Annotated in this window: 45 protein-coding genes and 1 riboswitch (1 of these 46 cut by a window edge); of the genes, 27 read left to right on the top strand and 18 right to left on the bottom strand. The window is 39.0% G+C overall.

Annotation, left to right across the window (positions count from 1 at the left end; translation table 11 throughout):
- Positions 1 to 229 precede the first annotated feature (229 nt).
- Positions 230 to 616, bottom strand: a complete 387-nt coding sequence (gene apaG / locus ACFSR6_RS21325; protein WP_379082755.1) for a Co2+/Mg2+ efflux protein ApaG — start codon at positions 614 to 616, stop codon at positions 230 to 232.
- 35 nt (positions 617 to 651) lie between these two features.
- Positions 652 to 1659, bottom strand: a complete 1008-nt coding sequence (gene dusB, locus ACFSR6_RS21320; RefSeq protein WP_379082752.1) for a tRNA dihydrouridine synthase DusB — start codon at positions 1657 to 1659, stop codon at positions 652 to 654.
- Positions 1660 to 1702: 43 nt separating this feature from the next.
- Between dusB and ACFSR6_RS21315 the strand changes: the two genes are divergently transcribed.
- From ACFSR6_RS21315 to ACFSR6_RS21305, 3 genes are read left to right on the top strand one after another with little or no spacing between them, the layout of a single operon-like run.
- A complete protein-coding gene (locus ACFSR6_RS21315; protein ID WP_379082749.1) occupies positions 1703 to 2629 on the top strand; it encodes a CPBP family intramembrane glutamic endopeptidase in 927 nt (308 codons plus the stop codon).
- Entirely contained in the window at positions 2610 to 2816 is a 207-nt protein-coding gene (locus ACFSR6_RS21310) for a putative signal transducing protein (protein ID WP_379082747.1), read from the top strand. Before ACFSR6_RS21315 ends, ACFSR6_RS21310 begins: the two co-directional genes overlap by 20 nt.
- A gap of 43 nt (positions 2817 to 2859) precedes the next feature.
- Positions 2860 to 3669, top strand: coding sequence for a phosphatidate cytidylyltransferase (locus ACFSR6_RS21305; protein WP_183766612.1), 810 nt, complete (start codon positions 2860 to 2862; stop codon positions 3667 to 3669).
- A gap of 137 nt (positions 3670 to 3806) precedes the next feature.
- Here the strand turns inward: ACFSR6_RS21305 and ACFSR6_RS21300 are convergent, their stop codons facing one another.
- The 3 genes from ACFSR6_RS21300 to metE all read right to left on the bottom strand — a co-directional run bounded on the left by ACFSR6_RS21300 (position 3807) and on the right by metE (position 7473).
- A complete protein-coding gene (locus tag ACFSR6_RS21300) occupies positions 3807 to 4475 on the bottom strand; it encodes a class I SAM-dependent methyltransferase (RefSeq protein WP_379082745.1) in 669 nt (222 codons plus the stop codon).
- Positions 4476 to 4536: 61 nt separating this feature from the next.
- Positions 4537 to 4923: an acyl-CoA thioesterase gene (locus ACFSR6_RS21295; protein ID WP_183766614.1), complete on the bottom strand. Its 387-nt coding sequence runs from the start codon at positions 4921 to 4923 to the stop codon at positions 4537 to 4539.
- Between the two features lie 216 nt (positions 4924 to 5139).
- The gene (gene metE / locus ACFSR6_RS21290; protein ID WP_379082743.1) at positions 5140 to 7473 is read right to left on the bottom strand and encodes a 5-methyltetrahydropteroyltriglutamate--homocysteine S-methyltransferase; all 2334 of its coding nucleotides are present in this window, start codon (positions 7471 to 7473) and stop codon (positions 5140 to 5142) included.
- A gap of 197 nt (positions 7474 to 7670) precedes the next feature.
- A riboswitch (cobalamin riboswitch) is annotated at positions 7671 to 7874 on the bottom strand.
- A gap of 286 nt (positions 7875 to 8160) precedes the next feature.
- Between metE and ACFSR6_RS21285 the strand changes: the two genes are divergently transcribed.
- Together ACFSR6_RS21285 and ACFSR6_RS21280 are read left to right on the top strand one after the other, a co-directional pair.
- The gene (locus ACFSR6_RS21285; RefSeq protein WP_379082741.1) at positions 8161 to 10857 is read left to right on the top strand and encodes a M14 family metallopeptidase; all 2697 of its coding nucleotides are present in this window, start codon (positions 8161 to 8163) and stop codon (positions 10855 to 10857) included.
- A gap of 171 nt (positions 10858 to 11028) precedes the next feature.
- Positions 11029 to 11745: a DsbA family oxidoreductase gene (locus tag ACFSR6_RS21280; RefSeq protein ID WP_379082738.1), complete on the top strand. Its 717-nt coding sequence runs from the start codon at positions 11029 to 11031 to the stop codon at positions 11743 to 11745.
- 416 nt (positions 11746 to 12161) lie between these two features.
- Here ACFSR6_RS21280 and ACFSR6_RS21275 read toward each other — a convergent pair whose 3' ends face one another.
- Both ACFSR6_RS21275 and mfd read right to left on the bottom strand, forming a co-directional pair.
- Complete coding sequence (locus ACFSR6_RS21275; RefSeq protein WP_379082736.1) at positions 12162 to 12383, bottom strand: DUF3820 family protein; 222 nt, start codon at positions 12381 to 12383, stop codon at positions 12162 to 12164.
- A 103-nt stretch (positions 12384 to 12486) separates the two neighbouring features.
- Positions 12487 to 15825 carry a transcription-repair coupling factor gene (gene mfd, locus ACFSR6_RS21270; protein WP_379082734.1) on the bottom strand — a complete coding sequence of 1113 codons (3339 nt, stop codon included), beginning with the start codon at positions 15823 to 15825 and terminating at the stop codon, positions 12487 to 12489.
- Between the two features lie 230 nt (positions 15826 to 16055).
- Here mfd and ACFSR6_RS21265 point away from each other — a divergent pair, with 230 nt between their 5' ends.
- The 5 genes from ACFSR6_RS21265 (at position 16056) to ACFSR6_RS21245 (ending at position 20418) form a co-directional block, all read left to right on the top strand.
- Entirely contained in the window at positions 16056 to 16358 is a 303-nt protein-coding gene (locus tag ACFSR6_RS21265) for a DUF2752 domain-containing protein (RefSeq protein WP_379082732.1), read from the top strand.
- Positions 16359 to 16363: 5 nt separating this feature from the next.
- Complete coding sequence (locus ACFSR6_RS21260) at positions 16364 to 16750, top strand: TM2 domain-containing protein (RefSeq protein ID WP_183766629.1); 387 nt, start codon at positions 16364 to 16366, stop codon at positions 16748 to 16750.
- Between the two features lie 171 nt (positions 16751 to 16921).
- Entirely contained in the window at positions 16922 to 18019 is a 1098-nt protein-coding gene (locus tag ACFSR6_RS21255; RefSeq protein ID WP_379082730.1) for a Nif3-like dinuclear metal center hexameric protein, read from the top strand.
- Positions 18019 to 18762, top strand: a complete 744-nt coding sequence (locus ACFSR6_RS21250) for a zinc ribbon domain-containing protein (protein WP_379082728.1) — start codon at positions 18019 to 18021, stop codon at positions 18760 to 18762. The genes ACFSR6_RS21255 and ACFSR6_RS21250 overlap by 1 nt, the downstream gene beginning before the upstream one ends.
- Before the next feature lie 168 nt (positions 18763 to 18930).
- Positions 18931 to 20418, top strand: a complete 1488-nt coding sequence (locus ACFSR6_RS21245) for a YfgM family protein (RefSeq protein ID WP_379082725.1) — start codon at positions 18931 to 18933, stop codon at positions 20416 to 20418.
- On the opposite strand, the gene ACFSR6_RS21240 is transcribed toward ACFSR6_RS21245, so the two are convergent.
- From ACFSR6_RS21240 to ACFSR6_RS21230, 3 genes are all read right to left on the bottom strand, one after another.
- Positions 20415 to 21491: a 3-oxoacyl-ACP synthase III family protein gene (locus ACFSR6_RS21240; RefSeq protein ID WP_379082723.1), complete on the bottom strand. Its 1077-nt coding sequence runs from the start codon at positions 21489 to 21491 to the stop codon at positions 20415 to 20417. The genes ACFSR6_RS21245 and ACFSR6_RS21240 overlap by 4 nt on opposite strands.
- 78 nt (positions 21492 to 21569) lie before the next feature.
- Positions 21570 to 22214 carry a response regulator gene (locus ACFSR6_RS21235; RefSeq protein ID WP_379082720.1) on the bottom strand — a complete coding sequence of 215 codons (645 nt, stop codon included), beginning with the start codon at positions 22212 to 22214 and terminating at the stop codon, positions 21570 to 21572.
- A gap of 5 nt (positions 22215 to 22219) precedes the next feature.
- On the bottom strand, positions 22220 to 24091 hold the full coding sequence (locus ACFSR6_RS21230; RefSeq protein WP_379082717.1) for a sensor histidine kinase: 1872 nt from the start codon (positions 24089 to 24091) through the stop codon (positions 22220 to 22222).
- Positions 24092 to 24392: 301 nt separating this feature from the next.
- On the opposite strand from ACFSR6_RS21230, the gene ACFSR6_RS21225 reads away from it, so the two are divergent.
- The 3 genes from ACFSR6_RS21225 to ACFSR6_RS21215 all read left to right on the top strand — a co-directional run bounded on the left by ACFSR6_RS21225 (position 24393) and on the right by ACFSR6_RS21215 (position 27247).
- Positions 24393 to 25163 carry a trypsin-like serine peptidase gene (locus ACFSR6_RS21225; RefSeq protein ID WP_379082715.1) on the top strand — a complete coding sequence of 257 codons (771 nt, stop codon included), beginning with the start codon at positions 24393 to 24395 and terminating at the stop codon, positions 25161 to 25163.
- A gap of 11 nt (positions 25164 to 25174) precedes the next feature.
- Positions 25175 to 25957 (top strand): hypothetical protein, encoded by a 783-nt coding sequence (locus tag ACFSR6_RS21220; RefSeq protein ID WP_379082713.1) that lies wholly within the window; start codon positions 25175 to 25177, stop codon positions 25955 to 25957.
- Between the two features lie 258 nt (positions 25958 to 26215).
- The gene (locus tag ACFSR6_RS21215; protein ID WP_379082711.1) at positions 26216 to 27247 is read left to right on the top strand and encodes a hypothetical protein; all 1032 of its coding nucleotides are present in this window, start codon (positions 26216 to 26218) and stop codon (positions 27245 to 27247) included.
- On the opposite strand, the gene ACFSR6_RS21210 is transcribed toward ACFSR6_RS21215, so the two are convergent.
- The 3 genes from ACFSR6_RS21210 to rsfS all read right to left on the bottom strand — a co-directional run bounded on the left by ACFSR6_RS21210 (position 27240) and on the right by rsfS (position 30368).
- Entirely contained in the window at positions 27240 to 27884 is a 645-nt protein-coding gene (locus ACFSR6_RS21210; protein ID WP_183766646.1) for a LutC/YkgG family protein, read from the bottom strand. The two genes, ACFSR6_RS21215 and ACFSR6_RS21210, sit on opposite strands and share 8 nt — an antisense overlap.
- Before the next feature lie 64 nt (positions 27885 to 27948).
- Positions 27949 to 29964 carry an ATP-dependent zinc metalloprotease FtsH gene (gene ftsH / locus ACFSR6_RS21205; RefSeq protein WP_379082709.1) on the bottom strand — a complete coding sequence of 672 codons (2016 nt, stop codon included), beginning with the start codon at positions 29962 to 29964 and terminating at the stop codon, positions 27949 to 27951.
- Between the two features lie 29 nt (positions 29965 to 29993).
- Entirely contained in the window at positions 29994 to 30368 is a 375-nt protein-coding gene (gene rsfS / locus ACFSR6_RS21200; RefSeq protein ID WP_090981333.1) for a ribosome silencing factor, read from the bottom strand.
- A 44-nt stretch (positions 30369 to 30412) separates the two neighbouring features.
- On the opposite strand from rsfS, the gene ACFSR6_RS21195 reads away from it, so the two are divergent.
- The 4 genes from ACFSR6_RS21195 to pfkA all read left to right on the top strand — a co-directional run bounded on the left by ACFSR6_RS21195 (position 30413) and on the right by pfkA (position 34462).
- On the top strand, positions 30413 to 31189 hold the full coding sequence (locus ACFSR6_RS21195) for a biotin--[acetyl-CoA-carboxylase] ligase (protein WP_379082707.1): 777 nt from the start codon (positions 30413 to 30415) through the stop codon (positions 31187 to 31189).
- Positions 31190 to 31196: 7 nt separating this feature from the next.
- The gene (locus ACFSR6_RS21190) at positions 31197 to 31646 is read left to right on the top strand and encodes a protein-disulfide reductase DsbD domain-containing protein (RefSeq protein ID WP_379082704.1); all 450 of its coding nucleotides are present in this window, start codon (positions 31197 to 31199) and stop codon (positions 31644 to 31646) included.
- A gap of 145 nt (positions 31647 to 31791) precedes the next feature.
- Entirely contained in the window at positions 31792 to 33486 is a 1695-nt protein-coding gene (locus ACFSR6_RS21185) for a protein-disulfide reductase DsbD family protein (RefSeq protein WP_379082701.1), read from the top strand.
- Positions 33479 to 34462 carry a 6-phosphofructokinase gene (pfkA, locus tag ACFSR6_RS21180; RefSeq protein ID WP_379082699.1) on the top strand — a complete coding sequence of 328 codons (984 nt, stop codon included), beginning with the start codon at positions 33479 to 33481 and terminating at the stop codon, positions 34460 to 34462. Before ACFSR6_RS21185 ends, pfkA begins: the two co-directional genes overlap by 8 nt.
- A gap of 87 nt (positions 34463 to 34549) precedes the next feature.
- Here pfkA and ACFSR6_RS21175 read toward each other — a convergent pair whose 3' ends face one another.
- Complete coding sequence (locus tag ACFSR6_RS21175; RefSeq protein WP_029281519.1) at positions 34550 to 34873, bottom strand: heavy metal-binding domain-containing protein; 324 nt, start codon at positions 34871 to 34873, stop codon at positions 34550 to 34552.
- 176 nt (positions 34874 to 35049) lie between these two features.
- Between ACFSR6_RS21175 and ACFSR6_RS21170 the strand changes: the two genes are divergently transcribed.
- Positions 35050 to 38085 carry a VIT domain-containing protein gene (locus ACFSR6_RS21170; RefSeq protein ID WP_379082697.1) on the top strand — a complete coding sequence of 1012 codons (3036 nt, stop codon included), beginning with the start codon at positions 35050 to 35052 and terminating at the stop codon, positions 38083 to 38085.
- Between the two features lie 45 nt (positions 38086 to 38130).
- On the opposite strand, the gene ACFSR6_RS21165 is transcribed toward ACFSR6_RS21170, so the two are convergent.
- Positions 38131 to 38652 carry a 5' nucleotidase, NT5C type gene (locus tag ACFSR6_RS21165; protein ID WP_379082695.1) on the bottom strand — a complete coding sequence of 174 codons (522 nt, stop codon included), beginning with the start codon at positions 38650 to 38652 and terminating at the stop codon, positions 38131 to 38133.
- Between the two features lie 143 nt (positions 38653 to 38795).
- On the opposite strand from ACFSR6_RS21165, the gene ACFSR6_RS21160 reads away from it, so the two are divergent.
- The 6 genes from ACFSR6_RS21160 (at position 38796) to ACFSR6_RS21135 (ending at position 43417) form a co-directional block, all read left to right on the top strand.
- Positions 38796 to 39356: a 30S ribosomal protein S16 gene (locus tag ACFSR6_RS21160; RefSeq protein ID WP_379082693.1), complete on the top strand. Its 561-nt coding sequence runs from the start codon at positions 38796 to 38798 to the stop codon at positions 39354 to 39356.
- A gap of 307 nt (positions 39357 to 39663) precedes the next feature.
- The gene (gene rimM / locus ACFSR6_RS21155; RefSeq protein WP_379082690.1) at positions 39664 to 40191 is read left to right on the top strand and encodes a ribosome maturation factor RimM; all 528 of its coding nucleotides are present in this window, start codon (positions 39664 to 39666) and stop codon (positions 40189 to 40191) included.
- Positions 40192 to 40234: 43 nt separating this feature from the next.
- Positions 40235 to 40834 (top strand): hypothetical protein, encoded by a 600-nt coding sequence (locus tag ACFSR6_RS21150; protein WP_379082688.1) that lies wholly within the window; start codon positions 40235 to 40237, stop codon positions 40832 to 40834.
- Between the two features lie 176 nt (positions 40835 to 41010).
- Complete coding sequence (gene trmD / locus ACFSR6_RS21145; RefSeq protein ID WP_343522674.1) at positions 41011 to 41685, top strand: tRNA (guanosine(37)-N1)-methyltransferase TrmD; 675 nt, start codon at positions 41011 to 41013, stop codon at positions 41683 to 41685.
- 138 nt (positions 41686 to 41823) lie between these two features.
- On the top strand, positions 41824 to 42171 hold the full coding sequence (gene rplS, locus ACFSR6_RS21140) for a 50S ribosomal protein L19 (protein ID WP_183766670.1): 348 nt from the start codon (positions 41824 to 41826) through the stop codon (positions 42169 to 42171).
- Positions 42172 to 42241: 70 nt separating this feature from the next.
- Positions 42242 to 43417: a mechanosensitive ion channel family protein gene (locus ACFSR6_RS21135; protein WP_379082686.1), complete on the top strand. Its 1176-nt coding sequence runs from the start codon at positions 42242 to 42244 to the stop codon at positions 43415 to 43417.
- Positions 43418 to 43743: 326 nt separating this feature from the next.
- Here ACFSR6_RS21135 and ACFSR6_RS21130 read toward each other — a convergent pair whose 3' ends face one another.
- The 3 genes from ACFSR6_RS21130 to ACFSR6_RS21120 form a co-directional block, all read right to left on the bottom strand.
- Entirely contained in the window at positions 43744 to 44403 is a 660-nt protein-coding gene (locus ACFSR6_RS21130) for a phosphatidylserine decarboxylase family protein (protein WP_108197006.1), read from the bottom strand.
- Positions 44404 to 44458: 55 nt separating this feature from the next.
- Positions 44459 to 45001, bottom strand: coding sequence for a hypoxanthine phosphoribosyltransferase (hpt, locus tag ACFSR6_RS21125; RefSeq protein WP_379082684.1), 543 nt, complete (start codon positions 44999 to 45001; stop codon positions 44459 to 44461).
- 189 nt (positions 45002 to 45190) lie between these two features.
- A complete protein-coding gene (locus ACFSR6_RS21120; RefSeq protein ID WP_379082682.1) occupies positions 45191 to 47356 on the bottom strand; it encodes a transglycosylase domain-containing protein in 2166 nt (721 codons plus the stop codon).
- 131 nt (positions 47357 to 47487) lie between these two features.
- On the opposite strand from ACFSR6_RS21120, the gene ACFSR6_RS21115 reads away from it, so the two are divergent.
- The 3 genes in view from ACFSR6_RS21115 to ACFSR6_RS21105 are tightly spaced (at most 53 nt apart) and all read left to right on the top strand, a layout consistent with a single transcriptional unit that may run on beyond the window.
- Positions 47488 to 48564 carry an Mrp/NBP35 family ATP-binding protein gene (locus ACFSR6_RS21115; protein WP_379082680.1) on the top strand — a complete coding sequence of 359 codons (1077 nt, stop codon included), beginning with the start codon at positions 47488 to 47490 and terminating at the stop codon, positions 48562 to 48564.
- A gap of 35 nt (positions 48565 to 48599) precedes the next feature.
- A complete protein-coding gene (locus ACFSR6_RS21110; RefSeq protein WP_025141622.1) occupies positions 48600 to 48845 on the top strand; it encodes a NifU family protein in 246 nt (81 codons plus the stop codon).
- A 53-nt stretch (positions 48846 to 48898) separates the two neighbouring features.
- On the top strand, positions 48899 to 49234 hold the 5' portion of the coding sequence (locus ACFSR6_RS21105) for a peptidase associated/transthyretin-like domain-containing protein (protein ID WP_379082678.1). 303 nt of this gene lie beyond the right edge of the window; the window shows 336 of its 639 coding nt (coding positions 1-336); its start codon is at positions 48899 to 48901; its stop codon lies off the right edge, out of view.

Raw genomic sequence — 49234 nt, 5'->3', positions numbered from 1 at the left:
TCTACTTAAGACCTGACCGATGATAGCCAGTTTAAATTCCAGACTATACTTAATTTTTCTGCTCATAAAATGCTCCTATTAAAGTGTCCAACTTTTTGGGGGCAGTCCACGCAGCGAGGACTTGAAACAAAAAGCAGGACTAACCTAAAAAATGAAATGCTGAAATTGCTTTTCTGAAGAAAAAGCTGGTTTTGCCCTTCGACTAGGTTCGGGGCGACAACATGGAAAATTAATTTAATTTATAAGGTGCTACCAATTGAAATTCTGGAATATCAACATCGAATTCGGAGCCATCTATGTCACGTTTCATCAGGTAAGTACCTTTCATACTGCCCATATCGGTTTTTAAGTTGCAACCTGAAACGTAAACATGTGTTTCGCCAGGTTGGATAATGGGCTGCAAACCTACAACTCCCTCACCTTCTACTTCCCTGCGGCTGGAGTTCGAATCGAAAATTAACCACTGGCGACGCATTAACTGGACAGCATAATCAGAAAGATTGGAAATCTGAACGCGATATGCGAACATAAAATGTTCGTTAGCCGGATTTGAATATTCTGGCTGGTAAACTGTTTCAACCGAAACTTTAACCCCGTCTGTAATAGCTGTAACCATGATAATAGCGAATGTAAGAAAAAAGCTTTCAAAAATCAAGCCAGTACCTTAGTGGCATCATAGCTGGCAAATTTTTCTGCCACTTCTTCCAAAATACTGTAAATGTTATTGATATCGGCCTCGGCCACCAACCGCATGCGGTATGGTTTAAAATCTGGTAGGCCTTTAAAATAATTTGCATAGTGGCGCCGCATTTCGAAAATTCCTGTTTTCGGACCTTTCCATTCCAGCGACTTATCTAAATGGGTACGGCAAACCTCAATTCTTTCTTCAATGGTTGGTCCGGCAAGATGTTCGCCGGTTTTAAAGAAATGTTTTACCTCGCGGAAAATCCAGGGGTAACCTATAGCTGCACGACCGATCATAATGCCATCTACCTCGTATTCCATGCGCCAGTTGGCCGCTTTTTCCGGACTATCTACATCTCCGTTGCCAAAAATTGGGATTTTAATGCGCGGATTGCGTTTAATTTCCCTGATCAGCGTCCAATCGGCTTCGCCTTTATATAATTGTGCCCTTGTTCGGCCATGAATGGTAAGCGCCTGGATACCCACATCCTGAAGTCGTTCCGCAACCTCGTAAACATTTTTGGTATTATCATCCCAACCTAAGCGGGTTTTTACCGTAACAGGCAAATGCGACGCTTTAACTACGGCATCGGTCATTTTTACCATTTTATCAATATCCTGGAGCAAGCTGGATCCTGCGCCCTTACAAACTACGTTTTTAACCGGACAGCCGTAATTGATGTCAACTAAATCCGGGCCTGCTGCAGAAGCAATTTCGGATGCTTCGCGCATGTGTTCGATATCGCCGCCAAAAATCTGGATGCCAATAGGCCTTTCGTATTCGAAAATATCAAGTTTTTGTCTGCTTTTTGCTGCGTCGCGGATCAGGCCTTCAGAAGAAATAAACTCGGTATACATCATATCGGCCCCGTTTTTTTTGCAAACATAACGGAATGGCGGATCGCTTACATCCTCCATCGGAGCCAGCAATAAAGGGAATTCACCCAAATCTATATTTCCTATCTTTACAGACATTTTCTATCTTCAACGATTAATAAAACATACAAAGGTACAAATAATGAATTTTGTAACACCCATCCGCAAAGGCAGCCACCCACTTTTACAGATATTTTTACTTTGCGTTTACTGGGCGGTTGGTGCGGTAATATGCACATTATTAGGCTTTATAGTGGTCGCAATTGTTTATGGAACTTCTATTTTTGGCGAGTTGGGATCCATTATGAATGGCGATCCTAAATTTATCACAGCCTTAAAAATAATCCAGATTTCGAGTTCTATCGGAATGTTTATTTTACCTCCTATTGCTTTAGCGTATACTGAAGGGCAAAGACCGAATTCTTTTTATGGGTTCAACAAGCCTGATTTTCTTCCTTTTATTTTGGTTTTTGCCATTATGGTAGTGAGTATGCCCATTATGGAAGGATTAGCGGCTTTCAATCAAAAAATGGTTTTGCCTGAGTTTTTGAAAGGACTGGAAAACTGGATGAAAATGAAGGAACAGGAAGCCATGAAAATGACCATTCAATTGATTACGGTAAGAAGTAATTGGGATTTTGTTGCCAACCTGATTATGATTGCGGTATTACCAGCTATTGGCGAAGAACTTTTTTTTAGGGCAGGGCTACAGGGATCGTTGCAAAAAATGATGGGCAATCACCACGTTGCTATTTGGAGTACCGCCATTATTTTTAGTGCTATCCATCTTCAGTTTTACGGTTTTATACCTCGTATGTTGCTGGGAGCAGGTTTTGGCTATCTTTATTATTATAGCGGAAGCATCTGGTATGCCATGTTGGCGCACTTTTTAAACAATGCTTATGCGGTTTTTGCTGCTTTTTATATGCAAAAACACAACATGCCACTCGATAAAGTTGATGAGCCAATCGGTTTTCCATGGTATGGCTATTTAATTAGTGCAATAATTACCATAGCTTTGTTTAAATTTTTTAAAGATAACGCAGCACGTGAGCGAAAATTGGGTTAAAGTATATACCACCAGCGATGCCTTTGCGGCCGAGGTATTAAAACAGGGCTTAACGGAAGCCGGCATCCCGGCAGTGACGATAAATAGACAACTCTCGGCCTATAACATCGGTGAAATAAATGTTCTGGTAAATAAGATCGATTTTGATAAGGCCATAGAATACATCGTTGAAAACGAAATTGAATAGTGATGACTATCTTAAATCTTAAACCTTTTACCTCCTACCTTAAATGAAAACCAGGGCAATAACTGCTTTCTTTTTTACCATTGTAATGCTTGGCTCTATCCTGTTGGGGAGTTATACATTTACCATATTTTACCTTGTTTTAAGTATTTTATCCTTATTCGAATTTTATAAGCTGATTAAAAATTCTGGGATCAGGCCACATAGAAATATAGGTTTGGTAGCAGGATCTTTAATTTTTTTAATGGCCGCAGGTTTACATTACTTAAAATATGATGTGAAATACCTGCTGCTTTGTATCCCTTTTATTTTCTCTGTTTTTATTACTGAGTTATATAAAAAAAACAAAATTCCCTTTGCTAATATCTCTTACACCTTTGTAGGGTTTGTTTATGTAACCATCCCTTTTTGTTTTTTTCACGCACTGGGCTTCTTAAAAAACTGGAACGAATATAACTTTCATTTTCCCCTCGCCTTTTTATTAATGCTTTGGGCAAACGATACAGGAGCTTATCTTTTTGGTGTAAAATACGGTAAGCGAAAACTGTTCGAACGCCATTCGCCCAAGAAAAGCTGGGAAGGCTTTTTTGGTGGGATGTTTACGAGTGTGTTGGTTGCTTTTGGCCTTTCGTTCTGGTTTACAGAGAGTCCGGCATGGGTATGGGCAGGTATGGCTTTATTAATTGCAAATTTTGGTACACTGGGCGATCTGGTAGAATCGATGCTTAAACGGAGCCTGGATACAAAAGATAGCGGCGGCTTGTTACCGGGACACGGCGGTTTGTTAGACCGTTTTGACGGATTATTATTGGCTGCACCGGTAGTTTATGCCTATTTGTATCTGATTTTGTATTAAAAAAGAACATTTATCGTCCTCGTTTGTAACGAGGATGAGGGAAATTCACATTTGTAATGTGGTTATACTTGTAGCGATATAATCGCTGATCTCGCTAATCCTCGTTACAAACGAGGACTATATGTTTTTTATAAATTCTATTCCGCTGAGGCAGCTAAAACATAGTAAGCTCTTTCCACCTCTTCACCTGTTTTACTTCGCACTCGCTCTAAGTTTTTAGCAGTATCTTTAATTGTAAAACCAGCTTCTTCTAACAATTGCATTGCTTTTTCTATTTCATAGAGTGTAAACCCATAGGGAGTAAAAGGAAGGTTTTGCATAAACGTTTTTTCGGCAAAACATAGCGTAAAAATTCCGTCAGGTTTTAAAATATTTCTAATTTCTTTAAGATATTCTACTGGGTTTTCCCAAAAGTAAATGGTGTTTACTGTAAATGCCTTATCAAATTGTTCATCTGCAAAAGGTAGATGGATGCCGTCAGTAAGTAGAAAGTGAATCTGACCTTTACTTAAAAGGTCAGCGTTAATTTTTTTTGCTTCAGCAATCATCGTTTCTGAAATATCGGCTCCGTAATACGTTAGATTTTCTGCTTTTGATAATAGTTGAGCAATATGTCCACCATTTCCGTGGCCGATTTCTAAAACGGTATCATTATTTTGAAGATTTAATGCATCAATGGCCGAACTGGTCATTCCAAGATTACTGGCGTGCATCATTTCGCCTGTTTTAATGCCGTGCTCACCTTCTGGACAGCTTAATTGTTTCGCGATATTTTTTAAATCTTCTTCTGAATATTGATGCTCCATTACCAAATTTAAAGATTTAAATCTGATGATTTTTATACTGTTTTAGCTAAAATTTATAAGACTATTTGATTACCTGTGTTGGCTTTTTGTTTTCATCAATGGCTACAAAAGTAAAATCGCCATGTACGGCCAGTTCTCTTCCTTCCGCATACATCTGCTCGATATAAATTTCTACATTAACCTTTAAACTGGTATTCCCAACATGGTTAACCTTGCCAATGAGCTCTACAATGGTGCCTGCCGGAATCGGTTTTTTAAAATCAATCCTATCGCTGCTTACGGTTACCATAATCTGGCGGCTAAAACGCGTTGCAGTGATAAAAGCAACTTCGTCCATTAAATGCATGGCAGTACCACCAAAAAGGGTATCGTAATGGTTGGTTGTATTTGGAAAAACGGCTTTAAAAATACTGGTTTTTGAATTTTCTATTCTTTCTTCTAGGGTCATGGCGGTAAATATATGAGGAGTAAAAAGCTTTGACAACTTTCTGATCAGAAAGTTGTCAAAGTTGGGATCAGGACAAAAATAACAGAAGATGTTATCCTGAGCCTTTCGAAGGACAATCTATTTCAATTATTTCACAACGAGGGTCTTCGACAAGCTCAGACCGACAACAGCGGAATATTTAACATCATAGTTAGTGCTTCGGAGGCAGAAATTATATTAGTTTACCTGAAGATCTGCTGCCGGTACTTTTTCAGTTTTACGCATCTCTTTTGCAGCTTCAACCATTTCGATCAATGCTTTTTTGGTTTCGTCCCATCCCCGGGTTTTTAAGCCACAATCAGGGTTTACCCAAAGTTGCTCTGAAGGAATAACCGTTTTTGCTTTTTTGAGCAACCGAATCATTTCTTCACGTTTCGGAACCCTTGGGGAATGTATATCGTACACACCCGGACCAATTTCGTTTGGATATTTAAAATTGGCAAAAGCATCCAACAATTCCATCTGCGAACGTGAAGTTTCGATCGTGATCACATCGGCGTCCATATCTGCGATATTTTGGATGATATCGTTAAATTCTGAGTAGCACATGTGTGTGTGGATCTGGGTACCATCTTTTACGCCGCTGGCAGAAATTTTAAAGGCTTTAACTGCCCAGTTCAAATAATTTTGCCATTCGGCTTTGCGTAGTGGTAAGCCTTCTCTAATAGCAGGCTCATCAATCTGAATGATTTTTATTCCCGCATTTTCCAGGTCGCAAACTTCATCGCGAATGGCCAAAGCAATTTGCGTACAGGTTTCTGATCGTGGTTGATCATTCCGCACGAACGACCATTGTAGAATCGTTACAGGGCCTGTTAACATGCCTTTCATGTATTTAGAAGTGAGCGATTGCGCGTAGGCAGTCCACTTCACCGTCATAGGTTCAGGACGTGAAACATCGCCAAAAATGATCGGTGGTTTTACACAACGCGATCCGTAGCTTTGTACCCATCCATTTTTTGAAAAGGCAAAACCATCCAGTTGCTCACCAAAGTATTCAACCATATCGTTACGCTCAAACTCTCCATGTACCAGTACATCCAAGTCAATTTCTTCCTGCCATTTTACCGCTTTCTCGGTTTCCTGGGCAATTAAATGATCATATTCTTCAACAGTAAAAGTTCCATTTTTAAGCTTTGCCCTCCAGCTTCTTACTTCTGCCGTTTGCGGAAATGATCCGATTGTGGTTGTCGCATAAATGGGTAGGTTTAGCTCCTGTTGTTTGATTTTTCTAGACGAAAAAGGGCTCAAACGTTCCGAATCCTCCTCTTTTAAAGCCAAAACGCGGGCTTTTACTGCCGGATTGTGTATGATCTTGGAAATTTTACGGTTGCTGATGGCAACTTTATTTTCTTCCAGCTTTTGCAGGGTAGATGCAGGGCTTTCGTTGGTGATCAATTTTTTTAAGGTAGACAGCTCTGCAATTTTTTGCTTTGCATAGGCCAGCCACTGTTTAATTTCAGCTGATAAATTTTTCTCGTTGGTTTCATTGTCCAGATCAACCGGTGAGTGTATTAGTGAACATGATGGCGCAATCCATACCTTATCCAACCCTCTTTTTTCTACCGCCTGGTTAATGATGGAAACAGATTTTTCGAAATCATTTTTCCAGATATTCCTTCCGTCTATCAACCCTAAAGAAAGGATGGTGTCATCTTTTAACGCGGCTAAAACATCAGTCAGTTGATCTTCTGCACGTACCAGATCAATATGTAAAATATTTACAGGCAGCGAAGTGGTTAACGTTAAATTATTTCCTAAACCTTCGAAATAAGTAGCCAGAACAATTTTTAATCTTGGGAAGGCCTTTCGGATTTCCTTGTAAGCGTATTCGTAGGCTTTTTTGTCTTTTTCGGTGAGGTCCAAAGTCAAAAAAGGCTCATCAAACTGAACGTACTCAGCATCCAGTGCATCTAAGCGCGATAAAATGTCTATATAAACAGGAAGCAGGTTTTTGATCAGGTCTATTTTTTCAAATCCCGCTTCTTTTTCCTTGCCTAATAAAAGATAAGATACCGGGCCAATCAGTACAGGTTTAGTGGTAATGCCCAGTTGTTTGGCCTCGTAAAACTCATCAATAATCTTGGTAGAGAAAAGTTTAAAAACCTGGTCTTTAGAGAACTCCGGAACAATATAATGGTAGTTGGTATCGAACCATTTGGTCATTTCCATCGCTACCACATCCAATCCTTCTTTTTGATAACCCCTTGCCATGGCAAAATAAAGATCAAGCTCTTCATTCCCTTTTTTAAGGATTACCTCGTTATACCTCCTTGGGATTGCTCCAAAAGTTAAGGAATGATCGAGTACATGATCATAAAAAGAAAAGTCGTTCGAAGGAATAACATCAATTCCAGCTTCTTTTTGAAGGTTCCAGTTTTCGCGGCGAATGTTTTTCCCCACCTGAAGCACATTTTTGTACCCAGTTTTATCTGCCCAGTAATTTTCGCAGATTTTCTTTAATTCCCTTTGGCTACCTATTCGCGGATAGCCCAGATTTTGCGTTAGCATTTCTTTTAAAGATTAAGTAAATAAATCATTTAAAAGCTCTTAAAGCAATATTCTATAATACTCAGTATTAAAAAATTAAAAGGAAAGGTTACGGCACAGCCTGCCCACTTCTCAGCAAAAAGCTTAAAGCAAGCATATAAAATTTTATTTTTATTGTGTACAATCAGACCTGACCAATTACTTTATAACGCGAAAGTACCGTCAATTCAATATAGGCAGGTCTCCTGACTTATTCCCGATCTTATCGCCTTCCCATCCCTTTAAATGGCACAGTGGCATGATTGATAAGACCGTTGTCTTTTTTAGAGACAGAATTTACAGTTGCGCGACAGCTCGTGATTTGCACACGATTCCCTATTAATCCCGGTTGTATTCCGGGAACCTGTATCGGTTGATGAAAAATAAAGTTAAGAACTTACATCAATACAAATGTATGGATTAGGATTTAAAGATTAAGGTATTTTTATAAGCATTCATTTCTCCAGCTTCCAATTAATGGGGTTTAACTGCTTTAACCACAAATGTACACAGATAACCACAGATTTACCGGTAGTTTAAAAACCCGTATGCATCCTTTTTATCTGTGGTTAATATCATGTTTATAGGATTACTTGTAACAAATTTACAGCAAGCGGTTTTAGGAAATTATTCTCTACTATATTTGATTAACTAACTAAACCTCCTATTATGATAAAAATCTACTTTAAAAGGCTTTGTATTGCTTTTTTAATGGTAAATAGCAGTATAGTGCTGGCTCAGCAGGTACCAACGCCAAAATCGCATTTCGGTTTTGATATCGGCGACGATTATCAATTGGCCAATTATACCCAAACAGAGGCATACTTTAAAAAGCTTGCAGCAAGTTCTAACCGTATTAAACTGGTTGATATCGGTAAAACAGAAGAAGGCAGAAGTCAATATATGCTGATTGTTTCTTCGCCCGAGAACCTAAAGAAGTTAGACCGGTATAAAGAAATTTCACAACAATTAGCCCATGCCGAAATTACGCCTGAACAAGCAAAAGCTTTGTCTCAGGAAGGTAAGGCCGTTGTCTGGATAGATGGAGGCCTGCATGCAAATGAGGTGGTTGGTGCGCACCAGTTGATTGAAACGGTATATCAATTCGCTTCAAGAACTGATGCCGAAACGCTGCGCATTTTAGATAATGTGATTATTTTGTTTACACATGCCAACCCTGATGGGCAAGAGTTGATAAGCAATTGGTACATGAGGGATAAAGATCCAAAGAAAAGAACAACTTCCGGACTGCCTGTTCTCTATGAAAAATATGCAGGACATGATAATAACCGCGATTTCTTTATGTTAAACCTTAAAGAAACACAAAATATTGGTCGTCAGCTTTTTATAGAGTGGATTCCGCAGATTATGTATAACCACCATCAGGCCGGCCCGGCGGGAACGGTGGTTGCTGGTCCGCCTTACCGTGATCCGTTTAATTATGTTTTCGACCCAACTTTGTTAACCAGTTTAGATGCCGTTGGTGCAGCCATGCACAACCGGATGAATGTAGAAAATAAACCGGGTTATACACAGCGCGGTGGATCGGTTTATTCTACCTGGTACAATGGCGGCTTAAGAACCACAACCTATTTTCATAACATGGTTGGCCTTTTGACAGAAATTATCGGAAACCCTACCCCTTCTGAAATTCCTTTGGTTCCTTCCCGTTTATTGCCGAACGGAGATTCGCCAAACCCGATTACCCCAAGGAAATGGTACTTTAAAAACTCGATTGATTACTCTGTATCATTAAACTATGCCGTTTTAAATTATGCACAACGTTATCGCGACGAATTGTTGTACAACATTTACCAGATGGGCAAAAATTCAATTGAGCGGGGTAAAAAAGATACCTGGTCATTCTCTCCAAAGAAAATTGAAGCCATTAACAATGCTGCAAAAAGCGAAAGGGGTACTTCAGTTGCAGGCGGAGATGCCGATTTTGGGCCAAGGCGGCAGATCAGTACAAAAGCTTTTGATACGGTAATGAAAGCGCCGGCAAACCGTGATGCACGGGGTTATATTTTATCTGCAGATCAACCTGATTTTAATTCTGCCATTAAATTTTTAAATGCATTGATCAGAACGGGAATTGTGGTGCAAAAAGCAACAGCAGCATTTACTGTTGCTGGTAAAAATTATCCTGCCGGAAGTTATGTGGTAAAAACCAATCAGGCTTTCCGGCCACATGTTTTGGATATGTTTGAGCCACAGGATCACCCAAACGATTTTAAATACGAGGGTGGTGCCCCGATTCCGCCCTACGATGCTGCGGGGTGGACTTTGGCCTATCTAATGGATGTGAAATTTGACCGTATTTTGGACGATTTTTCTGGCCCGTTTGAAAAAAATCCTTATGGAGAACTCTTAAAACCAGAAAATAAACTGCCAAATGGATCAGGTTATGTATTAAGCGCTGCACAAAATGATTCTTACACTGCAGTTAATGATTTATTGAAAAACAAGGTTGAAGTTTACCGCTCTGCAGAAAATGGCGATTTTTACGTTTCGTCAGCAGGAAAATCAGTATTGGAAAAGGCAAATATTAAATTAAAAATTGCGGCTGCTCCAAAGAATAAAATTAAAGTTTCTACAGCCAGAATTGCTCTTTGGGATACTTACGGTGGTTCTATGGCTTCTGGCTGGGTACGGTTTTTAATGGAACAATACCATTATAACGCTACAGTAATCTATCCACAAGATGTGGATGCCGGAAATTTAAAATCCAGATACGATGTGATCATTTTTGTAGGTGGTGCAATTCCGTCCGTTCAGAATGGAGGTAGCGGAAATAGATCTTTCGGGCCAAAAGCAGATGAAATCCCACAGGAATTTAGAAACCGTTTGGGCAGGATTACTGCTGATAAATCAATCCCTGAGTTGAAGAAGTTTTTAGAGGCAGGCGGCAATATTGTAACCATTGGAAGTAGTACCAGCCTGGCTTATCACTTAAACCTGCCTGTACGTAATGCAATGGTAGAAGTTGTAAACGGAGAAGAAAAACGGTTACCTGCTGAAAAATATTATGTTCCCGGAAGTGTGTTAAATGTGGGCGTAGACACCTCTTTACCTACCAATTGGGGGATGGAAAAGGAAGCTGATGTATATTTTGATAATAGCCCTGTTTTTAAACTGACTGGCGATGCTATTGCCTCTGGGAGGATTAAACCTTTAATGTGGTTTGAAAACGCCACGCCATTACGCAGTGGCTGGGCCTGGGGCCAGACTTACCTGCAAGATGGCATAACCGCATTTGAAGCAAAAGTTGGCAAGGGGAAATTACTTGCTTTCGGGCCTGAAATAACCTTTAGGGCACAAACGCATGGTACTTTTAAGGTGATATTTAACCAATTGTATAAATAATTTAAGCAGTTACTTAGTTCGTCACGTTGAGTTTTGCGAAACGCCCTATCTTAACATGATCGTTCTATATGCTCATGATGACAATTCTTAATCAAAGCTACTATCCCAAAGGATAGTAGCTTTTTACTTTGGTCTTACTATAGTCAATTATAATACACTTAATTTTGTGTTATGAAAGTAGAAATCTGGTCGGATGTAATGTGTCCGTTTTGCTATATCGGGAAAAGACATTTTGAACAGGCGATAGAAAAATTGCCTTTCAAAAAAGAAATTGAAATAGACTGGAAGAGTTTTCAGCTCAATCCTGAGTATCAAAATACCAATAACGAAACGGTTTACGATTATCTTTCAAGAAGCAAAGGGATGCCGATTGAGCAAGCTAAGCAAATGACCAAGCAGGTGGCTGATATGGCCGCAAATGCTGGCTTAACTCTTGTTTTTGACACCAACATTCCTGCAAATACCTTTAATGCGCACCGCCTGATCCATTTGGCAGCAAAACATGATCTGCAGGATTTAGCCGAAGAAAAATTGTTTGAAGCACATTTTCTGAAAGGCAGAAATATTGGCGAAAATGATGTTTTGATTGATCTTGCCGTAGAAATGGGTTTGGATAAGGATGAAGTTACAGCTGTTTTAAATGGCAATGAATTTGCAGAAGCTGTTCGTTATGATATTTATGAAAGCCAGAATTTAGGGATTAGAGGAGTGCCTTATTTTGTGATGGACCGCAAGTATGGTATTTCGGGTGCTCAGCCTGTTCAGGCTTTTACCGATGCGCTTACCCAAAGTTTTAATGAGTGGAAAGCCGCTCAGCCCAAAACTACGCTTACCTCATTAAATAAAAATAATGATGCGGTTTGTGATGAAAATGGTTGTGAAATATAAGTTTGTTTCCCACAGATAAACTTAGATTTTTCTGCGAAAATCATTTTGATCTGTGGGGATTATTATGCAACTCGTCATGCTGAGTTTATTTCAGCATCTGTTGAAAAAACTTACTACAAGTTAGACGCTGAAAAAAGTTGAAGAGGATGGATCGTGTGGAATCCTTCAACAGGCTACCATTGACAGTTCTTATAGAAGAATCGTCCTTTCGACTGGAGCGTGCCGATTTTTCATCGGTAGCGAAATGGAGAAATCTATAGAGACAGATTTAGCTTCGCTGAGCAATCGTGGTTCTCGGCTACGTTGCACTCCGTTCGAAATGACGATCCTGGAGAAGGCCGTCACCCATATTGATTTTTATACAATAAATTATTCCTCAAGGATGACAATAGATAGGAATAAATCTCCAGATTTATTTATCTATTTTGATTCTTCAATGGTGTTAATAAATATTCCAGGCCATTAACCCGGATTTCAAACATTGTAGCCATTAAATCGCCCAATTTACCTTTCGGAAAGCCCTTATCCTTATGCCAAAGCAAATAACTTTCGGGAATATTGCAGATCAGGTAACCTTTATATTTTCCATAAGGCATTTGCATTTTCACTAAATCGAGCAATAGGGCTGGGTCTAACATGTTTATTTTAAGATAGTGCTAGTAATTTGAAAAACATTAATTCGGTCAATTGGATGACTGAATTAATGTTAATTGAGTCAATTAACTGACTCAATTAACGTTTTTAATCAATAAGTTCTAACGTTTCAATTGCTTCTTCAACCGTATTTATATTATCAAAGGCAATCCTGAGGGTATTTTTTACCTCTTTTAAATTGCACATCCGCGGATGGTTCTGTGCAAATGTTAGAATTTTGCTGAAAGTATTTGAGTCGAAATAAGCAGATTGTTTATCGCTTAAAAAATAGCCGCGCAAACTGTTTTTCTTGAAACTGATTTTCTCAAAACCTAATTTCTTGCCCAGCCACTGCAAACGCACCACGCTGAGCATGGTTTTTACCTGTGGAGGAACCGGCCCGAAACGATCGGCCAGGTGTTTTTCGAAAATGCCTAGTTCGGTTTCGTTATCAAGTTTAGAAAGTTCCGTATATAAGTTGTAGCGCTCGGTAATATTGGTAATGTAAGCATCCGGGATGTATAATTCCAGATCTGTATCTACCTGTGTAAAGCCTACGAATGGCCTGGCAGGCTCATTTTCGAACAGCCCTTTAAATTCGGCTTCTTTTAGCTCCTGGATAGCTTCATCCAATATTTTATGGTACATCTCGAAACCGATTTCGGCAATGAAACCACTTTGCTCTGCACCCAATAAATTTCCACTGCCACGGATATCCAGATCGCGCATGGCCACATTAAAACCACTGCCAAGATCAGAAAACTCTTCGATGGCACTTAAGCGCTTACGGGCTTCAGAGGTTAAAGTAGATAAGGGTGGTGAAAGCAGGTAACAAAATGCTTTTTTGTTGCTCCGCCCTACCCTTCCACGCATTTGGTGCAGGTCGCTCAAACCAAACATGTGTGCGTGGTTAATGATAATGGTATTCGCATTGGGGATATCTAGACCAGCTTCTATGATCGTTGTAGCTACCAGGACATCTTTTTCTCCGTTGATGAAATCGAGCATGACATCTTCCAATTGATCGCCATCTAGTTGGCCGTGTGCAATACCAATTCTTGCTTTTGGCACCAGTTTCTGGATTAATCCACCCAATTGCATCAGGTCGTTTACGCGGTTATGGATAAAAAACACCTGTCCGCCACGGTCTAATTCGAACTGAACAGCTTCTTGAATCAGTTTATCATTAAAAACATGTAACTCAGTGTTAACCGGTTGCCGGTTTGGTGGCGGGGTACTGATAATGGATAAATCTCTTGCCCCCATTAAAGAAAAATGTAGTGTCCTCGGAATTGGCGTTGCGGTTAGCGTTAAGGTATCAACATTTACACGTATGGCCTTTAAACGTTCTTTTGCTGTAACACCAAACTTTTGCTCTTCGTCAATAATCATGATGCCAAGATCTTTAAACTTAACATCCTTGCTCAACAAACGATGTGTTCCGATTAGAATATCAACTTTGCCTGCAGCAGCTTCGGCCAGCGTATCTTTAATCTGTTTATTGGTTTTAAAACGGTTGATATAATCTACTGTAACCGGGAAATCTTTTAAACGGGAAGAGAAAGTTTTGAAATGTTGTAAAGCCAAAATAGTAGTTGGAACCAGAACAGCAGCCTGTTTGCCTTCTGCAACAGCTTTAAATGCCGCACGAACGGCAATCTCTGTTTTTCCGAACCCAACGTCACCACAAACCAAACGGTCCATAGGATGTGGCGATTCCATATCTTTTTTAACATCCTGGGTGGCCTTTAACTGATCTGGGGTATCCTCATAAATAAACGAAGCTTCCAGTTCGGTTTGTAAATAGCTATCCGGAGAAAATGCGGTTCCGGCCTGGGTTTTGCGCAGGGCATAAAGCTTGATCAGGTCACGGGCAATATCTTTAACTTTTTTTTTTGTAGTTTTTTTTAGCTTGTCCCAGGCATCAGTACCCAGTTTATTCATCTTTGGCACCCCGCTTTCCTTGCCACTGTATTTGGCAATGCGGTTTAACGAGTTGATGTTTACGTAAAGGAGATCGTTATCTGCATAAATTAAACGGATCATCTCCTGGGTTTTACCGTTAACCTCCACTTTTTCAAGTCCGGCATATTTGCCGATACCGTGGTCGATGTGGGTAACGAAATCGCCGGATTTTAGCTCCCTTAAATCCTTTAAAGTAATGGCCTGACTTTTCTGATAACCTTTCTTTAACTTGTATTTATAATAACGGTCAAAGATCTGGTGATCGGTGTAAAATGCCGTTTGGATATTCGGATCTACAAAACCCTCGCGCAACATGCTGTTGATGGGGGTAAATTTGGCCGTTTTGTCTATATCCTCTAAAATGGCATATAAACGCTCAATCTGTTTTGGCGAATCGGTAAAAATAAAGTTAACAATGCCCTCCTTTTCGTTTTCCTTAAGGTTATGGATCAGGAGGTTAAAATCTTTATTAAAAGAAGGCTGCGGTTTGGTTTCGAACTCGAAACGGTTATCTGTTTTATAAAAAAATTGCTTGCCGAATTCAACCAGGGGAAAATCATGAAGATGATCGCCCAGTAATTTCTCGTCGCTAAAAGCAAATTTAGGGTCGATCCACTCGGGGTTCTGTGTTTTATCTGCAGCAGGTAAGGCTTTCCAAAGCTCAACAGCTTTTTTAAAGCCAGCCTTAACGATGTCTAGAGTAAATTCTACATCTTTAAACCAAAGCTGGGTATCCTGGTCAATATAATCAAGGATGCTGATATTGCTTTCGGTTAAAAATTTAGCCTGAACGTTTGGTACGATGGTAAGCGATTTAACATCGGCAACCGAAAGCTGGCTCTCAATTTCAAAACTTCTGATGCTTTCCACCTCATCGCCAAAAAACTCGATTCGGTAAGGCAAATCAGAAGAAAAAGAAAAGATATCTACAATACCACCACGGATAGAAAACTGGCCTGGCTCGTAAACAAAATCTCTGCGGTCAAAATCGTAATCAATTAAAAATTCATTAATAAAATCGATGCCCAGTTTCGCTCCCAAACTGATTTCTAAAGTGTTTTTTTCCAGTGCAGAGCGGTCAATCACTTTTTCGGCAATGGCTTCAGGGTAAGAAACGACAATTTTTCCGTATTCCGAATCGTGGTTCAGTTCGTTCAATACCTCGGCACGCGCCAGCACATTGGCCGTATCTACCTGGGTAAAATCAAAAGATTTTCGGTAAGAAGAAGGGAAAAGCAAAACCTGTTTGTCGAGCACGCTTTCCAGGTCTGATTGGAAATACGCCGCCTCTTCCCTGTCCGGCAAAACGAACATTATAGGCTTATGCAGCAGAAAGTAAGAAGAAAGGGCAACAATGGCGTCGGCTGAGCCCACCAACCCTTTTAATTGTATCTTGGGGTTTTTGGTCGCATTAAACGCTTTGGTAAATTGTTTTACCCTCTCGTCGGTTTTGTATCGGTTTATTAAATCTCGAATGTTCAAGGCACAAAAATAAGCTTATCTTTTAATATTAACCTGTAATTTATGTAAAGGTTTTTTTAACTACTTTTGGCTGAACTGCGATATAGAAATCGGATTTAGTAAAAAACAGCAACTTATTCTTAGATGGTATCGTTCATTTGGTCGAAATATATCCCCCTTTCGTCGATTAAGGGCAAATCGATGTAACAAAGGCAGTTCCGTAGCCTCTAAATTGTATAAAAAGTGAAACAATGAAATACATTAAAAGCTTTCCGCTAGAACTTTTTTTCTGGTTAACAGCTTTAGTATTACTGGCAACAGCGAATGGCCACGAGCATCATTTTACACTTTGTCCTTTAGCCAGTTTAGGTTTTGAGGATTGGTGTCCGGGATGTGGTATAGGCAGGTCCATCAGTCATATTTTACATGGCAGGTTTACCGAAAGTTTTTCCGAACACTGGTTTGGGTTTCCGGCACTTTTGATCATCGTTTACAGAGTTTATACATTGATAAAAAATAAAAGAAAGTTTAAAATTTTACCAACAAATACATAGAAACCATGGATATATTTCAATCACCTCTAATGTCGTTACCAGGTATAACACCAGAGGAATACTCATATTTACAACAGGCAACAACCGGTTTAACCGAAGAACAGTTGCGTAATTTCCTGATGGTTTACAGCAGCAAAAGAAAAAACCCTTCAGATATGTTGATTTTTTGTTTAATCGGATTGTTTGCCGTTCCGGGTTTGCAAAGGTTTATCATTGGCCAGATCGGTATGGGTATTTTATACCTTGTAACAGCAGGTTTGTGCTTTATCGGATCAATTATCGATGTAATTAACCACAAAACCCTTGCTTTTGAGCATAACCAGAAAATGGTTTTTGAAAGCTTACAGATGGTAAGGATGGGTGGTGGATTTCAACAGGCAGGAAAATTCTAGTACACCGATATTAAAATATATAAATTTCAAACCTACCGGGTTTTCAAAACCCGGTAGGTTTTTTTGTTAAATAAAGCCGATAGCAGCGAAAAGCCCGAAGCGGCCACTGAATGGAATATTAGTTTAGCGGGCAAGTTTTTGAAACCAGCTGGCTTTATTTATATTTATCGAATGAAATTAGCTGAAATTACCAATTATTTAGAAAGCATTGCGCCGCTTAATTATCAGGAAGATTATGATAACTCTGGCCTGATTGTGGGCGATCCGAATATGGAAATCCATGCTGCTTTGGTGGCTTTAGATTGTGTGGAAAAAATTGTTGATGAAGCCATTTCTAAAGGCTGCAACCTGATTATAACCCACCACCCTATTGTTTTTAAAGGGATAAAAAAGTTGAACGGTAAAAATTACGTTGAGCGTGTAGTGGTAAAAGCCATTAAAAACAACATCGCACTTTATGCCATACATACCAATTTAGACAGCATTCATACCGGAGTAAATGCCATGATCTGCCACCGTTTGGGTTTAACGGGCACCAAAGTACTTTCTCCAAAAGCCGGACTTTTAAAAAAACTGGTTACCTATTGTCCGCATGCACAGGCCGAGCAATTGCGATCGGCATTGTTTTATGCAGGTGCGGGGAACATTGGTAATTATAGCGAGTGCAGTTTCAATGCTGATGGTTTTGGCACGTTTAAAGGAAATGAAGATTCAGACCCTTTTGTGGGTGAAAAAGGTTTCCGCCATCGCGAGAACGAAGTACGGATTGAAATGGTGTACCCTACCCAGGCAGAACGGAAAATTTTGGTTGCCCTTTTCGAAAACCACCCTTACGAAGAGGTGGCTTACGATATTTACAAGCTCGAAAATAAACACCAGTTGGTTGGCTCGGGCATGGTCGGCTGGCTGGAATATGACATGGATGGGTATGATTTTTTACATTTGGTAAAAGACAGGATGCAGGCCAAAGTGATCCGGCATACCGAAGTAATTGGCAAAAGGATTAAAAAAGTAGCGGTTTGTGGAGGTTCAGGAAGCTTCCTTTTAAAAGATGCAATTGCCGCAGGGGCAGATGTTTTTATCACCGCAGATTTCAAATATCATGAGTTTTTTGATGCAGAGGAAAAACTGATCATTGCCGACATCGGACACTTTGAAACTGAACAATTTACCTCAAATTTATTGCTTGAAATTATTCAGAAAAAATTTACTAACTTTGCAATCCGTTTAACGGAGCAAAATACAAACCCCATAAATTACTTGTTTTAATGGAACAAACCGTAGAACAAAAGCTAAAAGCTTTATACGAATTACAAAATATCCACACTAAAATTGATAAGATTCGTCAGGTACGTGGCGAATTACCAATGGAAGTTGCCGATCTTGAGGATGATGTTTTAGGATTAGAGACCAGAATTTCAAAAATCAAAGGCGAACTTGATGATCTTGAGGATTCAATCGTAACCCGTAAAAATACAATTAAAGATGCGCAAGCTGCCATCAAAAGATATGATTCTCAATTAAAAGAAGTTAAAAATAACCGCGAATACGATGCCTTAACCAAAGAAATCGAGATTCAAGGTTTAGATATCCAGGTTTCTGAAAAGAAAATTAAGGAACACGGTTTCGAAATCAACTCTAAAACTGAAATCTACGAAGCTGCCAAGGCAGAATTAGATGGCAGAAAGAAAGATTTGGAAGCTAAAAAAACTGAACTTGATGTAATTACTGCAGAAACTGAAAAAGAAGAAGAGGATTTACAAAAGAAAGCTGATAAAGCCGAAACTCAGATAGAAGAGCGTTTATTGGTTGCCTATAAGCGTTTACGCAAAAATGCAGTAAATGGTTTAGCAGTAGTAACCATCGACCGTGACTCTTGCTCGGGTTGTTTTAACCAGATTCCGCCTCAACGCCAGTTAGACATCCGTCAACGTAAAAAAATCATTGTTTGCGAACACTGCGGCCGTATTTTGGTTGATGAGGCTTTAACCCATGAGGTAGCTGAAGCTTAAACCAAATATTCAAATAATTTAAACGTCCCGATTAAACCGGGACGTTTTTTGTTTAGGCCTGTTTTTTGCTCACACAAAACAAGAATAACTTTTTAGCGTTTAATGTAGATATTTGTAAACATGTGAAGCTGTAGACGCAGCACAGAACCAACCGAAATAGAATCCCTGATGAATAAAAGTTTCCGTTTTTTTGTAACCTCTGCTCTGCTCCTCTCCCCTTTATTCTCACTTGCAAACTTCGATTTTAACAACAATTGCCTAAACGCCTATAAAAGTATTTTCGAGCTAAAACTGGGCAATGCAAAGGCATATATTTCAACGGAAAAGAAGCTGCACCCCAATAATTCAATTATCCCGCTGCTCGAAAATTATATAGATTATTTTACCGTACTCACTTCAGAAAGCAAGGCTGATTTCGATCGCTTGAAAGGAAACAAATCGTCCAGACTTGATCAGATCAGCGATGACGATAAAAATTCGCCTTATTACCTCTATGCGCAGGCAGAGATCAATTTGCAATGGGCGCTCATCCGTGGTCGTTTTGGAGAATATTTTAACGCGGCAATGGAAGTTAAAAGGGCAAACAGCCTTTTACAGGACAACAATAAAAAATTCCCCAATTTTCACCTTAATTTAAAAGGTTTAGGCCTGATTAATGCGGTTTTGGGCAATTTACCTGATGGTGCCTTAAAAACAGCACTTTCGACCTTTGGCATTAAAGGAAATTTGCAAAACGGACTGAACATGTTTGAAAAACTGGCTGATAACCTGCCGAAATCATCTTATGAGCCTTTTTACGAAGAAGTAGTATTTTATTATGCCTACGTATTAACCGATGTGGCACACAGCCCCCAGGCTTATGCCAAAACAATGAAATATACCGAAAGGATTGCCGATACCAGTTTGCTTAAAAGCTACCTGCAAAGTTACGTGTGCATTAAAAATTCGCACAGTGACGAGGCTATAGCCATTTTAGCTAAACGGCCTGAGGGAGGTGTTTATCAGCCTTTCCCTTATCTTGATTACCTGGAAGGAATTGCGCACTTAAATAAGCTGGACCTAAATGCAGCAACTTATTTTAACCGGTTTTTGCAGACCACAAAGGGTGTAAATTTTGTAAAGGATGCTTACCTCCATTTAGGCTGGATCTCGCTGCTGAAGGGAGATAAAGCAGGCTACGCGGCATTTGCTGCCAAGGCTGTTAAAAATGGCTACACTTATATGGAAAAAGATAAACAGGCTAAAAGTGAAGCTGCTGCCGGAACACCGACCCTTGATCTCTTAAAAGCGAGGCTTTTGTTTGATGGTGGTTATTTAAACAGGGCCCTGCAGCTACTAGATGATAAAAAAGCAGGAGATTATACAAACGAAAAAGATAAAACGGAGTTTAATTACCGTTTGGGCAGGATATATGATGATCTGGGTAAAGATGAGCAAGCCCTGGCTGCTTACCAGGAAACAATCAATATAGGAAGAAACCTTAAATATTACTTTGCAGCCAATGCCGCTTTGCAAATGGGCAAAGTTTACGAGAGAAAGAAAAACGAGGCTAAAGCAAAAGAGGCTTTCAATACCGCCATTTCCATGAAAAACCATGAGTTTGAAAGCAGTATCGAAAGCCAGGCTAAAGCCGGGTTGAGGCGCTTAGCGAATTAAAAGCGGTACACAAAAGCATTTATGTGCATGCCTGCCCCAACTGAAGCAAAAACGGCTACATCTCCAGCTTTAACTTTATAACCTTTAACCTGCTCTTTTAAAACAAGGTCTAACAGAGTTGGAACAGTGGCAACAGAACTGTTTCCCAACCAAGAAATTGTCATTGGAACCAGGTTTTCCGGAACAATGTCTTTACCATACAGTTTAAATAAACGTTTCATAATGGCGGTATCCATTTTACCGTTGGCCTGATGTACAAATACAATATTGATGTCTTCTACACTCAATCCGGCTTTATCAATGGCTTTTTTAATCACTTGAGGCACCTGAACTACTGCAAACTCATAAAGTTTACGCCCGTTCATTTTAAGGTAGAAATTTCCACTGGTTTCATCCGGGTGCGACCCCTTTCCCATGGTTAACAGGTTGCCGTAATTAACTGCGTGCGTTTCTGTTTTATGGGCCAGAATTCCTTTTTGTTCCGTTGATTCTTCTGCTTCGAAAATTACCGCTCCCGCACCATCCGAAAAAATCATACTGTCGCGGTCGTGTGGGTCAATAATGCGGCTCAGGGTTTCTGCACCAATCACTATCACCCGTTTGGCATCGCCACTTTTAATGTAATAATCGGCCTGTATGGCTCCCTGTACCCATCCCGGACAACCAAAAATGAGGTCGTAAGCTACGCAGTCAGGATTGTGAATGCCCAGGTACTGTTTAACTTTTGAAGCCAGGGATGGTAAAATATCACTTCGGTTACTATTTAAGGGAATATCGCCAAAATTATGGCAGAAGATAATATAGTCTAAAGTTTCCTTATCTATACCTGCATTTTCTATGGCTTTTTCTGCCGCCTTAGCACCAATATGATTGCTTAATTGTTCAGGACAGGCATAACGTCTTTCTATGATCTCGGTGATTTCGGAAAATTTATGAATGATCTCTGAGTTCTCTTTTTCCAGGCGGTTTCCGTTCTCGAAGAATGTACTGTTTAAGAATTCGTTTCCAGAGATAATGTTCTGTGGAATGTAACTTCCGGTACCCAAAATTACCGTTTTTATCGATTTATCCATAATTATAATACCGGATACTAAAACGGTATGTAGTATAAAAATACCAATTTTATTCGATAAACGGAAATATATTTGATTTTATCGAAGCTTGTTTTCGATGGCGAATTTTAATAATCCTGTTTTTCCCGCTACATTTAGCTTTTGCGCCATGTTTTTCCGGTGTGTATCAACGGTGCTTAATGCTATAAATAATTTTTGCGCGATTTGCTGGGAAGAATAATCTTCACTGATCAATTGGAGAATCTCCATTTCCCTGGCGGTTAAATTATGGCTTTTTTGAAAATGATCTCCATCATTAAATACCGATGGCTGAACATCAGGTTTTATTTTTTGGAAATATTTTTCTCCCTGCCGTATGCCAGAAATAATTTTGAACAATGTTTGAGCGTCGGTATCTTTCTGAACAAATGCCTTTACGCCTATACTTTCGAGCTTGGCTGCCAGTTTAGTAGAATAATACATCGATAAAACCATTATTTTAACTTCAGGAAAGAGTTGCCTGATCTTTTCCGTGGCAATTTCACCATCTAAAACAGGCATGTTCAGATCAAGGATTAAAATATCGGGGACCTGATTATTCAGGAGATGTAGAACCTCTTTGCCATTAGATGCCATGCCGATTATTTTAAAATCGGGCTGCTCAGAAAGAATGGCCGACAATCCTTCGGCAAACAGTTTATGATCGTCTGCGATCATTAAGGTGGTGGATTTCTGCTCAGTCATGTTCATTATTTCAAGGGGATATCAATTACGATGGTGGTACCGTTCTGGTTACTATCGATCTGGATTTTTCCATTCAGGTAATTTACACGCGAGAGGATATTCTGCATGCCCAACCCTTTTTTATCCTCCTCAGGATTAAAACCAATGCCATTATCTTCTGCCATGATGTTAATCCTTTCATCAAAAGATAAGATCTGTATAGTCGCTTTTGTAGCCAGCGAATGCCTGTTGATGTTATTTACCAACTCGTTAACAATCCGGTATATGGTGATTTCGGTCGTGCTTTCTATAGGGTGTTCTACCTGAAAAACAAATTCGAAAGCAATTTTGCCAGAGTTGTTTAAGCTGTTGAAGTGTTCTTTCAGGGTTTCGATCAGGCCCAGCTGCTCAAAGTTTTTGGGCATTAGGTTATGCGATATCTCCCTTAAATCGGCGCAGGCCTTTTCCACCATCCCTATGGTCTGATCGTAAAACACACGCTCGTTTTCGGTCAGCTTTAATGCTTTTTGCTGAAAAGCTGTAATATTCAATTTGATAATCGATAACGTACCTCCCAGATCATCGTGCAGATCGCGGGCCAGGCGGGTTCTTTCGTCTTCCTGTGCATTAAAAATGCCATCGGCCAGATCAACCTGGAGTTTGCTTTTTTCTTCGAGTAGAATTTCTTTTTCCTTTTTAAGGAAATTATAGCGTTGGGTTAAGGCAAATGAAAGGAATATAATTTCGGCCGTTAAACCCACCACCAACCCATTTGGTTTCAGCAGGTTAAAATTGGTGAGGCCAAGGGTGTTAAAAACATAGTTGAATACCCCAAATAAAAGCATTACGGTGGCTATAAAGTAGTACCAACCCAACTTATAGCCGGCCCTAATGCGTTCTACCACGCAAATAATCAGTACGATAACCGTAAGCAGGGCCAAAAAGTTGTTGATGTAAAAAACGGTCTTCTCGAGTGCGATAAACGATTTAAAAAGCATGAAAACGGGTATGATGGACATCAGCCAGCAAAAACGCTTATAATAGTTGGTAAAGTGGTACAGCCGGCTATTTTCAGAACTTTGGTTAACGAACAGCTGCATCACCTGGATCAATAGTCCACAGCTTAACGAAGCCATGATAAGCCGCATGTAATCCTGTAAACCAGGTAAATTGGGGTAAAACCATTGGAAGGCAAGTCCTTCTTCTTCCAGAATAAAAATCAGTGTACAGAAAATATAGATGGCATAATAAAGGTGGATCCTATCTCTGACAGAGGCATAAAGCAGCAGGTTAAATATGACGGCAAAAACAAAAATACCAGTATAAAACCCGAATAGTGTATGTTGCGGGATTTCGGCCTGTATAATATCAATATCACGTCCTATTGACATGGGCATGTACATATTCTGCCCACGTTTGTCTGCCCAGAGGTAAAAAGTGGCTTTTTCTTGAGGGTTAAGTACAAGCGGATAAATAAAACTTCTGTTACGGTACGGACGCTGTTTAAATGGGAAATGATCGCCGGTTAAACCAAGCGGATGTATTTTCCCCGTTGTATCTACCTTGAAAAGCTGAAGCCGGTTAATACTTGAGCTCTGCTCCTTAAACATCAGGTGGACTGATTGGTTTAAGGTATTTTTGATATCGAAAGCAATCCAATAGTACGACTGGGTATAACCTTTACTAAAAACCTTTCCAACGGTTAACGGACTGAGTTTGTTTGCCTGTTTAAGTTTAATGATCGAATCGATATTGAGGTTTAAATCCCTGTCCTCATAAAAATAACCATGCCTGCTGATATTGAACTTTTTAGCCGTATCTATTAGAATGGGATTGCCCTGCTGCGCAAAGCATAAATTGCATAGTAATAATAAGAATAGTAATAAAACTTTATTCATTGAGCGGATTATCGAAAAGATATAATCAATATTCCATAAATATAACAACATTAAAGAACTACTAAATATACCGAGTACTCGGTATATAAACCACTTTGGCTATCGATTACTTTTATATCAAACTAAACGATATAAAAACAAGAACCTTACTGGCTACTATTTATAGCACAGATAGCAATGTCAAATTGCTTGTTTTGGGGAGATATGCCTTATAAATAACTACAGATTTGCACCTATAAAAGAGATACGTAGTTGCGGCATTTAAGGCATTTAAGGCATTTATTTATCTAAAATAGAAATCATGAAAATAATAATCTTATTTAATAGCTTGATGCTCATTTCTATAGCTCTTTTAGCACAAGATTGTAGTGATAGCTGCGGGCCCGCAGGAAAGGAAAGCCTAAGGACAAATATTTTAAAAGAGGAATTAAATACCAGCCCATTTAATAGTATAGTCCATATCGTTGTAAAACGAATTTATAGGTCTACAGGCAGTCCATCAACTGCCTCATTTATAGATAGCAATGTGTTGATTACTGCAAATCATTCTTTGATAAGAAGCCCGTTTATATCAGATATTACCTTGAAAATGAATGGTATGTCAATAAAATTAAAGAAAAGAGACTTTAAAATCTATCATTTTCACCAAGGGCTATTCCATAAGGAAAATAAGGATATTGCAATTCTTGTACTAAAGAAGGATGTAAAGGATGTGCTAAGAAGTTACTCTCATTTTCAATTAGCAAACTTTGACCTTATAAGAGATACAACACACAAATTTCATTTAACAGGTTTTCCATTTGATAGGCCCGATACTTTGGTTGATAAAACCACAGGCTATAACGACCTGAAGAAAGAGCCATCAGGGAAAGTAGTTGGGTATGGTCTTTACACATGTAAAGGAGACAGTGGCGCTCCTTTGTGGTATGAAGACAACGGAATATTTAAAGTTGTTTCTATACACCATGGGAAAGGAGGACTACCAGAATTTGATTGTAAAACAACGAATTGGGGTATTAAGGTTACTTCCGAAGTAGTGGAATGGGTAAATCGTAAAAAAGTAATTCACTAAAATGTTAAAATATGTACACAAAAATCTTATTAACCGCCCTTTTGGTTATTTCTTTTAACCAAGTCAACGCTCAAGAAAATGTATTTCGCAGTGGCTTTGTATTCAAAAAGAAATATATTGATAATACAAATATCAGTATTTATAAAATTAGCGAAGAAACAGATCGAACTACTGGAAAATTAACTAAGAAATTTGAAAAAAAGGAAATTTATAATAAACTTATAGGAGTGATAAAGGAAAGAAATAAAGATTCACTATTTGTACACTTTTGGGATATCACAAAAAATGTATCATCAACAAATAATATTATAACCTCTGAAGATAATGGTAGTGATTATGTAATTGAAGTAAAAAAATGGAATGGAAATAGATCGCATTTGGATTTACCATATCGTTTTGTTCAATTAATGGCAACCAACATACCATTCAGAGTTTTAACTAAATCAGGAAACCTAGAATCGGAATTTTTAAACGCCAATGTTTCTTTGGTATGGGTAAAAGGGAAAACACGGCTTTTTAAGAGCGAATTTGTTGAACCAAGAAACAGATATTGGGCTTTAGGTCCATATTTTGGGTTAACGGCCATTGATGGCTCTGATACAGAAAAAAAACAGTTTGGTTTAAACTATGGAGTAAACGTAATGGCAGGTATCCAGGGGATAAATATAATTGCTGCTTACGGATTTCAGAACGGATTTAAATCTGATACAAAAAGCATACAGCCTTATTTCGGCTTTGGAATAGGCTTTAAATTACTTGAGGCATTTTCACCTCAAATAAAAAATAAGGATTGAATCTAGATCATTTAATCTAATAACTAAATTAAATATTATGAAGTGTTTTTATGATATTCTTATTTCTTCTTGCTTCGGAATATACATGATGGGATAAGAAATAGAACATTCAACTCACCGATTTGGACTTCTCCTCGAATAGGCTTACTATTTAAAATTCGTAAAACCGCCTTATGTAATCGGTGACATAATAGAAAACCTTTGCTCAAAGAAATTATTAATTTCTGATGCCAAATAAACTCAATTTAAGATAAAATCATGAAAAAATTCGCCCTCATCTCTTTAATAATTTTCATCTGTAACAGCACCAAAGCGCAAGATCAGGATTCAATTAAATCAGATACTACACGTTATCTTAATCTGAAATACATCGGTTTTTACAGACAGAATCTCCCATTATCCTATATTGCTCCATTGGGAGAGCTAGGCGCTAAGAATAAATACATATTTACCTCAAGACTAAGCACATCTTTCATGATTCTTGGAACCAAGGGATCGCGACTGGCAGCTGCATTAGTTCCTGATTTTACCATAAGGATGCTTGATCTAAGCTCTAAACCTGTGTATACACCGGATTTTAGAATCGGTGGAGCATTTTATTACCGGCTGAATAATGATGAAAATAACTATAAATATGCAACTTTGGGTTTCATGCATCACTCTAATGGACAGGATAACACACCAAGACAAGTTGTAGGCACATTGAATTATAAAGATTGGGATTTCTCTACCAATTACATTTATGGGAGGTATAATTGGGGGAGAGTTAAAAGTAACGGTAATATCTTAAGATCTTCACTAAATCAACAGGTTGAGTTTAAATCAAATGGATTGTTTGACTATGACAATGTTATAAAAGGAGATTACGGTTTTACGAGAATCGGCTATGGTGTTTCTTGCAGGACATATTCCTATTTTTACGATCTTTTAACCAAGGATGAGAAAGAAAACAATAAGCGTGTTCCTAATAAAGAAGATGACAGAAAAGGATGGTTAAATAAGGAGCGGTTCAGATGGAATATAGAAACATCTTATGCGATAAATAAATATGATAATTATAAATTCTTTGCGGTTAAAAGGAGATTAAATATAGAAGCAACGGCATATTATTCGCCATTTTGGATGAGACAAACCTCACTTATGTTAGGTACCGGCTATTATGGGGAAGATCCATACAATATTTACTTTAAGGATAAATATGCCTGGGTAAGGTTTGGTATCGCTGTGGGATTCTTAAAATACACGGCAAAGGCGCGAGGTAAAAACTATGAAAGTCAAGAATTTAACTAAAATCGTCAATCAAAAATACAAACAACTCTTTAGGCCCATGTGCACCTAAAACCAATGTTTTTTCGATGTCTGCAGTTCTGCTGGGGCCGGTAATGGTGCTGATCATGGATGGGATTTGATTGCCGTATTTGTTTTTTAACAACTGAAAGGCATCTTTAAGATCCAAAACCAGCTGACTTGTTTTAGCAATCACAATATGGTGGTGTGGGAAAATGCTCAACCTTCTGCCGGCAGCACCGCTATTACTTACCATTACGCTTCCGTTACGAGCAATCAATGTTTCGCAGAGGGTAATGCCAACCTCTGCCTGGTCAAAATCCTTGTCGGTTTGGTAAAATGGAAATTCGTACTTGTTTAAGAACTGCTGCAGCTCGGGCTCCCAACAATAAATTTTACGCCACTTAAATTTATCGGCCAGCTGGAGCATATTTTCAAAAAAATCGATCCCATCTTCACAGAAGATAAAATTTCCAGATACGGCAGTAAGCTGTTCGGCAAACAATACCTCTAACTCGTCGGTGTTTTTTTTATACAATGCACTTTCTTCCAAATTAGGATAAGGGCTTTCGCGCTTCTCTAAAAGTGCTTTCCTTATCTTTTTTAGTATTTGCTCTTTCGCTGTCGTATTATCCTTCATTGTAAAAAAAAGCTACCCCAATAATTAAACCAGGGTAGCAAATGTAATAATAGAAATTATTTATTTATGCTTCTACCGGAGTAATATGTCCGGGAGTTCCGCTTTCTGCTTGATTTTCGAATAAACGTTTACCAAAAATCACTTCTAAATCATCTTTAAATAAAACTTCTTTTTCGATTAAAATATCAGCCAATTGGATCAACTTATCTTTGTTTTCTTCCAATAATTTGATCGCTCTCTGGTATTGGCCTTCAATTAATGCCGAAATCTCCTTATCGATGGTTAAAGCAGTGTCTTCTGAGTAAGGTTTTGAGAAATTATACTCATTCTGACCAGAAGAGTCGTAATAAGTAATGTTACCTAATTTCTCGTTCAAACCATAAATAGTCACCATTGCCCTGGCCTGTTTGTTTACTTTTTCTAAGTCACTTAAGGCACCTGTAGAAATGGTATCGAACATTACTTTTTCAGCTGCCCTTCCGCCCATTGTTGCACACATTTCATCGAGCATTTGGTGAGGGCGAACAATTAAACGTTCTTCTGGTAAATACCAAGCCGCACCTAAGCTCTGTCCGCGTGGAACGATCGTAACCTTAACCAATGGTGCTGCATGTTCCAGCAACCAGCTTACTGTAGCATGACCTGCCTCGTGTATAGCGATAGCACGTTTTTCGCTTGGCGTGATGATTTTGTTTTTCTTTTCTAAACCACCAACAATGCGGTCTACTGCATCTAAGAAATCTTGCTTATCAACAGCCGATTTATTCTTACGTGCTGCAATTAAGGCGGCTTCGTTACAAACATTTGCAATGTCTGCACCTGAAAATCCAGGGGTTTGTTTTGCTAAAAATTCAGTATCAAGCTCTTCTGATTTTTTAAGCGGGGCGATATGAACTTCGAAAATTTGCTTACGCTCTATAACGTCCGGTAAATCAACATAAATCTGTCTGTCGAACCTTCCGGCCCTTAATAAGGCTTTATCTAAAACATCGGCACGGTTGGTAGCAGCCAAAATGATCACATGTGTATTGGTTCCGAAACCATCCATTTCAACCAAAAGTTGGTTTAAGGTGTTTTCACGCTCATCATTTCCACCCATCACACCGTTTTTGCCCCGCGCGCGGCCAATGGCATCAATCTCATCAATAAAAATGATACAAGGTGATTTATCTTTTGCCTGTTTAAATAAATCGCGCACACGTGACGCACCTACTCCAACAAACATCTCTACGAAATCAGATCCTGATAAAGAGAAGAAAGGAACCTGCGCCTCACCGGCAACGGCTTTGGCCAATAAGGTTTTACCAGTACCCGGCGAACCCACCAATAAGGCTCCTTTCGGGATTTTTCCACCCAGGTCGGTATATTTTTTAGGGTTTTTAAGGAAATCAACAATTTCCATTACCTCCGTTTTTGCTTCTTCTAGACCTGCAACATCGTTAAAAGTAATGTTTACCTGGCTCTCTTTATCAAATAAAGTAGCTTTTGATTTTCCTATACTGAAAATCTGACCGCCACCGCCTGCACCACCACCCATTCTGCGCATCATAAAGATCCAGAAACCGATTAAAAGCAATACAGGTAAAATAATGCTTAAAAACCAGCTTGCTAATGGATTGCTGCGACTGGTTTTTTCTGCCAACACCCTGGGCTGGTTAGCGGGAAGGTCTTTTTGCGAATCAGCAAGTTGTTTATCAAGGCCGTCCATAGTGCCGGCATTGAAAAACACGATCGGACCATTATTTGTATTTACATTAAAGGCACTATTGCTTTTGTATGCATTGTATATAGGTTTTTTCAGGCTATCTTTTTTGATGTAAACCTCTACCCTAACTAAATCGTCGGATTTATAGGCAACAACTTTCTGAACATCACCCTTAAGCAACATCTGTTGTTCAAACTTCTGGTAGGTAACCTCTTTACCTCCATCGGTAGTAAATAAAAACTGCCCAGCTATAATTGCAATGATAATGGCTGCATAAACCCAGAAAATATTAAACTTTGATCCTTTCTGAGGTTTTTTAGGAATGTTTGGAATTCTTTTTCCCTGTTTTTCGTTGGTATTTTGATTGTCGTTCATTTGTCTTTGTCAAAAAATGGTTGTAAGGGTTATGCGCTTTGAAAATTTGTGCTTTCGGCATCTCCCCAAAGTTCTTCTATGCCATAAAAGTGGCGCTTTTCGGTTTTAAAAATGTGCACAACCACATCAAAATAATCAAGAATAATCCAATCTGCTGATTCAAAACCTTCTTTGTGCCGTGGATCGGCCTGGGTGGCTTTATATATTTCTTTTTCTACACTATCGGCAATAGCTTTTACCTGCGTAGCAGAGTTGGCGCTCGCAATAATAAAGTAATCCGCTACTGAGGTATGAATATTTCTTAGATCTAACCGCACAATATCTTCTCCTTTTTTTTCTTGTATGCCATGTACGGCCAACTCAGAAAGGTATGTAGAAAGGGCTACTATTTTCTTTTTTACCATTAAAATGCTTTAATTTTGGAATTAAAATAACATAAATTCAACACTTGCAAAATAACACTTTTTCGACACTATTTGTTGGTCAAAATTTAATCAAATTAAAAGAAGTTGATTCTACCAATAACTTTTTGAAAGATTTGGTGTCAAAATCCGAGCCATTAGCCGAAGGTACTGTAATTATGGCAGATAATCAATTTGCAGGCCGGGGGCAGCAAGAAAACGTTTGGCAAACCCAAGCGGGTAAAAATATCAGTACCAGTATTTATTTAAAGCCGTCTTTTCTACCCTTAAATAAACAGTTTTACCTCAATATTGCGGTTAGTTTGGCTGTAAGCGATGCTTTAACCTGTTTTGTAAAAGAGGGTATAAAGGTAAAATGGCCAAATGATATGTATTATCAGAACAAGAAACTGGGAGGCATACTGATTGAAAATATACTGACAGGAGCTTCTATTAAATCTTCTGTAGTTGGCATTGGTTTAAATGTAAATCAATCAGAATTTCATGAAAGTATCAGGGAGCGAGCCATTTCGGTCATTCAAATTTTACAAAGAAATGTTCATTTGATGGATATTATGGAGAAAATATTCGTCTTTATGGAAAAATACTATTTAATTTTGAGAGCCGGGAAATACAGTATTTTACAAAATGATTACCTTGCAAAACTATACAACTATCAGGTTCCTGCGTTATATAAATATAACGGAGAGATTTTTGAAGGAATAATTAAAGGAGTTGAAGATAGCGGCAGGTTAACTGTTGATACAAATGATGGCTTGAAAAGCTTTAACTTTAAAGAAATAGAATCTATACACACAAAATAAACACATAATGAAAAAAATCACCTTAGTTCTTTCAATGGTATTTTTTACCATTGCCGGTGCCTTTGCTCAGATAGAAAAGCCGGTAACATGGGCTTACTCAGCAAAAAAAACGAGTAAAACAGAAGCTGTAATCTATTTAAAAGCGACGATTGATGACAGATGGCACATCTACTCGCAAAATGTTAAAGACGGCGGACCTGTAAAAACCACATTTACTTTTGCTCCTTCTAAAGATTTTAGCCTTGTTGGCAAAACCATCGAGCCTAAAGCCATTGTTAAATATGAAAGCACGTTTAAAATGAACGTAAGTTATTTTGAAAAAGCAGTTATTTTCCAGCAGAAAATAAAATTAAACAAAGGCGCCACCGTTGTTAAAGGTAAAGTAGAGTTTATGGTTTGTAACGATAAACAATGTCTTCCTCCGGAAGAAGTTGAATTCAGCGTACCCGTTAAATAGTTGAGCTCAAAATATTTAGAAACAGTCCCGAATTTTCGGGACTGTTTCTTTTTAAAGTAAAATCTATCCCGTATATAGGTTTATGAAGAACCATTTATAAAATTATGCTTAATTTCACAGGTTCAAACACACACATAACACACAAATGAAAAAGGTTTTATTATTGTTACTAATGGCCAGCATGTTTATCGCATTGCCAGCGGTTAAAAGTTTTGCCGCCGTAACACAAGATACTACAGCTACCGCTCCTCCCGATGATATTGTTTTTACTGAAGTAGGTTCTGCGCAGGATAGTGCAGCCAATAGCCAGGTAAAAACAGAAAAAGACACCCTTAAAAAGGATACGGCTAAGGTAGAAAAAGCTACTGTAGCGGGTAAAGATGCACCAAAACAATCACTTTGGGTAACTTTTGGCTTAGGGCTGTTGGCGGGTATTGCCGCCTTTTTTCTTCCATGTATTTTCCCTATGGTGCCACTTACTGTTGGTTTTTTTACTAAAAGGGCCGAAAGCAGGGCAAAAGGGATCAGAAGCGCCATTATTTATGGTTTATCGATTATTGTGATTTACGTTGGTTTAGGCGTCATTATTACTTTGATTTGGGGCGCCAGTGCATTAAATGAAATATCGACCGACGGATTTTTTAATATTTTTATCTTCCTTATACTGGTCGTTTTCGGCGTATCTTTCTTAGGGGCTTTCGAAATTACCCTGCCGAGTTCATTTGTAAACAAACTCGATGCGAAATCAGATGCTAAAGGCTTAAGCGGAATCTTTTTTATGGCCGCAACTTTGGCTGTTGTTTCTTTCTCTTGTACAGGCCCGCTTATTGGAACCTCTTTGGTGGCCATTAATACCGATCTTTTAACCCCTATTGTGGTTATGTTTGGCTTTTCGCTTTCGTTGGCTGTAATTTTTACCATGTTTGCCATTTTCCCAAGTTTAATGACGGGTTTGCCAAAATCGGGGGGGTGGTTAAATTCGATTAAAGTTTTTCTGGGCTTCCTAGAGCTGGGTTTATCTTTAAAATTCCTTTCAACGGCTGATCTGGCTTATCACTGGGGAATATTGGACCGTGAGATATTTTTAGCCATCTGGATTGTTCTTGCTTTAATTTTGGGCGTTTATTTACTGGGAAAAATCAAATTTTCCCATGATAGTGATCTTCCTTATGTATCTGTACCCAGGTTGTTCATCGCAATCGCAACTTTTGTATTTGCCATTTATTTAATTCCGGGCCTGTGGGGTGCACCTTTAAAAGCAGTTAGTGCATTGGTTCCTCCACTTTCTACCCAGGATTTTATTATCGGCCAGGATAATAATGGCGGTTCAAACCAAACTGCAGCGCCTGGTCATGCTAAACGTAAATATTCTGAATTTCTACACATTCCTCACAATATTGATGGTTTCTTCGACTACCAGGAAGCTTTAGCATATGCGAGGGAAGTAAAAAAACCATTATTCCTGGATTTTACCGGGCATGGCTGTGTAAATTGCCGTGAAATGGAAGCCCGTGTGTGGTCTGATCCCAGAGTACTTAAAAAGTTAAAAGAAGATTACATTGTGGTATCGCTTTATACCGATGATAAAACAGATCTTCCGGAAGCGGAAAAGTTCGATTCGAAAATTCTGGGCACAAAAGTCAATACAGTTGGTAAGAAGTTTAAACATTTGCAGGCTGAAAGATTTAATACCATTTCGCAGCCATATTATGTACTTTTGGGTACCGATGAGAAAGAATTAGTTTCACCTCCTATTGGAGTAGAATTTAATATAGACAAATATTTGCAATATCTGGACAAAGGATTATCAGAATTTGCCAAGAAACAAACAAATGAATAAGATCAAGAACATTGGTGTTTTAACCTCTGGCGGCGATTCGCCAGGCATGAACGCTGCCATCAGGGCCGTAGTTAGAGGCTCTATTTATTATAACATTGAAGTAACCGGGTACATCCGTGGCTACGAAGGGCTGATCAACAATGATTTTATCCCTATGGACAGAAAATCTGTAGCGAACATCATTCAGCGTGGCGGTACGATTTTAAAAACAGCGCGTAGCGAGGCTTTTAGAACTGTTGAAGGCAGAAAGAAGGCTTACGAAAACCTGAAAGCCAAAGGAATTGATGCTTTAGTGGTAATCGGTGGTGACGGAACGTTTACGGGCGCCAATATTTTTTCTAAAGAATTCGATTTCCCGATTATAGGTTTACCCGGAACAATTGATAACGATTTGGCGGGTACCGACTTTACCATAGGTTACGACTCTGCCATTAATACGGTTATCGATGCTGTAGACAGGATCAGGGATACCGCCGAATCGCACGATAGGCTTTTCATTGTGGAAGTGATGGGCCGTGATTCGGGATTAATTGCTTTAAGAAGCGGAATTGGAGCCGGGGCTGAGGCCATTATGATTCCTGAGGCAAACATGAATGCCGATGATGTTTTACATAAACTAGAACACAGCCGTAAAGATAAGTCTTCTAAAATTATTATTGTTGCCGAAGGCGATGATACCGGAGGTGCATTTAAAGTGGGCGAAATTTTGCAGGAAAAATACCCGCACTACGATACAAAGGTTTCTGTTCTGGGCCATATTCAGCGTGGAGGTAAACCAACCTGTATGGATCGTGTATTGGCGAGTCGTTTGGGTGTTGCTGCCGTAGAGGGATTAATTAGCGGAGAAAGTGGCGTAATGGCAGGGCAGGTAAACCGGGAAATTATTTTTACCCCTTTCGATCATGCCATTAAACACATTAATGCAGAAAAAGTAAGTGCCAAATGGCTTAAACTAATCGATATACTTTCGTTTTAAAACGAAAAACAGAATATAAAAAGAAAAGTCTTTCCCGCACCGGAAAGACTTTCTTGTTTTTGCTTAGTGTTCGCAATAAGCAATTTCTTAATCTTCTAAAATTACCGCAGTACCATTGGCGCTTACCATGAGCATGCTGCCACCGCTACCAACGGTTTCATAATCCAGGTCTACACCAACAATTGCATTGGCACCCAAAGCAGCTGCATATTGTTGCATCTCATTAACGGCGGTATCTTTTCCTTCGCGCAAAACGCGTTCATAAGAACTGGATCTACCCCCTACAATATCGGTTATACCTGCAAATAGATCCTTAAAAATATTTGCGCCAATAATTGTTTCTCCGGTAACCAGACCGATATATTTTATAATTTTTCTGCCCTCAACAGTAGGCGTTGTGGTTACTAACATCGTTTCAGTTTTTATAATTAGAACCAGTTTTTTAAAAAATGTTACATTTTCGGAACAGCTTTTTTTAAGGTTTCTAAAGGGGTTTTGTGGTACTAAATCCGAGAGCGTTAAGTATTTCTAAAAAATAAATTTATGAAATCGTCAATGCTTTTGCATCACTATTAAAAACCATTGTTATGAGCACATCTAAAACGTTATTCGTCCTACCACTATTATTGATTGTTTTTTTAGCCAATGCACAAATGCCTGTGTTAAAGGTACAGCAGGCAGAAACGGTCGAACAAAAAGAAGCAGTTAAACTTAAAAAGCTTGATATAGATGTACAGATAACCGGGAATATCGCCACAACAGTGATGACCATGACTTTCTATAATAACAGTAACCGTATTTTAGAGGACGAACTTACCTTCCCTATGCCCGAAGGAGTGAGCATTAGCCGGTATGCTTTGGATATCAATGGAAAAATGCGCGAAGCGGTGCCTGTAGAAAAGGCAAAAGCAACTGAAGTTTTCGAAAGCATTGAACGCCGGCGGGTTGACCCGGGGTTGCTGGAAAAGGTTGAAGGGAACAATTTCCGTACAAGAATTTATCCTTTGCCTGCAAATGGCAGCAGGACCATCATTGTGGGATATGAAGAAGAGCTTAATTTTAGCAGCGCTAATGTTTTGCGCTATCACCTGCCCTTAGATTATAATCAGGCCATTGAAAAATTTACGTTGAAGGCAACCGTTTTTGAAAGTATTATCAAACCGGAACTTGGTGAGCAGCCTGATGGCAGTTTTGATTTAAAGGCCAATGGAAATACCTACATCGGCGAAATTAACAGGACCAATTACCAGCCCAAAACCGGTCTGACCATTAACCTGCCAAAACGAAATAATTTACCTGAGGTACAAATGCAGAAAGCATCATCCGGTTATTACTTTTTGGTCAATGTTTTTCCAAAAATGGAGCACCGGGAGCGCAAATGGGGCAATCATATCGGTTTGATCTGGGATGTATCTTTAAGCGGACTTCAACGCGATACCGACAAAGAGATAGCATTGCTGGATTTAATCATCAAACAAAAACAAAACCTAACCATCCAATTGGGCTTAGTAAACAATGGTTTTAAAAATGCCGGAACCTTTGTTATTACAAACGGCAACTGGTCGGCATTAAAAGATAAACTGAAAAATCTGGTTTATGATGGGGGTACAAATTTCGGGGCGATAAATGCAAAGAACATTCAGGCAGATGAGTATCTTTTATTTACTGATGGCTTATCTACCTTCGGAAAAAATACCATTGCTTTAAATAAACCTGTTCATTGTATCAATACAGCACTAAAGGCAGATTACAGTACTTTAAAATACATTACCTTAAAAACAGGAGGACAATTTATAAACCTTAATTCTACTACTGTTAATGATGCTTTTAAGCAATTAAATCAGCAGAACCTCCAGTTTTTAGGGATCAAAAACGGGAACACCGTCAGGCAGACCTACCCTTCAATGAAAGTAAATGTAAACGGGCATTTTTCGCTGGCAGGCATTATGAGCGATTTTAATACCGAATTTATTTTACAGTTCGGCTTCGGAAATACAGTAGTTGCTGAGCAGGCTGTTCGTTTAAATGCCACAGAACACACTTTGAGCAGTATCGATGTGAGCCGGGTTTGGGCGCAGAAGAAAATTGCTGAAATGGATGTCCAATACGAAGAAAACAAAGATGATATCAGTGTTTTAAGCAAACAATTTGGGATCGTTACCAGAAATACCAGTTTAATTGTTTTAGAAAACCTAGATGATTATCTCCGTTATGATATTGTCCCTCCCATAGAGTTACAAGAGGCTTATAATACCGTGTTAAAACAGCGCAGGGTAAGTCTTTTAGAACAAAAGCAGGATTTGATCAACGCTGCAATAGCCATGACCAAGGAATTGAAAACCTGGTGGAATACTGATTTTTACCATAAAGGGCCGGAAAAGAAAAAAGAAAGATACCCTGATCCCGACCGAAGGGATGCACTGGTAGAACCAATTGGCGATGTAACAAGAACGGAGGTTGTTAAAGCAGCTGAGATGGTGGTTCCGCCCATGCCGCAAGCTGCAGCCGCCAGCAGAGATAAAGAAACGAACCAACTCAATGAGGTGGTGGTTGTAGGCTATACTGCCCAACGAAAGAGCGCTGTTGCAGCAGCGGTCACAACCATAAGGGGAAATGTTTCAAATGCGCTTGAGGGCAGGCTTGCGGGCGTGCAGGTAAATCAGAATAGTGCCTTGAAGATGCCGCCGGCACCAGCACAGCAACAACCCGCTATCATGATCCCCGAATTTAAAAGCGATAAGGATTATATGAAGCATTTGGTGGGTAGCCCTGACAGTGCTTACCAGGCTTATTTAAAAATGCGATCGAAATATATTTCTACACCCATGTTCTATTTTGATGTAGCCAATTGGTTTTACCAGCAGAAAGACAGTGTAAGGGCTTTAACCATTTTGAGCAATATTGCCGATTTGGACCTCGAAAATGCCGATTTATATAAAACCCTGGCTTATAAATTAAAACAGACAGGTAATTATAAAGATGAGCTTTTTATTACCCAAAAGGTTTTGCAATGGCGGCCAATGGATGCGCAGAGCTATCGCGATTATGCCCTGGCCCTGGCTGATAATGGGCAGTACCAGGCGGCGCTCGATAACCTGTACAAGGTGCTTACCCAAAGCTATAATTCTCAGATTGCCGACAGGGATCAGGGGATTGAAGAGATTATAATTTCAGAAATGAATAACCTAATTGCCAAATATGGCAATAGCATTAGCACAAAGGGGATTGATAAGCGTTTGATCCAGCCACTACCTGTAGATGTTCGTGTGGTACTCAACTGGAATAAAAATGATACCGATATCGACCTCTGGTTAACCGATCCTACCGGCGAAAAGGGATTTTATGGAAACTCCAGGACGAAAATAGGCGGAAGAATCAGCAACGATTTTACCTCGGGTTACGGCCCTGAACAGTTTATGATCAAAAAAGCCATAAAAGGCAAATACAAGATAGAGGTAAATTATTATGGCGACCGGCAGATCAACATCAGCGGACCTACAACGGTAACCGCAGAGATTTATACTCAATATGCAACCGGTAAACAGCAGCGCAAGGTAATTGTAATGCCGCTGGTAGCCAACCAGGGGAAAGGGAATTTTGTAGGTGAATTTAATTTTAATTAAGATTTCGCCGATTAATGGATTACACTGATTTATTGCTTTATTAAATTAAAGTAATAAATCAGCTACTTCTTCCCAGGTGTTTACGCGTTCGTATTCGGTAATGAGTAAGTTATGTGGTGAGGTAAACAACAATGGCCGGCCTTTAAATCCAACAAAATTTTTAATACGGTCGTCGATCATGATGTCAGCCTCAACAATTTTATTCCCGCAGAACATGATGTGCTGCCAGTCGATAAAAGGAAAATGTTCGGCCATCCAATCGTATTTGTCTATAAGTGAGTTACGGAATTCCATTGCTGCTGAAACAATATAGACATCGTATTTTTGCTGCAGGGCTTTAATTACCCGCTGGCTATCCGGAATGACTTCCATATCACGGAAAAAACCCGGTTCGTTAATATATTCGAACCATTTTTGATTAACTTCTTGCGGAACATGATGATAAATTTCATTGCCGGCTTCTATTTTTAAATCGAGCGGAACGTTATAATCGCGGCTATAAAGTTTAATAAATTTTCCGAGGGCATCGGCAATTACCTCGTCCATGTCAATTGCAATTCTTTCCATTTAGTATCTGCAAATATTTTGGCGCAAATATCCTGAAAACAAAGAAATTAAACTATGTTTTTAATTTCCAGTATTTTACTTATCTTTGCAGCCCGCAGCATGAAGCTCCGGGAACTATGTTGAATACATAAATACAAGAGAAAATGGCAACTAAAATCAGATTGCAAAGATTCGGTAAAAAAGGGAAACCTTTTTTCCACGTAGTGGTAGCAGATTCACGTGCTCCACGTGATGGTAAATTTATTGAGCGTTTAGGTTCTTATAACCCAAACACCAATCCTGCTACTATCGAAATTGACTTCGAAAAAACTTTAGCTTGGGTTAACAGTGGTGCACAACCAACTGATACTGCCCGCGCTATCCTTTCTTACAAAGGTGTTTTATACAAAAAACACTTGGAAGGTGGTGTTAAAAAAGGCGCTTTAACTCAAGAGCAGGCAGATGAAAAATTTGCAGCCTGGTTAGATGCCAAAGCCGGTAAAATTTCTGGTAAATCAGAAAGTTTAGCTGCTTCAAAAGCAGATGCGCGTAAAGCGGCATTAGCAGCAGAAGCTAAGAAAAAAGAAGATAAAGCAGCAGCTATCGCAGCTAAAAATGCACCAGTTGCAGAAGAGGTTGTGGAGGAAGAAGCACCAGCTGTTGAGGCTGAAGCAACTGAAGAAGCTCCTGCAGCAGAAGCTACTAAAGAAGAAGGAGCAGAATAATTTAATTATTCAGTTTCAAGAAAATAGCGTTCCGAAATCCGGAACGCTATTTTTTTAAACAAAAATGTCATCCTGAGGGATAATTTATAATATAAAAATCAATATGATTGATAGCCCTCTCACGGGTCGTCATTTCGAGCGGAGTGCAACGCAGTCGAGAACCACGAAGTGCTCAGCGAAGCTAAATCTGTCTCTATAGATTTCTCCATTTCGCTACCGATGAAAAATCGGCACGCTCCAGCCGAAAGGACGATTCTTCTATAGAATCTGTCAATGGTAGGCACGAAGGATGACAATGCAAATTATTATGAAACACGAAGAAGCATTTTACATCGGGTACGTTACCAAAACAAGAGGTTTAAAAGGAGAAGTTCAGGTATTTTTCGAATTTGATGAATACGAAGAGCTTGAATTTGATGTGGTTTTTGCCGATATGAATGGCAAATTGGTACCTTATTTCGTAGCTTCGGCTAAATTGCAGGCCAATAAAACGGGTTATTTTAACTTTGATGATGCTGATCATATCGATAAGGTACAACCGCTACTAAAAAAGAAATTGTACCTGCCCCTGTCGAAAATGCCCGAACGCGAAGAAGGAGAGTTTTTCTATACGGATTTTAAAGGTTATTTAGCCATAGATGAAACTTTGGGCGAATTGGGCGAAATTTTGGAAGTAAACGAGTATCCGCAGCAATTTTTGGCCACGGTGATGTATAAAGAAACCGAAATCCTGTTCCCCTTAAATGAAGATTTTATTGTAGAATACGATAAGGATGAAAAGATTTTAACAGTCGATTTGCCTGAAGGCCTGCTGGATGTTTATTTAGAGAAATAAACCCAATAGAAACTTTTTAAGCGGTATTTCCGTTTTACCTCGTATGAGGTGCTTATCTATTTTAATACTTGTAGTGCTAACAGTAGGCTGTAACCGAAAAGAAAATAAAACGATACAGGTTGCAAAAGTACAGCAGGTAACTCAGCAGGATTCAATTGAAGCGATAGGCTTGAAAGCATTAACTGCTTTGCAAGCCAAAAATTACGAGGCTTTTGCCGCACTGTTTCATCCCACAGAGGGCGTTCGGTTCTCGCCTTATGGTTTTATCGATCCTACACACAAACAAGTGCTGGCCAAAGACTTTCTTGAAGCAATAAAACGGAACTGGATTTTAACCTGGGGCCATGTTGACGGAAGTGGCGAGGCCATCAAAATCAGGGTAAAGGCCTATATTGATCAGTTTATTTACAATGCCGATTATTTGCATGCACCGCAGAAAAGCTATGATGCGGTAATAGGCAAAGGCAATTCAATCGATAACCTGAAAGATGCCTACCCGCAACTCCATTTTACAGAATATCATTTTAAAGGTTTTGACGAAAAGTACAGGGGCTTAGATTGGACCAGCCTGCGGTTTGTTTTTAAGAAATACAACGATAACTATTACCTGGTTGCCGTTATTCACGACCAGTGGACGGTTTAAGGGAATCAAACTATAGTCTTCTGATAGCCAAAGAAGAAGAAAAACGGATTTTTAAGCTTTTGCCAAAAACGCAGGTTATTATCAATGACAAAGGGCCAGAACTGAAAGTAATAAAAGGGATCAGGTAAAAATCTACTTTGGTTTAAAGACTCAGACTAAAGACTTACCTTTGTGCTATGCGTTTCGATATTATAACTGTTTTACCCGCCCTGCTGGAAAGTCCTTTTGCCCATTCCATTTTGCACCGTGCGCAGAAAAAGGGGCTTGCCGAAATTGTAGTGCATAACTTACGTGATTATGCGACCAACAAGCAAAAAAGTGTAGATGATTATCAGTACGGTGGTGGCAGCGGGATGGTGATGAGTATTGAACCTTTTGCGGCCTGTATTGAAAAACTTCAATCTGAAAGGGAGTACGATGAGATTATTTTCATGACTCCTGATGGCGTAACCTTAAATCAGAGCACGGCCAATGAGCTTTCCATTAAAAAGAACATCATTATTTTGTGTGGCCACTATAAAGGCATAGATCAGCGCATACGCGATATCTTTGTTACCCGGGAGATTTCGGTGGGCGATTATGTTTTAAGCGGAGGAGAGCTGCCTGCAGCGATTGTGGTTGATGCCGTAGTACGTTTAATCCCAGGTGTTTTGAATGATGAAACCTCTGCACTGTCAGACAGTTTTCAGGGCGAATTGCTTGATGCCCCGGTTTATACCCGTCCGGCGGATTGGCGCGGACATAAAGTTCCTGATGTTTTATTGAGCGGGCACGAAGCCAAAGTGAACGAATGGAGACACGAACAGGCCTTGGAGCGGACCAAAATCCGTCGTCCTGATCTTTTGGAATAGAAGCATTTAGCACAATCCAATGTGGAATTCGCAAAGATTGTGGAAAAAATTAAAATAGGTTTTTTTATATCAAAAAAAATCCCTAATATTGCAATCCGATTTTCAAGGTAAAGAAAGTTGGTTTAATAGCTTAAAATCATGGATTTAGTAAAATTTGTTGAAGAGCAGGCCATCGCGAAAAAAGATTTTCCTGCGTTCAAGTCTGGCGATACAGTGAGCGTACACTATAAAATTCGCGAAGGTAATAAAGAACGTGTTCAAATTTACCAGGGTGTTGTAATACAACGTAACAGTGCAGGTGCTAATGAAACTTTCACCGTTCGTAAAATGAGCAACGGCGTTGGTGTTGAACGTATTTTCCCTTTTAGTTCTCCAAACATCGAGAAAGTAGAAGTAAATAGCTTTGGTAAGGTTCGTAGAGCGAAATTGTTCTATTTACGTGCTTTAACTGGTAAAGCTGCCCGTATCAAATCTTTAAGAAAATAATATTCTTTATTATAAGATATAGCCTTCACGATTAATTTCGTGGAGGTTTTTTTGTTTATACCTTTGTTAAATGTTAGATTCTTCTTTTTTCAACCAAGTATTTTGGGGCAACACCGTAAAGGCTTATTTCCTTTTCGGAGGCATACTTTTTTTAGGCTTAGTTTTTAAGAATATCGTTTCTAAACTGTTAAGCAGGTTGCTGTTTAAGCTTTTCAGGAACTTTTCCAATCAATCACATAATGATGCTTTCGTTGCCTTATTGGTAAAGCCCATTGAGGTTTTTATTCTGTTAACTACCCTTTACCTTTCAATCAACCAGTTAAAACACCCCTTAGAGGTGCCTGTATTCCATTACAGCAAATTAATCGGAAAGGTTAAAGAGATGATACCGGTAACAATAGGCGATTGTATAGACCGGATATTTCTATTTGGCATTATCCTATCAATCTTTTGGATTATTTTAAGAATAATCGACTTCATTAGCCATGTGCTGCTCTATAAAGCTTCGCTTACGGATAATAAAGCCGATGATCAATTGGTACCCTTTTTAAAAGAGCTGTTTAAAACAATAGTAATCTTTATCGGTTTTTTTACCCTTTTAGGTTTTGTTTTCGAGGTAAATGTATTAACGCTCATTACCGGATTGGGTATTGGAGGTATCGCCATTGCTTTGGCGGCTAAAGAGAGTTTAGAGAACCTGATCGGCTCTTTTACAATCTTTCTGGACAAGCCTTTTACCGTTGGCGACCTCGTAAAAGTTGATGGTGTGGAGGGAACAGTAGAAAAGGTAGGCTTTAGGAGTACCAGGATCAGGACTTCGGAAAAAACCATGGCTACCCTACCGAATAGAGGTATGATAGACGGCGTTTTAGAAAATCTTTCGTTAAGAAATTCACGTAAGGTGTCATTTGTGATCGGACTTACTTACGAAACCAGTTCCGATTCGTTAAGAAAAATTATTACCGAAATTGAAAGTTATATCAATAATCACGAAGGTACCAGCAACGATGGCAATGCTTCTTTTAAAAGCTTTGGTGATTCGGGATTAAATGTTGAAATCAATTATTTTGTAACCATACTTAATTATACTGATTTCCTTAAAATCAGGCAGGAAATCAACCTGGAAATTATGGATATTGTGATCCGGAATAAATCAGATTTTGCCTACCCGACACAACGTTTGATCAGCGACAGGCCGGCTAGCAATACTTCGGAAAAAGAAGTGGGCAATGATACTACGGATTAAAAGCTGTTAAGTGCCGAGATCATGCATCCGGTGTCTTACTCAATATTTTTATTTTGTAGGAAAACCAAAAGGATGTCATCCTGAGCCTGTCGAAGGACAATCTTTTTTAGGTTTTTCGTATTTAAGGTCTTCGACAAGCTCAGACTGACAACGGGGGATGTTAATTTAATAACATTGGTGTCTCACAGATAACGGAATATGTAATTTTGATTTCCGCGGTCTGTGTTCTCACAAACAGCTAAGAAATCTCGAAAAGAGGTGCGCTATAATCAAAAAGCCGACTTAGTATAAACTAAATCGGCTTTTATTATAATTGTATTTTTCTTTTAACTTAAGGTAGCTAAGGTTGTAATCCCGCCTTTTACAACCTGGTTAAGTTCTACGTTTACCTTGGTACCCACCGGAAGAAAAACATCCACTCTCGATCCGAATTTGATGAAACCGAACTGTTCTGTTTGTACCACCTGATCGCCTTCTTTTACATACCATACAATCCTGCGGGCTAAAGCTCCTGCAATTTGACGGAATAATACCGGCGTACCATTTTTATGCTCTACAACCGTGGTTGTACGTTCGTTTTCGGTGGATGATTTAGGGTTCCACGCCGCGAGGTATTTACCTGGGTGGTATTTGAAAAATTTAACTACTCCTGAGATGGGATTACGATTGATGTGCACGTTTATTGGCGACATGAAAATGGATACCTGTAAGCGTTTATCTTTAAAATATTCGCCTTCTTCGGTTTCTTCAATTACGACAACTTTACCATCTGCAGGGCAGATCACCAGGTTTTCTCCTGAAGAAAAGCTGCGGCTTGGGTTACGGAAAAACTGCAATACAATGATGAATAATGCAGCTGAAAAAATATAAATAAACCAGCGTAACCAGGTAATATCGTGATATTTATAATCAACAACGGCGTTGATTACGAAAATAAACAAGATGCTTAAGGCAATGGTGGTGTAACCTTCTTTGTGTATGGTCATTGTGTTAAAAATTATTGGGCAAAGGTGCGAAAAATAAATTAATCCAATTTAAAAATTATGCGCCTGTTGCTCTGTAAATATCAGTCAGATTTCTGCCAAGGCCATTATAATCTAAGCCATAACCGACCACAAACTCGTTAGGTATTTCAAAACCAACATATTCCAGCTCTTCAATATCGTATTTCAGGGCGCCAGGTTTAAGTAAAAGAGAAGCCACTTTAATTGATGCCGGTTTTTTTTCTTTAATTGTTTTTAAAATATGGGTCAGGGTAAGTCCGGTATCTACAATATCTTCTACAATGATAATATCCCTCCCCTCAATATTTTCAGGAAGGCCGATCAGTTCTTTCACCTTTCCGGAGCTTGAAGAGCCTTCGTAGGAGGCCACACGCATAAAAGTAACTTCGCAGGGTACGTTTATTTCTTTGATCAGATCAGCCATAAATAAAAAGCTGCCGTTTAGTATACCGATAAATAAAGGGCATTTCCCTTCATAATCAACATTCATCTGGATACCCAGTAACCGGATCCGTTTGTTTAGGGTGTCGTTTTCTAAAAATATCTCGAACTCTTTATCCTCTACTTTTATTTTATGCATGCTGCTGTTAAATGGTTTTGATGTTTGAAAGTTGTCATGTTATTAATAGCTGTATTGTTTTATTGTTGGCGAAGATGATTAATCGTTTAAATTGGTTAACTGGTTAATTGTTTGAACAGCTCGTCCAACTGTGAATAGTTAACTGAAAATCGCAAACGGTAAGCTCGACTCCGAATCCCCAACTCCAAACTATTGCTGTAGGCTCTTTTCCAGTTCCCTTTGTCGTCTGCGCTCTTCCCTGCGTTCCTGTCTTAATTGCTTTTTGGTTTTGGTGCTATCAGGCTGGTTTGCTGGTTGTTTGTTTGTGACAGTGTCTTTTTTAGATCTGCCGCCAAAAAGCCGCTCAAAAAAGCTTTTATTTTTATCGGGTACAATAACAACCGGCAAACCATCGCCATCATCATCAAAGGCAGTGGTATCAACTACAGCCGTATCTGGTGCTAAATACCGGCGTAATCCTTCTCTTAGGCGTACATTGTAAAAACCATAGCCGGATGTATCACTGGCAATTAAACCCTTTCTGGCCATAATATTTCCCATAAACCTGAAATAGTTGAACATATAAGGTTTCAGGCTACCATCGGCCATAAACTTATACATCGATGCTTTTGGCTTAGGCACTATACTGGCCAGGAATAATCCATCTCCAATGGTTAAATCGGCAGGTTGTTTTCCGAAATAATACCTTGATGCCTCCCCTATCCCGTAAATGTTCTGGCCAAGTTCCATAATGTTGAAGTATACTTCCAGCATCCGTTGTTTGCTGATCAGGTGGTTATGTTCGATTAACCAAACAATCAAAATCTCCTCGGCTTTACGGGCCAAGGTTTTCTGACGGCTTAAATACACATTTTTAACCAGCTGCATGCTGATGGTACTGCCACCACGTTTAAATTTCTTTTCTTTAAAATTTACCGCAATAGATTTACGGATAGATTCTTCTACAAAACCATTATGCGTAAAAAAAGAAGGATCTTCTGCAGTTAAAACGGCATTGATGAAATTTTTTGAAATGGCCGATAAAGGTGTAAAATTCGGATTGGACGGACCAATGGTAATATCGCGCATCGGTTTACCATACTCGTACGGTGTGTATATGAAGGTGCTGTTTATTTTTTGGAGGTTGGTTTTGCCCCACTGTACAATTTTAAAATTAACCGGTGTTAATGTAGAGTTGAAACGTACACTATCGGGTACTTTGGTATCCAGGTAAAACCTGAGGTTGTATTTAACCTTACCCTGTACTTTTAATCCCTCTAACGATTCGAACAGGCCTTGAGGAAAGGCATCTAAAATGCTTTGGGCATCCTGTTCTTCGGCGTTTAATTTTAATTCGTATATCTTATTTTTACCTAAGGTATATTTAATAAAAGGATGTATCTGTGCATTTTTTAAATAGGCTGTTGATGAGCTATCAAGTGCAATATAATTTTGTCCGACCAAAATATCGGCATCCAGTTTTGCGCTTTGCACAATAATGTCGTTTGAAGCAATACGTGGTTGGTTAATGAGCATATTTTTTACCGACCAAGAGCCCGATATTTTATAATCATCACCACTGTATTTTGCATTTTTAAGCTCTGTTTGCAAAGTATCGAAACAGATTTTTGCGTGGAGTTTATTGTTCAGGTAGGGTAATTCGAGTTTTTTGCCATCAGCATAGGCCGTAAAACGTAATTCTTTGCTTCCGGGATTTACATAGCCATCCACATGCCAGGTAGATTCGCCATTGTTTACACTTATGGCCGATTTAAGGTCGCCATTATTAATTGTAGCCATGGTAGAAAAGCTCAACTTAGCAGTATCATGATCATTCAGCTTAAAAATCATGTTTTGCATATCCATGTCATCAGGTATTTTGTATAAAACCTGGTTTAAGATGTTGCTGGCTATTTCTGATAGGTTAACCTTCCCTTTAGTTTCGGTACTGTCTTTTTTCTTTCTTTTTAAAATAAAATCGATATTGGTGGTCGAATCTTTAAGCACTACACTTACAAAACCTTCTTTAAGTTTAACTTCCGAAAGTTTTACATTGCCAAAAATAAGTGGAAAAAGCTTTACGCTTACGCTCAATTCGTTGATGTTTGAAAGCGTATCGCGCTGTTTTGGGACAACAGAGATATTAGTCATTTTTACGGTGCTTAGGCCCGTAAATCCCGCAGATCCGATTTTAACTTCCAAACCATAGTCTTTGTCGGCTTTGGCAATTGCCCTGGTTACCATTTTTTTGAGGAGCGCTTCCCTTTTGCTATAAGCTACAGCTCCTAATGCAATACAAACAACTAAAAAAACACCTAAAACCCAGGCTCCGATTTTCAAATATTTTTTGGGTATCTTAATTTTTGGTATTTGCATAAAGTCGTTAAAATGGTTAATTGCTTAAACGTAACAAATAAATGTTTATTTCGTGTTAAAATTACAGTTTAAAAGCCTAAATAAAAGTATTTATGGCTATGTTTTGTTAATTTTGAATTTAAATTAATATAATGCAGATTAGCCCGCAACAAGTTTTAGATGCGCTTAAAAATGTAGAAGATCCTGATCTTAAAAAAGATCTGGTGACCTTAAACATGATTAAGGATTTACAGATAACAGATAACCAAGTTACTTTTACATTGGAACTTACTACCCCGGCATGCCCGATGAAGGATATGCTCAAAAACGCCTGTACAAATGCCATTAAGCATTTTGTGTCGTCAACGGCAGAAGTAGTAATCAATGTAACTTCGAGGGTTACCCAGCCAGCCAATTCATCTTCGTTAGATAACATCAAAAACATCATTTTGGTTTCATCAGGGAAGGGCGGTGTAGGAAAATCTACCGTATCAAGTAACCTTGCTGTGGTATTGGCCAAAGATGGCGCCAAGGTTGGCCTTATTGATGCCGACATTTATGGGCCATCAGTGCCTACGATGTTCGATCTGGTTGATGCAAAACCTGGTGCTGAAGAAACTGCCGATGGGAAAACCAAAATTTTACCGATCGAAAAGTACGGCATTAAATTATTATCACTTGGCTTTTTTGCCGACCCTGGTCAACCGGTGCCATGGCGAGGACCGATGGCTTCAAATGCGGTAAAACAACTTTTTAACGATACCAATTGGGGAGAACTTGACTATTTAATTGTCGATCTTCCTCCTGGAACAGGCGATATACACATTACCATTACACAGAGTTTCCCGGTTTCTGGGGCTGTTGTGGTTACCACACCGCAACAGGTTGCTTTGGCCGATACGCATAAAGGCTTAGCAATGTTCAGAATGCCAGGAATTAATATCCCGATTTTAGGTGTTATTGAAAACATGTCGTATTTTACACCTGCAGAATTACCTGAAAATAAATATTATATTTTCGGAAAAGGCGGTGGAACAGAGCTTGCTGCACGTTTTGATGTACCGTTTTTGGGCGAAATTCCGATTATACAAAGCATTTCGGAGGCTGGTGATAACGGAAAACCGGTAGCCCTGAACCAAAATCCTTTGTTGGATGGCATATTTGGCGATATTGCCAGTAAGATTGCACAGCAGATTTCCATCAACAATGCGCAAATGGTGAATTGCTAAAAAATTACTATTTTTATAACCTTAAAAAATACATAATGAATTTAACAGAACAAGTAGAACAGGCATTGGAAACCATCAGGCCATATTTAAAGGCCGACGGAGGTGATGTTTCTGTTGAAGAAATTACATCTGAAGGAACGGTAAAACTTAAGCTTCTGGGTAATTGTGGCTCTTGTCCGATGAGTTTCATGACCATGAAATCAGGTATTGAACAGGCAATTATGAAGGCTGTTCCACAGATCACTTCGGTTGTTGCCGTAAACATGGCAGAGCAAGAGTAAGCTTTAACACTATTTAACTAGAAAGTTTTATTTTAAAAATTACTTTTGTCTTAATGAGATATTGTATTGCCCTGATTTGTCTAATTTTTTCCATAACCGCTTTTGCACAACAAAAACCGGCACAGGATAAACTCATCCAGTTTTCAGGGATTATTACCGATATCGATAGCTCGAATGTAATACCTTATGTAACCATCACCAATCTTTCAGCTAAAAGTAAAAGGGTTGGTGCCGATTACAGGGGATATTTTACCTTTATTGTTAACCCTGGCGATACCATCCTCTTTACTGCTATAGGGTACAAAAAGTTTTCAACCGTAATACCACAAAGTACACCTGATAGTAAATACACTATTATGGTTAAATTGAAAGCAAATGTGATCGATTTA

It is taken from the genome of Pedobacter vanadiisoli (assembly GCF_042684385.1).
GTDB lineage: Bacteria > Bacteroidota > Bacteroidia > Sphingobacteriales > Sphingobacteriaceae > Pedobacter > Pedobacter vanadiisoli.
The sequence above is the reverse complement of the archived record's forward strand: the minus strand, read 5'-3'. Positions and strand labels throughout refer to the sequence as shown.

What these genes read in the sequence shown, in the direction of transcription:
- apaG (WP_379082755.1), bottom strand. Translation starts at nt 616, where the DNA reads ATGGTTACAGCTATTACAGACGGGGTTAAAGTTTCGGTTGAAACAGTT.
- dusB (WP_379082752.1), bottom strand. Translation starts at nt 1,659, where the DNA reads ATGTCTGTAAAGATAGGAAATATAGATTTGGGTGAATTCCCTTTATTG.
- ACFSR6_RS21315 (WP_379082749.1), top strand. Translation starts at nt 1,703, where the DNA reads ATGAATTTTGTAACACCCATCCGCAAAGGCAGCCACCCACTTTTACAG.
- ACFSR6_RS21305 (WP_183766612.1), top strand. Translation starts at nt 2,860, where the DNA reads ATGAAAACCAGGGCAATAACTGCTTTCTTTTTTACCATTGTAATGCTT.
- ACFSR6_RS21300 (WP_379082745.1), bottom strand. Translation starts at nt 4,475, where the DNA reads ATGGAGCATCAATATTCAGAAGAAGATTTAAAAAATATCGCGAAACAA.
- ACFSR6_RS21295 (WP_183766614.1), bottom strand. Translation starts at nt 4,923, where the DNA reads ATGACCCTAGAAGAAAGAATAGAAAATTCAAAAACCAGTATTTTTAAA.
- metE (WP_379082743.1), bottom strand. Translation starts at nt 7,473, where the DNA reads ATGCTAACGCAAAATCTGGGCTATCCGCGAATAGGTAGCCAAAGGGAA.
- ACFSR6_RS21285 (WP_379082741.1), top strand. Translation starts at nt 8,161, where the DNA reads ATGATAAAAATCTACTTTAAAAGGCTTTGTATTGCTTTTTTAATGGTA.
- ACFSR6_RS21280 (WP_379082738.1), top strand. Translation starts at nt 11,029, where the DNA reads ATGAAAGTAGAAATCTGGTCGGATGTAATGTGTCCGTTTTGCTATATC.
- ACFSR6_RS21275 (WP_379082736.1), bottom strand. Translation starts at nt 12,383, where the DNA reads ATGTTAGACCCAGCCCTATTGCTCGATTTAGTGAAAATGCAAATGCCT.
- ACFSR6_RS21265 (WP_379082732.1), top strand. Translation starts at nt 16,056, where the DNA reads ATGAAATACATTAAAAGCTTTCCGCTAGAACTTTTTTTCTGGTTAACA.
- ACFSR6_RS21260 (WP_183766629.1), top strand. Translation starts at nt 16,364, where the DNA reads ATGGATATATTTCAATCACCTCTAATGTCGTTACCAGGTATAACACCA.
- ACFSR6_RS21255 (WP_379082730.1), top strand. Translation starts at nt 16,922, where the DNA reads ATGAAATTAGCTGAAATTACCAATTATTTAGAAAGCATTGCGCCGCTT.
- ACFSR6_RS21250 (WP_379082728.1), top strand. Translation starts at nt 18,019, where the DNA reads ATGGAACAAACCGTAGAACAAAAGCTAAAAGCTTTATACGAATTACAA.
- ACFSR6_RS21245 (WP_379082725.1), top strand. Translation starts at nt 18,931, where the DNA reads ATGAATAAAAGTTTCCGTTTTTTTGTAACCTCTGCTCTGCTCCTCTCC.
- ACFSR6_RS21240 (WP_379082723.1), bottom strand. Translation starts at nt 21,491, where the DNA reads ATGGATAAATCGATAAAAACGGTAATTTTGGGTACCGGAAGTTACATT.
- ACFSR6_RS21235 (WP_379082720.1), bottom strand. Translation starts at nt 22,214, where the DNA reads ATGACTGAGCAGAAATCCACCACCTTAATGATCGCAGACGATCATAAA.
- ACFSR6_RS21230 (WP_379082717.1), bottom strand. Translation starts at nt 24,091, where the DNA reads ATGAATAAAGTTTTATTACTATTCTTATTATTACTATGCAATTTATGC.
- ACFSR6_RS21225 (WP_379082715.1), top strand. Translation starts at nt 24,393, where the DNA reads ATGAAAATAATAATCTTATTTAATAGCTTGATGCTCATTTCTATAGCT.
- ACFSR6_RS21220 (WP_379082713.1), top strand. Translation starts at nt 25,175, where the DNA reads ATGTACACAAAAATCTTATTAACCGCCCTTTTGGTTATTTCTTTTAAC.
- ACFSR6_RS21215 (WP_379082711.1), top strand. Translation starts at nt 26,216, where the DNA reads ATGAAAAAATTCGCCCTCATCTCTTTAATAATTTTCATCTGTAACAGC.
- ACFSR6_RS21210 (WP_183766646.1), bottom strand. Translation starts at nt 27,884, where the DNA reads ATGAAGGATAATACGACAGCGAAAGAGCAAATACTAAAAAAGATAAGG.
- ftsH (WP_379082709.1), bottom strand. Translation starts at nt 29,964, where the DNA reads ATGAACGACAATCAAAATACCAACGAAAAACAGGGAAAAAGAATTCCA.
- rsfS (WP_090981333.1), bottom strand. Translation starts at nt 30,368, where the DNA reads ATGGTAAAAAAGAAAATAGTAGCCCTTTCTACATACCTTTCTGAGTTG.
- ACFSR6_RS21190 (WP_379082704.1), top strand. Translation starts at nt 31,197, where the DNA reads ATGAAAAAAATCACCTTAGTTCTTTCAATGGTATTTTTTACCATTGCC.
- ACFSR6_RS21185 (WP_379082701.1), top strand. Translation starts at nt 31,792, where the DNA reads ATGAAAAAGGTTTTATTATTGTTACTAATGGCCAGCATGTTTATCGCA.
- pfkA (WP_379082699.1), top strand. Translation starts at nt 33,479, where the DNA reads ATGAATAAGATCAAGAACATTGGTGTTTTAACCTCTGGCGGCGATTCG.
- ACFSR6_RS21175 (WP_029281519.1), bottom strand. Translation starts at nt 34,873, where the DNA reads ATGTTAGTAACCACAACGCCTACTGTTGAGGGCAGAAAAATTATAAAA.
- ACFSR6_RS21170 (WP_379082697.1), top strand. Translation starts at nt 35,050, where the DNA reads ATGAGCACATCTAAAACGTTATTCGTCCTACCACTATTATTGATTGTT.
- ACFSR6_RS21165 (WP_379082695.1), bottom strand. Translation starts at nt 38,652, where the DNA reads ATGGAAAGAATTGCAATTGACATGGACGAGGTAATTGCCGATGCCCTC.
- ACFSR6_RS21160 (WP_379082693.1), top strand. Translation starts at nt 38,796, where the DNA reads ATGGCAACTAAAATCAGATTGCAAAGATTCGGTAAAAAAGGGAAACCT.
- rimM (WP_379082690.1), top strand. Translation starts at nt 39,664, where the DNA reads ATGAAACACGAAGAAGCATTTTACATCGGGTACGTTACCAAAACAAGA.
- ACFSR6_RS21150 (WP_379082688.1), top strand. Translation starts at nt 40,235, where the DNA reads ATGAGGTGCTTATCTATTTTAATACTTGTAGTGCTAACAGTAGGCTGT.
- trmD (WP_343522674.1), top strand. Translation starts at nt 41,011, where the DNA reads ATGCGTTTCGATATTATAACTGTTTTACCCGCCCTGCTGGAAAGTCCT.
- rplS (WP_183766670.1), top strand. Translation starts at nt 41,824, where the DNA reads ATGGATTTAGTAAAATTTGTTGAAGAGCAGGCCATCGCGAAAAAAGAT.
- ACFSR6_RS21135 (WP_379082686.1), top strand. Translation starts at nt 42,242, where the DNA reads ATGTTAGATTCTTCTTTTTTCAACCAAGTATTTTGGGGCAACACCGTA.
- ACFSR6_RS21130 (WP_108197006.1), bottom strand. Translation starts at nt 44,403, where the DNA reads ATGACCATACACAAAGAAGGTTACACCACCATTGCCTTAAGCATCTTG.
- hpt (WP_379082684.1), bottom strand. Translation starts at nt 45,001, where the DNA reads ATGCATAAAATAAAAGTAGAGGATAAAGAGTTCGAGATATTTTTAGAA.
- ACFSR6_RS21120 (WP_379082682.1), bottom strand. Translation starts at nt 47,356, where the DNA reads ATGCAAATACCAAAAATTAAGATACCCAAAAAATATTTGAAAATCGGA.
- ACFSR6_RS21115 (WP_379082680.1), top strand. Translation starts at nt 47,488, where the DNA reads ATGCAGATTAGCCCGCAACAAGTTTTAGATGCGCTTAAAAATGTAGAA.
- ACFSR6_RS21110 (WP_025141622.1), top strand. Translation starts at nt 48,600, where the DNA reads ATGAATTTAACAGAACAAGTAGAACAGGCATTGGAAACCATCAGGCCA.